The 56594-nt window shown below is 71.4% G+C and carries 51 protein-coding genes, 2 pseudogenes and 2 riboswitches (2 of these 55 cut by a window edge); of the genes and pseudogenes, 17 read left to right on the forward strand and 36 right to left on the reverse strand.

The genetic code is table 11. From position 1 onward, the window contains the following. The 12 genes from CG719_RS31565 to CG719_RS31620 all read right to left on the reverse strand — a co-directional run. Positions 1 to 197 carry the 5' portion of an MMPL family transporter gene (locus tag CG719_RS31565; protein ID WP_100572131.1) on the reverse strand. Its footprint begins 2041 nt before the window's first position, so 197 of the gene's 2238 nt are visible here — the first part of the coding sequence; the start codon lies at positions 195 to 197; its stop codon lies beyond the left edge, outside the window. Between the two features lie 255 nt (positions 198 to 452). Continuing rightward, the gene (locus tag CG719_RS31570) at positions 453 to 908 is read right to left on the reverse strand and encodes a hypothetical protein (protein WP_100572132.1); all 456 of its coding nucleotides are present in this window, start codon (positions 906 to 908) and stop codon (positions 453 to 455) included. Between the two features lie 120 nt (positions 909 to 1028). After that, positions 1029 to 2540, reverse strand: coding sequence for an Asp-tRNA(Asn)/Glu-tRNA(Gln) amidotransferase subunit GatB (gene gatB / locus CG719_RS31575; protein WP_100572133.1), 1512 nt, complete (start codon positions 2538 to 2540; stop codon positions 1029 to 1031). 16 nt (positions 2541 to 2556) lie between these two features. Next, a complete protein-coding gene (locus tag CG719_RS31580) occupies positions 2557 to 2799 on the reverse strand; it encodes a hypothetical protein (RefSeq protein ID WP_100572134.1) in 243 nt (80 codons plus the stop codon). Further along, positions 2796 to 4298 (reverse strand): Asp-tRNA(Asn)/Glu-tRNA(Gln) amidotransferase subunit GatA, encoded by a 1503-nt coding sequence (gene gatA, locus CG719_RS31585; RefSeq protein WP_199836852.1) that lies wholly within the window; start codon positions 4296 to 4298, stop codon positions 2796 to 2798. The genes CG719_RS31580 and gatA overlap by 4 nt, the downstream gene beginning before the upstream one ends. A gap of 5 nt (positions 4299 to 4303) precedes the next feature. After that, on the reverse strand, positions 4304 to 4600 hold the full coding sequence (gene gatC / locus CG719_RS31590) for an Asp-tRNA(Asn)/Glu-tRNA(Gln) amidotransferase subunit GatC (RefSeq protein WP_100572135.1): 297 nt from the start codon (positions 4598 to 4600) through the stop codon (positions 4304 to 4306). A gap of 105 nt (positions 4601 to 4705) precedes the next feature. Next, positions 4706 to 4864 (reverse strand): hypothetical protein, encoded by a 159-nt coding sequence (locus tag CG719_RS31595; RefSeq protein WP_159024996.1) that lies wholly within the window; start codon positions 4862 to 4864, stop codon positions 4706 to 4708. Next, positions 4861 to 7107, reverse strand: coding sequence for a putative bifunctional diguanylate cyclase/phosphodiesterase (locus CG719_RS31600; protein ID WP_100572137.1), 2247 nt, complete (start codon positions 7105 to 7107; stop codon positions 4861 to 4863). The genes CG719_RS31595 and CG719_RS31600 overlap by 4 nt, the downstream gene beginning before the upstream one ends. Before the next feature lie 261 nt (positions 7108 to 7368). Beyond that, positions 7369 to 9564, reverse strand: coding sequence for an NAD-dependent DNA ligase LigA (gene ligA / locus CG719_RS31605; RefSeq protein WP_100572138.1), 2196 nt, complete (start codon positions 9562 to 9564; stop codon positions 7369 to 7371). A 15-nt stretch (positions 9565 to 9579) separates the two neighbouring features. Next, complete coding sequence (locus CG719_RS31610) at positions 9580 to 10587, reverse strand: methionine synthase (protein ID WP_100572139.1); 1008 nt, start codon at positions 10585 to 10587, stop codon at positions 9580 to 9582. A gap of 79 nt (positions 10588 to 10666) precedes the next feature. Next, positions 10667 to 11365 (reverse strand): SDR family oxidoreductase, encoded by a 699-nt coding sequence (locus CG719_RS31615; RefSeq protein WP_100572140.1) that lies wholly within the window; start codon positions 11363 to 11365, stop codon positions 10667 to 10669. Positions 11366 to 11380: 15 nt separating this feature from the next. Further along, positions 11381 to 11920 carry a TIGR00730 family Rossman fold protein gene (locus CG719_RS31620; protein ID WP_100572141.1) on the reverse strand — a complete coding sequence of 180 codons (540 nt, stop codon included), beginning with the start codon at positions 11918 to 11920 and terminating at the stop codon, positions 11381 to 11383. A gap of 75 nt (positions 11921 to 11995) precedes the next feature. On the opposite strand from CG719_RS31620, the gene CG719_RS31625 reads away from it, so the two are divergent. The 4 genes from CG719_RS31625 (at position 11996) to CG719_RS31640 (ending at position 14975) form a co-directional block, all read left to right on the forward strand. Further along, positions 11996 to 12319 (forward strand): DUF427 domain-containing protein, encoded by a 324-nt coding sequence (locus tag CG719_RS31625; RefSeq protein WP_100572142.1) that lies wholly within the window; start codon positions 11996 to 11998, stop codon positions 12317 to 12319. Between the two features lie 56 nt (positions 12320 to 12375). After that, positions 12376 to 13155 (forward strand): alpha/beta fold hydrolase, encoded by a 780-nt coding sequence (locus CG719_RS31630; protein ID WP_100572189.1) that lies wholly within the window; start codon positions 12376 to 12378, stop codon positions 13153 to 13155. A 260-nt stretch (positions 13156 to 13415) separates the two neighbouring features. Further along, positions 13416 to 14354, forward strand: a complete 939-nt coding sequence (locus CG719_RS31635; protein WP_100572143.1) for a ketopantoate reductase family protein — start codon at positions 13416 to 13418, stop codon at positions 14352 to 14354. A gap of 87 nt (positions 14355 to 14441) precedes the next feature. Then, the gene (locus CG719_RS31640; RefSeq protein WP_100572144.1) at positions 14442 to 14975 is read left to right on the forward strand and encodes an SRPBCC family protein; all 534 of its coding nucleotides are present in this window, start codon (positions 14442 to 14444) and stop codon (positions 14973 to 14975) included. Between the two features lie 43 nt (positions 14976 to 15018). Here CG719_RS31640 and mnmA read toward each other — a convergent pair whose 3' ends face one another. Beyond that, entirely contained in the window at positions 15019 to 16155 is a 1137-nt protein-coding gene (gene mnmA, locus CG719_RS31645) for a tRNA 2-thiouridine(34) synthase MnmA (protein WP_100572145.1), read from the reverse strand. Between the two features lie 59 nt (positions 16156 to 16214). Here mnmA and CG719_RS31650 point away from each other — a divergent pair, with 59 nt between their 5' ends. Beyond that, the gene (locus CG719_RS31650) at positions 16215 to 16874 is read left to right on the forward strand and encodes an N-acetylmuramoyl-L-alanine amidase (protein ID WP_100572146.1); all 660 of its coding nucleotides are present in this window, start codon (positions 16215 to 16217) and stop codon (positions 16872 to 16874) included. 35 nt (positions 16875 to 16909) lie between these two features. Here CG719_RS31650 and CG719_RS31655 read toward each other — a convergent pair whose 3' ends face one another. The 3 genes from CG719_RS31655 to CG719_RS35965 all read right to left on the reverse strand — a co-directional run bounded on the left by CG719_RS31655 (position 16910) and on the right by CG719_RS35965 (position 18641). Then, positions 16910 to 18079 (reverse strand): cysteine desulfurase family protein, encoded by a 1170-nt coding sequence (locus CG719_RS31655; protein WP_100572147.1) that lies wholly within the window; start codon positions 18077 to 18079, stop codon positions 16910 to 16912. 63 nt (positions 18080 to 18142) lie between these two features. Further along, on the reverse strand, positions 18143 to 18427 hold the full coding sequence (locus CG719_RS31660; RefSeq protein WP_100572148.1) for a DUF4190 domain-containing protein: 285 nt from the start codon (positions 18425 to 18427) through the stop codon (positions 18143 to 18145). Between the two features lie 55 nt (positions 18428 to 18482). Then, the gene (locus CG719_RS35965) at positions 18483 to 18641 is read right to left on the reverse strand and encodes a hypothetical protein (protein WP_199836853.1); all 159 of its coding nucleotides are present in this window, start codon (positions 18639 to 18641) and stop codon (positions 18483 to 18485) included. A 113-nt stretch (positions 18642 to 18754) separates the two neighbouring features. Between CG719_RS35965 and CG719_RS31665 the strand changes: the two genes are divergently transcribed. Continuing rightward, entirely contained in the window at positions 18755 to 19381 is a 627-nt protein-coding gene (locus CG719_RS31665) for a TetR family transcriptional regulator (protein WP_100572149.1), read from the forward strand. A gap of 83 nt (positions 19382 to 19464) precedes the next feature. On the opposite strand, the gene CG719_RS31670 is transcribed toward CG719_RS31665, so the two are convergent. Beyond that, on the reverse strand, positions 19465 to 20328 hold the full coding sequence (locus CG719_RS31670) for a thioesterase family protein (RefSeq protein ID WP_100572150.1): 864 nt from the start codon (positions 20326 to 20328) through the stop codon (positions 19465 to 19467). Between the two features lie 203 nt (positions 20329 to 20531). Here CG719_RS31670 and CG719_RS31675 point away from each other — a divergent pair, with 203 nt between their 5' ends. After that, positions 20532 to 21770 carry an alpha/beta hydrolase gene (locus CG719_RS31675; protein ID WP_100572151.1) on the forward strand — a complete coding sequence of 413 codons (1239 nt, stop codon included), beginning with the start codon at positions 20532 to 20534 and terminating at the stop codon, positions 21768 to 21770. Here CG719_RS31675 and CG719_RS31680 read toward each other — a convergent pair. From CG719_RS31680 to CG719_RS31715, 8 genes are all read right to left on the reverse strand, one after another. Further along, the gene (locus CG719_RS31680) at positions 21679 to 22335 is read right to left on the reverse strand and encodes a trimeric intracellular cation channel family protein (protein ID WP_100572152.1); all 657 of its coding nucleotides are present in this window, start codon (positions 22333 to 22335) and stop codon (positions 21679 to 21681) included. The two genes, CG719_RS31675 and CG719_RS31680, sit on opposite strands and share 92 nt — an antisense overlap. Before the next feature lie 125 nt (positions 22336 to 22460). After that, positions 22461 to 23771: an ABC transporter ATP-binding protein gene (locus CG719_RS31685; RefSeq protein WP_100572153.1), complete on the reverse strand. Its 1311-nt coding sequence runs from the start codon at positions 23769 to 23771 to the stop codon at positions 22461 to 22463. After that, positions 23768 to 24862: an ABC transporter ATP-binding protein gene (locus CG719_RS31690; protein WP_100572154.1), complete on the reverse strand. Its 1095-nt coding sequence runs from the start codon at positions 24860 to 24862 to the stop codon at positions 23768 to 23770. The genes CG719_RS31685 and CG719_RS31690 overlap by 4 nt, the downstream gene beginning before the upstream one ends. Continuing rightward, positions 24859 to 25866: an ABC transporter permease gene (locus CG719_RS31695; RefSeq protein WP_100572155.1), complete on the reverse strand. Its 1008-nt coding sequence runs from the start codon at positions 25864 to 25866 to the stop codon at positions 24859 to 24861. Before CG719_RS31695 ends, CG719_RS31690 begins: the two co-directional genes overlap by 4 nt. A gap of 71 nt (positions 25867 to 25937) precedes the next feature. Further along, positions 25938 to 27692 carry an ABC transporter substrate-binding protein gene (locus CG719_RS31700; RefSeq protein WP_234375854.1) on the reverse strand — a complete coding sequence of 585 codons (1755 nt, stop codon included), beginning with the start codon at positions 27690 to 27692 and terminating at the stop codon, positions 25938 to 25940. Positions 27693 to 27748: 56 nt separating this feature from the next. Continuing rightward, positions 27749 to 28747, reverse strand: coding sequence for an ABC transporter permease (locus CG719_RS31705; protein ID WP_100572157.1), 999 nt, complete (start codon positions 28745 to 28747; stop codon positions 27749 to 27751). 784 nt (positions 28748 to 29531) lie between these two features. Beyond that, positions 29532 to 30311, reverse strand: coding sequence for an enhanced serine sensitivity protein SseB C-terminal domain-containing protein (locus CG719_RS31710; protein WP_100572158.1), 780 nt, complete (start codon positions 30309 to 30311; stop codon positions 29532 to 29534). A 197-nt stretch (positions 30312 to 30508) separates the two neighbouring features. After that, complete coding sequence (locus tag CG719_RS31715; RefSeq protein ID WP_100572159.1) at positions 30509 to 31300, reverse strand: enhanced serine sensitivity protein SseB; 792 nt, start codon at positions 31298 to 31300, stop codon at positions 30509 to 30511. A gap of 160 nt (positions 31301 to 31460) precedes the next feature. Then, positions 31461 to 31557, forward strand: a riboswitch (glycine riboswitch). Further along, positions 31558 to 31674: riboswitch (glycine riboswitch) on the forward strand. A 41-nt stretch (positions 31675 to 31715) separates the two neighbouring features. On the opposite strand from CG719_RS31715, the gene gcvT reads away from it, so the two are divergent. From gcvT to CG719_RS31735, 4 genes are all read left to right on the forward strand, one after another. Beyond that, a complete protein-coding gene (gcvT, locus tag CG719_RS31720; protein WP_100572160.1) occupies positions 31716 to 32843 on the forward strand; it encodes a glycine cleavage system aminomethyltransferase GcvT in 1128 nt (375 codons plus the stop codon). A gap of 110 nt (positions 32844 to 32953) precedes the next feature. Next, positions 32954 to 33331: a glycine cleavage system protein GcvH gene (gene gcvH / locus CG719_RS31725; protein ID WP_100572161.1), complete on the forward strand. Its 378-nt coding sequence runs from the start codon at positions 32954 to 32956 to the stop codon at positions 33329 to 33331. A 17-nt stretch (positions 33332 to 33348) separates the two neighbouring features. Next, positions 33349 to 34611, forward strand: coding sequence for a serine hydroxymethyltransferase (gene glyA, locus CG719_RS31730; protein ID WP_100572162.1), 1263 nt, complete (start codon positions 33349 to 33351; stop codon positions 34609 to 34611). A 101-nt stretch (positions 34612 to 34712) separates the two neighbouring features. Further along, positions 34713 to 36080, forward strand: coding sequence for an L-serine ammonia-lyase (locus tag CG719_RS31735; protein WP_100572163.1), 1368 nt, complete (start codon positions 34713 to 34715; stop codon positions 36078 to 36080). Between the two features lie 31 nt (positions 36081 to 36111). Here CG719_RS31735 and CG719_RS31740 read toward each other — a convergent pair whose 3' ends face one another. Together CG719_RS31740 and CG719_RS31745 are read right to left on the reverse strand one after the other, a co-directional pair. Next, positions 36112 to 37206, reverse strand: coding sequence for a hypothetical protein (locus CG719_RS31740; RefSeq protein WP_100572164.1), 1095 nt, complete (start codon positions 37204 to 37206; stop codon positions 36112 to 36114). Positions 37207 to 37225: 19 nt separating this feature from the next. Beyond that, positions 37226 to 38341, reverse strand: coding sequence for an SPFH domain-containing protein (locus CG719_RS31745; RefSeq protein WP_234375855.1), 1116 nt, complete (start codon positions 38339 to 38341; stop codon positions 37226 to 37228). Between the two features lie 181 nt (positions 38342 to 38522). Here CG719_RS31745 and CG719_RS31750 point away from each other — a divergent pair, with 181 nt between their 5' ends. Both CG719_RS31750 and CG719_RS31755 read left to right on the forward strand, forming a co-directional pair. Continuing rightward, complete coding sequence (locus CG719_RS31750) at positions 38523 to 39554, forward strand: phosphatidylinositol-specific phospholipase C domain-containing protein (RefSeq protein ID WP_199836855.1); 1032 nt, start codon at positions 38523 to 38525, stop codon at positions 39552 to 39554. 91 nt (positions 39555 to 39645) lie between these two features. Then, on the forward strand, positions 39646 to 40200 hold the full coding sequence (locus tag CG719_RS31755) for a glycoside hydrolase family 25 protein (protein ID WP_100572166.1): 555 nt from the start codon (positions 39646 to 39648) through the stop codon (positions 40198 to 40200). 7 nt (positions 40201 to 40207) lie between these two features. Here the strand turns inward: CG719_RS31755 and CG719_RS31760 are convergent, their stop codons facing one another. Beyond that, positions 40208 to 40870, reverse strand: coding sequence for an NADPH-dependent F420 reductase (locus CG719_RS31760; protein ID WP_100572167.1), 663 nt, complete (start codon positions 40868 to 40870; stop codon positions 40208 to 40210). A 242-nt stretch (positions 40871 to 41112) separates the two neighbouring features. On the opposite strand from CG719_RS31760, the gene CG719_RS31765 reads away from it, so the two are divergent. Next, a complete protein-coding gene (locus CG719_RS31765) occupies positions 41113 to 43413 on the forward strand; it encodes an N-acetylmuramoyl-L-alanine amidase (RefSeq protein WP_100572168.1) in 2301 nt (766 codons plus the stop codon). Between the two features lie 78 nt (positions 43414 to 43491). Here CG719_RS31765 and CG719_RS31770 read toward each other — a convergent pair whose 3' ends face one another. From CG719_RS31770 to CG719_RS31790, 5 genes are all read right to left on the reverse strand, one after another. Next, complete coding sequence (locus tag CG719_RS31770; protein WP_100572169.1) at positions 43492 to 44679, reverse strand: YVTN family beta-propeller repeat protein; 1188 nt, start codon at positions 44677 to 44679, stop codon at positions 43492 to 43494. Beyond that, positions 44679 to 45485: a polysaccharide deacetylase family protein gene (locus CG719_RS31775; RefSeq protein WP_100572170.1), complete on the reverse strand. Its 807-nt coding sequence runs from the start codon at positions 45483 to 45485 to the stop codon at positions 44679 to 44681. Before CG719_RS31775 ends, CG719_RS31770 begins: the two co-directional genes overlap by 1 nt. A gap of 80 nt (positions 45486 to 45565) precedes the next feature. After that, positions 45566 to 46069: an ATP-binding protein gene (locus tag CG719_RS31780; RefSeq protein WP_100572171.1), complete on the reverse strand. Its 504-nt coding sequence runs from the start codon at positions 46067 to 46069 to the stop codon at positions 45566 to 45568. Positions 46070 to 46341: 272 nt separating this feature from the next. Further along, a complete protein-coding gene (locus CG719_RS31785) occupies positions 46342 to 47109 on the reverse strand; it encodes an enoyl-CoA hydratase/isomerase family protein (protein ID WP_100572172.1) in 768 nt (255 codons plus the stop codon). An 89-nt stretch (positions 47110 to 47198) separates the two neighbouring features. After that, on the reverse strand, positions 47199 to 48443 hold the full coding sequence (locus CG719_RS31790; protein ID WP_234375857.1) for a L,D-transpeptidase: 1245 nt from the start codon (positions 48441 to 48443) through the stop codon (positions 47199 to 47201). A gap of 460 nt (positions 48444 to 48903) precedes the next feature. Between CG719_RS31790 and glgX the strand changes: the two genes are divergently transcribed. Then, positions 48904 to 51222 (forward strand): glycogen debranching protein GlgX, encoded by a 2319-nt coding sequence (gene glgX / locus CG719_RS31795; protein ID WP_100572173.1) that lies wholly within the window; start codon positions 48904 to 48906, stop codon positions 51220 to 51222. Here glgX and CG719_RS35970 read toward each other — a convergent pair. After that, positions 51198 to 51607, reverse strand: a pseudogene (locus CG719_RS35970) (LuxR C-terminal-related transcriptional regulator); the annotation flags it as partial. The gene glgX and the pseudogene CG719_RS35970 sit on opposite strands and share 25 nt — an antisense overlap. Before the next feature lie 153 nt (positions 51608 to 51760). Between CG719_RS35970 and CG719_RS31805 the strand changes: the two are divergent. Next, positions 51761 to 52837: pseudogene (locus tag CG719_RS31805) on the forward strand (RNA-guided endonuclease InsQ/TnpB family protein); the annotation flags it as partial. Here the strand turns inward: CG719_RS31805 and CG719_RS31810 are convergent. Both CG719_RS31810 and CG719_RS31815 read right to left on the reverse strand, forming a co-directional pair. Further along, a complete protein-coding gene (locus CG719_RS31810; RefSeq protein WP_199836856.1) occupies positions 52834 to 53703 on the reverse strand; it encodes an ABC transporter permease in 870 nt (289 codons plus the stop codon). The pseudogene CG719_RS31805 and the gene CG719_RS31810 sit on opposite strands and share 4 nt — an antisense overlap. Beyond that, positions 53700 to 54602, reverse strand: a complete 903-nt coding sequence (locus CG719_RS31815; protein WP_199836857.1) for an ABC transporter ATP-binding protein — start codon at positions 54600 to 54602, stop codon at positions 53700 to 53702. Before CG719_RS31815 ends, CG719_RS31810 begins: the two co-directional genes overlap by 4 nt. Positions 54603 to 54810: 208 nt before the next feature. On the opposite strand from CG719_RS31815, the gene CG719_RS31820 reads away from it, so the two are divergent. After that, positions 54811 to 56594 carry the 5' portion of an ABC transporter ATP-binding protein gene (locus tag CG719_RS31820; protein ID WP_100572176.1) on the forward strand. Its footprint extends 64 nt past the window's final position, so the window shows 1784 of its 1848 coding nt (coding positions 1-1784); the start codon lies at positions 54811 to 54813; its stop codon lies beyond the right edge, outside the window.

The following is a 56594-nucleotide window of genomic DNA, read 5'->3' on the forward strand; positions in this document are numbered from 1 at the left end:
CTGTCGCCGCCGAGTCCCGGGAAGCCCTCCTTGAGCAGCTGGGTGGCGCGTCCCGACTCGGTGCCGGGGACCTCGTAGTCGTTGGAGTAGGCGGAGCCGGTGACCGAGGCGGCCGCGGTGATCCCGCCGAAGGCGAGCAGCCAGAGCAGTACGACGACGAGGCGGTGCCGGACACACCAGCGCGCTAGGGCTGCCACGAACGTGCTCCCAGGGTGATTTGTGGATCTTTGACCGGGAACAGACGCCCGTGATCGGAACGGCCCGCAAAGAACGCATGAGCAATCTGAAGCCACTCTTGCAGGCGAAAATGATCGTTTAGCCCGTTCGTGGGACGATTCACATCAGTGCGACCCAATTCACAGGACAATCCGAGGAAGTCTGTCGCCCCGCCGGACGTTCGCCGCACGGCCCCCGCGAATCCACCGCGCGTCCCCCGCCGGTCCACCGCACGGTCAGTCGAGCTTGTCGCCGAGCGCCATCACCATCGTCCCGGCGATCAGCAGCCACAGTGCCCGCCGGGTGCGTCCCCGGGCGCCGATGAGGGCCGCCACGGCGCAGACGGCGGCGCCCGCGGCGTAGGCGGCCGGGACGAGCGCGGAGGCCGCGGACAGCCGCAGCAGCGAGGCGGCAAGTCCGGCGAGCGTCAGCAGTGCCCCGGTCCCGGCAGCGGTCCACCGGGCACGGCGCGCGACCTCAGCCGGGTCCTCCAGCTCGTCCTCGTCCTCGGCGTCGTCGTCGCTCCCGGCACCGTCTCCGCCGGCGGCCCCGGCGCCGTCCTCGTCCACCGCACCGCCCTCGCCCACGTCGACGTCGACATCGCCCTCGGGGTGGTCCTGCGGTCCGGGCGCCTCGATGTCGTCGTCCCCGGATATCTCGGGGTGCGTTTTGGAATCGGCGCGTCCACTCATGGCGCGCGAGCGTAGCGCCTCCGTCCGACGGCACCGACGGGGGGTGGGCCGCGGACCCCGCGCGGGCATGACGCGGGGGGTGCACCGGAACCGGTGCACCCCCCGAGACGGTTCGCGGGCTCAGCCCTCGACGCCGAGCTTCTCCAGGATCAGCTCCTTGACGCGGGCCGCGTCGGCCTGGCCGCGGGTGGCCTTCATGACCGCGCCGACCAGGGCGCCGGCCGCGGCCACCTTGCCGCCGCGGATCTTGTCCGCGACGCCCGGGTTGCCGGCGATGGCCTCGTCGACGGCGGCGGTCAGCGCGCCCTCGTCGGAGACCACCTTCAGGCCGCGCTTGTCGACGACCTCGTCCGGGGTGCCCTCGCCGGCCAGGACGCCCTCGATGACCTGGCGGGCCAGCTTGTCGTTCAGTTCGCCCCCGGCGACCAGCTCGGTGACCCGGGCCACCTGCGCCGGCGTGATCGACAGCTCGTCCAGCGCCTTGCCGGACTCGTTGGCGGCACGCGCCAGCTCGCCCATCCACCACTTGCGGGCGGAGGCGGCGTCCGCGCCCGCGTCGATCGTGGCGACGATGAGGTCCAGGGCACCGGCGTTGAGGATGGCCTGCATCTCGGTGGCCGAGACGCCCCACTCCTCGCGGAGCCGGTTGCGGCGCACCAGCGGCAGCTCGGGCAGCGCGGCGCGGATCTCCTCGACCCACTCGCGCGAGGGTGCCACCGGGACCAGGTCCGGCTCGGGGAAGTACCGGTAGTCCTCGGCCTCCTCCTTGATGCGGCCGGAGGTCGTGGACCCCGTGTCCTCGTGGAAGTGGCGGGTCTCCTGGATCACCGTGCCGCCGCCGTTCAGCACGGCGGCGTGGCGCTGGATCTCGAAGCGGGCTGCGCGCTCCACGGACCGCAGCGAGTTGACGTTCTTCGTCTCGGAGCGGGTGCCGAACTTGTCGGCGTCCTTGGGCATCAGCGACAGGTTGACGTCGCAGCGCATCTGGCCCATCTCCATCCGGGCCTCGGACACGCCGAGGGCCCGGATGAGCTCGCGCAGCTCGCGGACGTAGGCCTTGGCCACCTCCGGGGCCCGCTCGCCGGCGCCGGTGATCGGCTTGGTGACGATCTCGATCAGCGGGATGCCGGCGCGGTTGTAGTCAAGGAGCGAGTGGGACGCGCCGTGGATGCGGCCGGTGGCGCCGCCGACGTGCGTCGACTTGCCGGTGTCCTCCTCCATGTGGGCGCGCTCGATCTCCACGCGGAAGGTCTCGCCGTCCTCGAGCTGCACGTCGAGGTAGCCGTTGAAGGCGATCGGCTCGTCGTACTGGGAGGTCTGGAAGTTCTTCGGCATGTCCGGATAGAAGTAGTTCTTCCGGGCGAAGCGGCACCACTCGGCGATCTCGCAGTGCAGCGCGAGGCCGATCTTGATGGCGGACTCCACGCCGGTCGCGTTGACGACCGGGAGCGCGCCGGGCATGCCGAGGCAGGTCGGGCAGGTCTGGGTGTTCGGCTCGGCGCCGAGCGCGGTCGAGCAGCCGCAGAACATCTTGGTGGCGGTGCCGAGTTCGACATGGACCTCGAGGCCCATGACGGGGTCGTACGACGCCAGCGCGTCCTCGTACGACACCAGGTCGGTCGTGGTGGTCACGGTGAAAACTTCCCTCTCAGCCCAGCAGGACGTCGTCGTCGCCCAGCCGCTTCAGCTCGCGGTAGAGGATGGCGAGGCCGGTGACGATCGCGACGGCGGACACGGTGGCGTCGATCAGGCGCAGCGTGTCGTGCTCGGCGCGGGCCTTCTTGATCTGCTTGGCGACACCGACCGCGCCGAACGCGGTGGTGGCCATGGACAGGTACGTGCCGGACTTGGACTTCTTGAAGCCCTTGGCCTTGGCGAGTGCCTTACTCACAGCGACGGAGCCTCCTCGAGCAGCGGGTGACCCCACTTTTCCACGAAGGCGGCCTCGACGGCGGCACCCACCTTGTACAGCCGGTCGTCCTTCATCACCGGGGCGATGATCTGCAGGCCCACCGGGAGGTTGTCCTCCGGGGCGAGACCGCAGGGCAGCGACATGGCCGCGTTGCCCGCCAGGTTGGTCGGGATGGTGCACAGGTCGGCGAGGTACATCGCCATCGGGTCGTCGGCGCGCTCGCCGATCGCGAAGGCGGTGGTCGGGGTCGTCGGGGAGACGATCACGTCGACCTGCTCGAACGCCTTGTCGAAGTCCCGCTTGATCAGGGTGCGGACCTTCTGGGCGCTGCCGTAGTACGCGTCGTAGTAGCCGGAGCTCAGCGCGTACGTGCCGAGCATGATCCGGCGCTTGACCTCGGCACCGAAGCCCTCCTCACGGGTGAGGGAGGTGACCTCCTCCGCGGAGTGCGTGCCGTCGTCGCCGGTGCGCAGGCCGTAACGCAGGCCGTCGAAGCGGGCCAGGTTGGACGAGCACTCGGACGGCGCGATCAGGTAGTACGCCGACAGCGCCAGGTCGAAGGACGGGCAGTCCAGCTCGACGATCTCGGCGCCCAGCTCCTTGAGCAGCTCGACGGACTCGTCGAACCGCTGGATGACGCCGGCCTGGTAGCCCTCGCCGCGGAACTGCTTGACGACACCGACGCGCATGCCGGCGACGCTGCCGTTGCGGGCGGCCTCGACGACCGGCGGGACCGGCTCGTCGATGGAGGTGGAGTCGAGCGGGTCGTGCCCGGCGATCACCTCGTGCAGCAGGGCCGCGTCCAGGACCGTACGGGCGCAGGGGCCGCCCTGGTCGAGGGAGGAGGAGAAGGCGACCATGCCGTAGCGGGAGACCGCGCCGTACGTCGGCTTCACGCCGACCGTGCCGGTGACGGCGGCCGGCTGGCGGATGGAGCCGCCGGTGTCGGTGCCGATGGCGAGCGGGGCCTGGTAGGAGGCGAGCGCGGCGCTCGAACCGCCGCCGGAGCCGCCGGGGATCCTGGTGAGGTCCCAGGGGTTGCCGGTGGGCCCGTAGGCGCTGTTCTCGGTGGAGGACCCCATGGCGAACTCGTCCATGTTGGTCTTGCCGAGGATCACCACGTCGGCGTCCTTCAGCCGCTTGGTGAGCGTCGCGTCGTACGGCGGGATCCAGCCCTCGAGGATCTTGGAGCCGACCGTGGTCGGCACGCCCTCGGTGGTGAAGATGTCCTTGAGCGCGAGCGGCACGCCGGCCAGCGGGCCGAGCTTCTCGCCGCGCTCCCGCTTCGCGTCGACGGCGCGGGCCTGCGCGAGCGCGCCCTCGCGGTCGACGTGCAGGAAGGCGTGCACCTTCTCGTCGACGGCCTCGATCCGGGCCAGGTGGGCCTCGGCGACCTCGACGGCCGTGAACTCGCCGGAGGCGACCTTCTCGGCGGTCTCGGCGGCGGTGAGCCTGATGATGCTGTTCATGTCCGTCACGGCTCTCACTCCTCACCCAGGATCTGCGGCACCTTGAAACGCTGCTGCTCCTGGGCCGGGGCGCCGGAGAGCGCCTGCTCGGAGGTGAGCGACGGACGGACCTCGTCCGCGCGCATGACGTTGGTCAGCGGCAGCGGGTGGGAGGTCGGCGGTACGTCTTGGTCGGCGACCTCGCTGACGCGGGCCACCGCGCCGATGATGTCGTCGAGCTGTCCCGCGAGGTGGTCTAGTTCCTCGGGCTTCAGCTCCAGACGCGCCAGCCGGGCGAGGTGGGCGACCTCCTCGCGCGTGATGCCAGGCATGCAGCGATCCTCTGGGGTGAGTGTGTGTGCTTTGGCTCAATCCTATGGGGCGGGGCGGGGTGGCCGTGAAACGGTTTCCCGGACGGCGCCGCGCGGGGCCGGCGTTCAGCGCCGCGCGTCCCCGGCGCGGCTGCTCAGGGAGTGGCTGTCGTGCGGGTCCCGCGCCTCCGGCAGGCTCTCCGGGGCGGCCGCGCCCGGGCGGCCGCGCAGGAGGTGGCGGAAGTCCGCGAAGCGCTCGGCGCCCGGGGTGACAGGGGTCGTCACTCGTCGGCCGCCGCCGCGGGCAGCGCCGCGGCGGGCCGCTGCCAGCCGCGCGATCCGCGCGCCCGCAGCCACGCCGTCGTCTCCTCCGGCGGCATCGCGGCCGCGACGAGCCAGCCCTGTACGGCGTCGCAGCCGAGGTCCCGCAGCCGTTCCCAGGTCTCGTCGTCCTCGACGCCCTCCGCGACGACCAGCAGGCCGAGGGAGTGCGCGAGGTCGACGGTGCAGCGCACGATCTCGGCGTCCTCGGTGTCGACCGCCAGCCGGGCCACGAACGAGCGGTCGATCTTCAGCTCGCTCACCGGCAGCCGGCGCAGGTGCACCAGCGAGGAGTAGCCGGTGCCGAAGTCGTCCAGCGACATCTTCACACCGTGCCCGGTCAGGGCGTGCAGGGTGTCGGCGGCCCGCTGCGGGTCCTCGAGCAGGACGTGCTCGGTGATCTCCAGCTGGAGCGCTCCGGCCGGCACGCCGTGCCGGGCCAGCCGCGCGGCCACCGAACCGGCGAACCCGGGTATGTGCACATCGCGCGGGGAGACGTTGACCGCGACCGGCACGTACAGGCCCTGGGCCCGCCACCGGGCGACCTGCGCGAGCGCGGTCTCCAGCACGTACTCCGTCAGATGGGGCATCAGGCCCGAGGACTCGGCGATCGCTATGAACTCGTCCGGCGGCACCTTGCCGCGCTCGGGGTGCACCCAGCGGACCAGCGCCTCCAGTCCCGCGACCTGCCCGTCGAAGCGGACCTTCGGCTGGTAGTGCAGCTGGACCTCGTGGGCGTCGAGGGCCCGGCGCAGATCGCCCAGCAGCCCCAGCCGGTCGGGGGTGTTGGAGTCACGCTTGGACTCGTAGACCTCCACGCCCGTGCGGTCCCGCTTGGCCTGGTACATCGCCACATCCGCCCGGCGCAGCATGCCTTCGGCGTCCTGGGCGTGGTCGGGGAAGACGGCGACTCCCGCGCTGGCCTCCAGGACCAGGGTGAGTCCGTCGAGGTCGAGCGGGGAGCTGAGGACGGTGACCAGGGCGCGCGCGATCCGGGTCGCGGACGTCGTGGAGTCGGCGACCGGCAGCAGCACGGCGAACTCGTCGCCGCCGAGCCGCGCGGCCTCCGCCCCGCGCGGCAGCGCCTGCCGCAGCCGGTCCGCGATCTGCAACAGCAGCCGGTCCCCGGCGAGATGACCGAGTGTGTCGTTGACCGAACGGAACCGGTCCAGGTCGATCAGCATCAGCGCGGACCGGGCACCGATGCGTTCGGCGTCGTCCAGGGCGGTCCAGATGCGCTCCAGGAGCCACTGCCGGTTGGGCAGTCCGGTCAGCGGGTCGCGGAGCTGCTCCTCGGCCCGGGCGCGGGCTATCCACAGGGAGGAGTCGAGGGCGATGAGCGGGACGGCGAACAGCGGCAGCAGGACGGGTTTGGCCACGGCCACGACGCAGACCAGCGGGGAGATGCCGAGCAGGGCGACGGCGACCAGGCCCTGTCTGATCACGGCGGTGCGGGCGACGGCGGGCGCTCCGGGGCCGCGGAAGTGGTGCACGAACCAGAGCAGGCCGCGGGTGACGAGCAGGTAGGCTCCCGCCGCCAGCACGACCGGGGCCACGGTGGAGGTCGTCCAGCCGGCCGGGTTCCAGGGGCTCTCCACGGTCGGTACGCGGCCGAAGGCGCCCAGCACCAGGCCGCCGGCGCCGATGCCGAGGATGTCCACCGCCCCGTGCAGCACGCCCTGCCGCCAGCGGTGGCGCCGGGCCGCCGCGACCAGGACGACGACGGTGAGGCTGACCATGCCGGCGGGCACCCAGCCGTAGAGCAGCAGCACGGCGACGGTGAGGGTGGCGCCGGAGCCGGTGCCGCCCCACCAGCGGGCCCGGCCGAGCATGACCAGGTGACCGACGATGACGCCGGTGAGCAGGGCCAGGCACCAGCCGGCCGTGCCGGACGGGAAGAGCGCGTGCTGGTCGGTGAACGCCCGGTACACGCCGACGCCCAGCACGGACACGGCCGCGGCGACGATCGACGCGGGCAACCCGGAGCGGGACGGGTGCCGTTCGGGTTCGGTGCCGGACGGTCCGGAGAAGCGTTCGACGGCCGTGTGTGCGGAGGCGCGGGCGCGCGCGACGGTGTACTGTCCCGCAACGCGTCCGGCGTGCTCCGTCGCGCGCGGGCGCGCCGGCGTCCGCTCCCGTCTCCCCCGCCACGCGTCGGCCATCCGGCGCAGCCGTGAGTGCGGGGCGGCGCTCTCGGTCGGTTCCATTCCCGTCCCTCTCACAGCCGGCGGTTGCCCACGCCACGCGGCCCGATGCCCCACAACCCCTGGACGGCACCGCGCTGAAAAACCCTTCCACGTACTCCTGACGAGCACGGGGATGCCCCGACCGCGGTTGGGCACGGCGGGCGCACAGCTCAACAGTAGGCCGCGGAAGGCTTCCACGGGCAGCGGTCGCCGACGGTTGCCCGAATGCGTCCCGGCCACCCGTATGCATCTGGTATGCGCCGAACGGGCGGAGTTCAACCGCTACTCGTCGGCCGGAAGCGCGACTTCGGCCGCCGCGTCCGGTCCGCGCTCCAGGAGGACGCCGAAACCGTCCTCGTTCAGCACGGGCACCTTGAGTTGCATCGCCTTGTCGTACTTCGAACCGGGGTTGTCGCCGACCACCACGAAAGAGGTCTTCTTCGACACCGAACCGGTCACCTTCGCCCCACGGGTCTGCAGCGCCTCCTTGGCGCCGTCGCGGGTGAACTGCTCCAGCGTACCGGTCACCACGACCGTCAACCCCTCGAGCGGGCGCGGGCCTTCGTCCTCGCCCGAGCTCTCCTCCTCCATGCGGACGCCGGCCTCGCGCCACTTGCGCAGGATCTCCTGGTGCCACTCCTCGGCGAACCACTCCTTGAGCGAGGCGGCGATGATCGAGCCGACGCCCTCGGTGTTCGCCAACTCCTCCTCGCTGGCCTGTTCGATGCGGTCGATCGAGCGGAACTCCCGGGCCAGCGCCTGAGCCGCCACCGGTCCGACATGACGGATCGACAGTCCGGTGAGGACGCGGGCGAGCGGGCGCTGCTTGGCTGCCCGGATGTTGTCCAGCATCGCCAGCGCGTTCTTCTTCGGCTCGCCCTGCTGGTTGGCGAAGACCGTGACGACCTTCTCCTCGCCGGTCTTCGGGTCGCGCTTGGGCAGACCGCTGTCCTGGTCGAGGACGTAGGCCTTGATGGGGAGCAGTTGCTCCACCGTCAGGTCGAACAGGTCGCCCTCGTCCCTCAGCGGCGGCTCCGCGGGCTCCAGCGGCTTGGTGAGGGCGGCCGCGGCGACATAGCCGAAGTGCTCGATGTCCAGCGCCTTGCGGCCCGCCAGATAGAACAGGCGCTCACGCAACTGGGCCGGACACGCACGCGCGTTGGGGCAGCGCAGATCGACGTCGCCCTCCTTCATCGGCCTGAGCGGCGTACCGCACTCGGGGCACTCGGACGGCATCACGAACTCGCGCTCACTGCCGTCGCGCAGGTCGACGACCGGCCCGAGGATCTCCGGGATGACGTCACCGGCCTTGCGCAGCACGACCGTGTCGCCGATGAGCACGCCCTTGGCCTTGACGACGTCCTGGTTGTGCAGGGTGGCGAACTCGACCTCGGAGCCGGCCACCGTGACCGGCTCGACCTGCGCGTACGGCGTGACCCGGCCGGTCCGGCCCACGCCCACCCGGATGTTGACGAGCTTGGTGTTGACCTCCTCCGGCGCGTACTTGTACGCGATCGCCCAGCGCGGCGCGCGGGAGGTGGAGCCCAGCCGGCCCTGGAGCGGGATCTCGTCGAGCTTGACGACGACGCCGTCGATCTCGTGCTCCACGGAGTGGCGGTTCTCGCCGTAGTGCGCGATGAACGCGCGGACGCCGTCGAGGTCGTCGACGACCCTGTTGTGCCGGGAGGTGGGCAGGCCCCAGGACCTGAGCAGTTCGTAGGCCTCGGAGAGGCGGGTCAGGCCCTCGAACCCCTCCAGGGCGCCGATGCCGTGGACCACCATGTGCAGCGGCAGCGTCGCGGTGACCTTGGGGTCCTTCTGGCGCAGCGAACCGGAGGCGGAGTTGCGGGGGTTGGCGTACGGCTTCTCGCCGGCCTCGACGCGGCGGGCGTTGAGGCCCTGGAAGGCCTCCATCGGGAAGTAGACCTCCCCGCGGATCTCCACCAGGCTCGGCACGCGGTCGCCGTTCAGCCGGTGCGGGATCTCGGCGATCGTCATCACGTTGGGCGTGATGTCCTCGCCGACGCGGCCGTCGCCGCGGGTGGCCGCGCGGGTGAGCCTGCCGTCCTCGTAGGTCAGGTTGACCGCGAGGCCGTCGACCTTGAGCTCGCACAGGAAGTGGTGACCGGTGGTGCCGACGTCCTTGGCGACCCGGTCCATCCAGGCGGCGAGCCCCTCGTCGTCGAAGACGTTGTCCAGGGACAGCATCCGCTGGCGGTGCTCGACCTCGGCGAGGCCGGTCTCGTACGCCACGGCGACCTTCTGGGTCGGCGAGTCGGGCGTGCGCAGCTCCGGGTACTCCTCCTCCAGCGCCTCCAGTGAGCGCAGGAGCTGGTCGAACTCGGCGTCACTGATGACGGGAGCGTCTTTGACGTAGTACCGGAAGCGGTGCTCCTCGACCTGCTCCGCGAGCCGCGCGTGCTTCTCCCGTGCCTCGGCGGGCACCGTTGTCTCCGCTTGCTGCTTGTCGCCGGCCACCGTGTTGTCCTCCCGTTACTCTGGGTTGTCCGCGAGCGATCTCGCCGCCCGGACGCAGTGGGCGAGCGCCTGGCGCGCGTACGCGGGGGAAGCGCCCGCGAGTCCGCACGCCGGGGTGACCGTGACCGCCTCGGCGAGAAGCTCCGGCCGCAGCCCCAGCCTGCGCCACATCGTCCTGACACCCATGACGCTACCGGCAGGGTCCGACAACGGGCCGTCCGTGCCGGGGACGACACCGGCGAGGAGCCGGGTGCCCGCCTCGACCGCCTCCCCGATCGCCTCGTCGTCACGCTCGGTGAGAAGCGAGACGTCGAGGGAGACCGCCGCGGCGCCCGCGCGGCGCAGCAGGGCGAGCGGCACGTCCGGAGCGCACGAGTGGACCACGACGGGCCCCTCGGCATGCGCCCCGAGGACGTCCCGGAGGGTGGCCTCCACGATCTGCCGGTCGACGGCGCGGTGGGTCCGGTAGCCGCTGGCGCTGCGCACCTGCCCGCGCAGGACGGCGGTCAGGGAGGGTTCGTCGAGCTGGAGGACGAGCCGGGCGCCGGGAACGCGCCGGCGCACCTCGGCGAGATGGAGCCGCAGCCCCTCGGCGAGCGAACCGGCCAGGTCCCGGCAGGCGCCGGGGTCGGACAGGGCCGCCTCGCCGTTCCTGAGCTCCAGGGCGGCGGCGAGCGTCCACGGCCCCACCGCCTGCACCTTCAGCGCACCCTCGTACCCCTGGGTGTACTCCTCCAGGGCGTCGAGATCCTCCCCGAGCCAGGACCTCGCCCGCCGGGTGTCCCGGCCCGGCCGGTCCCCGAGCCGCCAGCCGCTGGGCTCCATGCGCGCGTAGAGCTCGACGAGCATCCCCGCGGTGCGCCCGATCATGTCGGCGCCGGGGCCGCGCGCGGGCAGCTCGGGCAGGAAGGGGAAGTCCTCGAAGGTGCCGGTGACGGTCTTGACGGCCTCCCGGGCGTCCCCACCGGGCATGGACCCGACGCCGGTTGCGGCACCGAACCTGAACTGGCTGTTGTCGCTCACCCGGGAAGCCTACGCAACCCGGCGGGGTCGCGGCCGCCTCAGGGGGCGGCGGCCCCCCGGGACCGCCGCCGGCCTCGCGTCACCGGCCCGGACGCACCGTCAGGTCGTTGACCTCCGCGTCCCGCGGCAGGTCGAGCGCCATGACGATGGTCGTGGCGACGGAGTCGGGGTCGATCCACTTGCCGGGGTCGTACTCCTTGCCCTCCTGCTGGTGGATCTTGGCCTGCATACGGCTGGCGGTACGGCCCGGGTAGACCGAGGTGACCCGGACACCGTTGCCGTGCTCCTCGTGGCGCAGCGAGTCCGCCAGCGCCTTCAGACCGTGCTTGGAGGCGGCGTACGCGGACCAGTCGGCGTGGGCGCTCAGGCCCGCGCCCGAGTTGACGAACAGCACGTGGCCGCGCGAGGCGCGGAGCTGGGGCAGGAAGTGGCGGGTCATTTCCGCGGGGGCGATCAGATTGACGTCGAGCTGGTGGCGCCAGGTCTTCGGGGTGAGTTCACCGACCGGGCCGAGGTCGACCACGCCCGCGATGTGGAGCAGGGAGTCCACCCGGTCGGGCAGTGTCTGGTGGGAGAACGCCCAGCTCAGCCGGTCGGGTTCGGCCAGGTCGCCGACGAGTGTCCGGGCGCCGGGGAACGCGGCGGCCAGTTCCTTGGCCCGCCCGGCGTCGCGCGCGTGCAGCACGAGTTCGTCCCCGCGCGCGTGCAGGCGGCGGGCGACGGCCGCGCCGATGCCGGAGCCGGCCCCGGTGATCACATGAGTAGCCATGCCCGCCATGCTCGCACCACCGGTTCAGCCGGTGCGCAGCGCCTCGTCCAGATACGTCATCGCGCCCGCGGGCTCCTCGGCGAAGAACACCAGCTCGGCGAGCGGCCGAGGCAGGAACCCGTCCTCCTCCATCCGGCGGAACTGCTGCTTGAGGCCGTCGTAGAAGCCGTCGGTGTTCAGCAGCACCACCGGCTTCTCGGTCCGGCCGTGCTTCTTCAGCTCCAGGATCTCGGTGGCCTCGTCGAGCGTGCCGGTGCCGCCCACCATGATCACGACGGCGTCGGCCTTCTCCAGGAGCAGCCTCTTGCGCTCGGCGAGGTCCCGGGCGATCACCATCTCGTCCGCGCCGGGCCGCGCCTTCGCCGACAGGAAGTCGACCGACACGCCGATCAGCCGGCCGCCCGCCTCCTGCACGCCGTCCGCGACCACCTTCATCAGACCGGTGTCGGATCCGCCCCAGACCAGGCTGTGACCACCCTTGCCGATCAGACGGGCGAAGTCCCGCGCGGGGCGGGTGTAACGGTCGTCGAGGTCGGCGGCGGAGAGGAAGACGCAGATGTTCATGCGCCCACGGTACGCGGCGGGGACACCGGCCCCGAGGCCGGGAAGAAGCGGGGTCCTGCGGGCGCTGTACCGGCTATGACCCAAGGACACACGATCACGATCGACAAGAGCGGCGAACGCGTGCGTGTGGTGCGCGACGGCCAGATCCTCGCGGAGAGCGACCGCGCCCTGGTACTCCGCGAGACGGGGTGCCCGCCGCGCTACTACCTGCCGCCCGAGGACGTACGCCTCGACCTCCTGGCGGCGTCCGACACGCACACGCACTGCCCCTTCAAGGGCACGGCGTCCTACTGGTCCCTGCCCGGCGCGGCGGACCTGGCGTGGGCCTACCCCGACCCGAAGCCGGGTGTCGCCGAGATCAAGGACCACCTGTGCTTCTACGACGTGGAGGTGTTTTGACCCGATGAGGCCGCCGCCGCGTGGCAGTCTTCAGTGGCATGACTGGCATGTCGGGCATGGACAAGAAGACCGTCTCGCGTGACGGCACCTCCCTCGCTTACCACCGCACCGGGCAGGGCCCGGTGGTCGTCCTCGTGAGCGGCGCGATGTCGACGGGGGCCACGGTGGCGTCGCTTGCTGCCGCGTTGTCGGACCGCTGCGACGCCGTCGTCTACGACCGCCGGGGCCGCGGCGGAAGCGGGGACACGGCGCCCTACGCGGTGGAACGCGAGGTCGAGGACCTGGCCGCGCTGATCGACACGGTGGGCGGCGAGGCGGCGCTGTACGGCGTCTCCTCCGGCGGCGCACTGGCCCTGCGGGCGGCGGCCGGCGGGCTGCCGGTCCGGCAGGTCGCCGTCTACGAGGTGCCGTTCGCCGTGTACGAGGGCGGCGGGCGGGAGCGCGCCGAGTACACCGCCGAGCTGACCGCGGCGCTCGCCGAGGGCCGGCGCGGGGACGCCGTGGAGCTGTTCCTGCTGCTGACCGGGCTGGCGCCGCAGATGATCGCCAGCGCCCGCCAGTCACCCATGTGGGCGGGCATGGAGGCGATCGCGCCGACGCTCGCCCACGACGACGCGGTGATGGGGGACGGGCTGGTCCCCCGCGACCTGCTGGCCTCGGTCACCGTGCCGGTCCTGTCCGTGGCGGGCGGCGCCAGCCCGACCTGGCTGCGTGAGGCGGCCAGGGAGGTCGCCGAGGCCGCGCCCCGGGGCACGTACCGGGCCCTGGAGGGCCAGACCCACGCGGTGGAACCGGAGGCGCTCGCGCCGGTGCTGACGGAGTTCTTCGCCTCCTGAACCGGACGCTGCCGCGGTCCTCGGCCCAATCGGCCTCGCGGTCGTGCGGTGCTTCCGCGTCGGCCTGCCGGGCGTCGGCCAGGACAGCCGCGTCCCTGGTCGCGGCCCGGCCGGCCTCCGCGCTGTGCGGGCGCGGTCCTCGCCGACGGCGCGGTGGTCCGGGGCCGGAAATGCGCCGGGCCCCGGCGGTGTTGGCCCCCGACGAGACGGCGGCACGCCCGACGGGTGCCGCTCGCCGCGACCGAAGGGACACCGTAGCCATGACCAGCACCGCACCCGACGCCACCGAAGCCACTTCCGCGAGGAGTGCTCCCCGCCCCTGGACCGTGGCCGTGCTCGGCCCCGGCGGCGTCGGCGGACTGCTCGCCGCGCTGCTGTCCCGCGCGGGTCACCGGGTGATCTGCCTGGCCGGGGACGCGACGGCGCGGTCCCTGCGCGAGGGCGGGATACAGGTGCGCAGCGGCCAGTTCGGGGACTTCACCGCCAAGGTCGAGGCGGACACCGAGCTGCGGGAGCCGGTCGACCTGTGCGTGGTGGCCGTCAAGCACACCAGCCTGGACGCCGCCCTTGACCGGGTCCCGCCCGCCATGCTCGGCGCGGACGGCCTCGTCCTGCCGCTCCTCAACGGCATCGAGCACCCCGGGACCCTGCGCCGCCGCTACGGCGACGACCGCGTGGCCGCGGGCGTCATCCGCGTCGAGTCGACCCGCGTGGCGCCCGGTGTCATCGAGCACGGCAGCCCGTTCACCGACATCGACCTGGCCGGGGAGAGCACGCACCCGCTCACCGGCCTTGCCGCCGTGCTGGAGTCCGCCGGGGTGCGGACCCGCGTGGCCGGCCCCGAGACCGCCGTCCTCTGGGCGAAACTGGCCTTCCTCGCCCCCTTCGCCCTCCTCACCACCCGCTACGACGCCGCCATCGGCACGGTCCGCACCGACCACCGTGAGGAACTGCTCACCCTTGTCGGCGAGATCACCGCCGTCGGCCGCGCGGCCGGGGCGCCGCTCGACGCGGACCGGACGCTGGCGATGTACGACACGTTTCCGGCCGGCATGAAGTCCTCGATGCAGCGTGACGCCGAGGCCGGCCGCGCCCTGGAGCTCGACGCCATCGGCGGCGCCGTGCTGCGCGCCGCCGAACGGTACGGCGTTCCGGCGCCGACGGCCGCCCGGCTGGTGTCCGAACTGGCACCCCTGTGACCGACTCAACATCTTTCAGGGGGAGTTGGCGACCCTAGACTCCCTGCGCGGGGGCGGCGAACGACCGTGCCCGCACGGGGAGCAGCCATGCGTTACACCGACCAGCCCGGCACCCACCGCGAGGTGCACATCGCGGCGGAGCCCTCGCGGGTGTGGGAAGTCGTCACCGACGTCGAGGCCATGGCCGGGTGGAGTCCCGAGCTGGTGCGCGTGGAGTGGCAGGACGGTGCCGACCGCCCGGCCCCGGGCGCCCGTTACGTCGGGCACAACCAGAATCCGCTCGTGGGCGAGTGGCGGACCGTCGCCCACATCACTGAGGCGGTCCCGGACCGCACCCTCACCTGGTGCGTGCTGGACCCCGACGGACGCTACGGCACGGTCGCCGAGGGCGTGAAGGACCGGATGGCCACCTGGTCCTTCGCCCTCTCACCGGCGCCGGAAGGGGGCACCGTGCTGCGTCAGTCGGTCACGATCGGACCCGGCCGCTCCGGCCTGAGCGGGTACATCGACCGCGCTCCCGACCAGGAGGAGGCGATCATCGCCTTCCGCCTGGACCAGCTCGGCCAGGGCATGGACGCCACCCTGACCGGCATCAAGGAGACGGCGGAGCACCGGTCCTAGGCAGGCGCCCGGCGCCGTCCCCGGTCCGTGGGCGGTCCGTGCGTCAGACCGCCGTGCTCGGCTCCTTCGCCCGTACCGTCGTGGCGATCGTCGCCGAGCCCACCACGCGTGTGCCGTCGTACAGCACGACCGCCTGGCCGGGGGCCACGCCGCGGACCGGCTCGGTGAAGGCGACCCGGAGTTCACCGCCGACGAGTTCGGCGGTGACCTCGGTCTCGCCGCCGTGGGCGCGCAACTGGGCCGTGTAGGTGCCGGGGCCGGACGGGGCCGTGCCGCACCAGCGGGGCTTGATCGCCGTGAGGCCGGTGACGTCCAGGGCGGAGGCCGGGCCGACGGTCACCGTGTTGTTCACGGGGGAGATGTCCAGGACGTAGCGCGGCTTGCCGTCGGGCGCCGGGGTGCCGATGCGCAGGCCCTTGCGCTGGCCGATGGTGAAGCCGTACGCGCCCTCGTGGCTGCCGACGACCGCGCCCGACTCGTCGACGATGTCGCCCTCGGCCTTGCCCAGGCGGCGGGCCAGGAAGCCCTGGGTGTCGCCGTCGGCGATGAAGCAGATGTCGTGCGAGTCGGGCTTCTTGGCGACGGCCAGGCCCCGGCGCTCGGCCTCCGCGCGGATCTCGTCCTTGGTGGTGAGCGTGTCCCCGAGCGGGAACATGGCGTGCGCGAGCTGCTGGTCGTCGAGGACGCCGAGGACGTACGACTGGTCCTTGGCCATGTCGGAGGCCCGGTGCAGCTCACGAGTGCCGTCCTCGTTGAGGATCACCTTGGCGTAGTGGCCGGTGCAGACCGCGTCGAAGCCGAGCGCCAGCGCCTTGTCCAGGAGCGCGGCGAACTTGATCTTCTCGTTGCAGCGCAGGCACGGGTTCGGCGTGCGGCCGGCCTCGTACTCGGCGACGAAGTCCTCGACGACGTCCTCGCGGAAGCGCTCGGCGAGGTCCCACACGTAGAACGGGATGCCGATGACGTCCGCGGCGCGGCGGGCGTCGCGCGAGTCCTCGATGGTGCAGCAGCCCCGCGCGCCCGTACGGAAGGACTGCGGGTTCGCGGAGAGCGCGAGATGGACGCCGGTGACGTCGTGGCCGGCTTCCGCGGCGCGCGCGGCGGCGACGGCGGAGTCGACCCCGCCCGACATGGCGGCGAGGACGCGGAGGGGGCGGGAGCGCTGCGGGATGTCAGTCATAGCCCTTCCAGGGTACGGGGCGCGGGAACCGGGGCCGCCGGAGATGCGTTGAAGATCGCATGGGGGCGAAGAAGACGGACGGGCAGCGGCGGCTGGGGCGGCGGGCCCTGCTGCTCGGCGGGGTGGCGCTGGTGGTGGGCGGGGCCGCGGTGGAGCGCAGCGGGCTGGCCCGGCTGTGGTGGCGGCTGCCCGGCGCGCAGAAGCCGCGGGTGGAGGGCGCGGTCGACTTCGTGGGCGCCCGGTGGGTGGCGGCCTCCCCGGCGAACTACCGGGCGGCGGACCGCCCGGACGACTACCGGATCGACCGGGTCGTCATCCATGTCACCCAGGGCAGCTACGCGAGCGCGGTGAAGGTGTTCCAGGACCCGGGGCACGGGGCCGCCGCGCACTACATAGTCGGCGCGGACGGGCACGTCACGCAGATGATCCGCGAACTGGACGTGGCGTTCCACGCGGGCAACCGGGCGTACAACGAGCGGAGCGTCGGCATCGAGCACGAGGGCTTCGTCGACGACGCCTCGTCGTTCACCGACGCGATGTACGCCGCCTCGGCGCGGCTGACGGCCGGGATCTGCGGCCGGTACGGCATCGCCGTCGACCGGGAGCACATCATCGGCCACGTGGAGGTCCCGGGCACCGACCACACGGACCCGGGCCCCCACTGGGACTGGGACCGCTACATACGCCTGGTCCGCGCGGCCAGAACCGCCCGGACCTGAACCCGCCCGGACCTGGGACGCGGGGCCTCGGTGTGTTACGTCAGCCCCGCCGCGCGGGCCCGTTCCACCGCCGGGCCGATGGCCTTCGCGACCTCGTCGACGTCGGACCGGGCGGACGTGTGGCCGAGCGTGAAGCGGAGAGTGCCGCGGGCCAGGTCCGGGTCGGTGCCGGTGGCGAGCAGGACGTGGCTGGGCTGGGCGACACCTGCGGTGCAGGCGGAGCCGGTGGAGCACTCGATGCCCTGGGCGTCCAGCAGGAGCAGCAGGGAGTCGCCCTCGCAGCCGGGGAAGGTGAAGTGGGCGTTGGCCGGAAGGCGCCCCTCCGGTGCCGGGTCGCCGCCGAGGATCGCGTCCGGGACCGCCGAGCGCACGGCGGCGATCAACTCGTCGCGCAGCGCGCCGATCTCGGCGGCGAACCACTCGCGCCGCTCGGCGGCGAGCCGGCCGGCCACGGCGAAGGAGGCGATCGCGGGCGCGTCGAGGGTGCCGGAGCGGACGTGCCGTTCCTGGCCGCCGCCGTGCAGGACGGGCACGGGGGCGTACTCGCGGCCCAGGATCAGCGCGCCGACGCCGTACGGGCCGCCGATTTTGTGGCCGGATACCGTCATCGCGGCCAGTCCCGAGGCGGCGAAGTCGACCGGGACCTGCCCGAACGCCTGCACCGCGTCGGCATGCAGCGGGACGCCGTACTCGGCGGCCACGGCGGCCAGTTCGCGCACCGGCAGCAGCGTGCCGATCTCGTTGTTGGCCCACATGACGGTGGCCAGGGCCACGTCGTCGGGGTTGCGGGCGATGGCCTCGCGCAGCGCCTCGGGGTGGACGCGGCCGTAGGAGTCGACCGGCAGGTACTCGACGGTGGCGCCCTCGTGCTCGCCGAGCCAGTGCACGGCGTCGAGGACGGCGTGGTGCTCGACGGGACTGGAGAGGACGCGCGTGCGGGCCGGGTCGGCGGCGCGCCGGGCCCAGTACAGGCCCTTGACGGCGAGGTTGTCCGCCTCGGTGCCGCCGGAGGTGAAGACGACCTCGCTGGGACGGGCGCCGAGGGCCTCGGCGAGGGTTTCGCGGGCCTCCTCGACCCTGCGGCGGGCCGCGCGCCCGGACGCGTGGAGAGAGGAGGCGTTGCCGGTGACACCCAGTGCCGCGGTCAGCGCCTCTGCCGCCTCCGGGAGCATCGGGGTGGTCGCGGCGTGGTCGAGGTAAGCCATGGTGAGGCCGATTCTACGGGCGGCCGCGGCCGGCCCGGAGATCAGGATGGGCCGGGCCAGGTGTCACAAGCTCCAGGACAGCGTGTGGTCCGCCTGTACGAAGGCCAGCAGGACCACGAGGTCGGCGATGCCCAGGGTCAGGCCGAGGAGGGCACGGCCGCGGCGGCCGGTGCCGCGCCAGAGAGCCACGCCGGCCAGGACGATGGCGACGGGGCCGAGGAACAGGTTGAGGACGAGCAGGCCGAGCAGGCCGAGGACGAAGGACGCGACGGCCATCCCGTCCGTGTCGTCCATGTGGTCCGTGTCGTGCGTACCGGTGCGGCGCGCGGCCGGTGCGGTGAGTTGCATGGCGGTTCTGCTCCTGACGGTCGTGACGGACGGGCCGGGTCGGGTCGGTGAGGCGTCAGCGGGACGTGCCGCGGCCGCGGCGCTCGCGGAGGGCGAAGACGCCGAGCCAGACGGCGATGACCACGGCCGCGGCGACCGTGAGGTCGAGCGGCGCGTGGGCCACCGTGCCGAGGACGACGCCGAGCAGCAGCAGTGCTGCGACGAGGAACAGCATGAGATCGGATCCCCCTTGTCGGTGAACGCTTGTAGTTACACTTGTTCACTGACTAAGCAGTCTAACGCGCCACCGGCTTTGACAATCCGGAGAACACTTGTTGACTGAATGGCATGAGTCACACTCCCGGCGTCCGGCAGGCCCAGAAGCAGAAGACCCGACAGGCCCTGATGGACGCGGCGTTGGGGCTGCTGGAGGAGCAGAGCCTGAGCAGCCTCGGCCTGCGTGAGGTCACACGCGCCGCCGGCGTCGCCCCGACCGCCTTCTACCGCCACTTCCACTCCACCGCGGATCTCGGCGTGGCCCTGGTCGAGCAGGCGCTGAACAGCCTGCACCCGATGATCCGGTCGACGGTGTCCCCGCTGGACGACAGCGAGCAGCGCATCGCGCGGGCGGTCGGCCTGATCGCGCGCCATGTCGAGGCGTACCCCGCCCATGTCCGTTTCATCGCCCGGGAGCGGCACGGCGGGGTGCAGCAGGTGCGGGAGGTCGTCCGCGGTCAACTGGCCCGGTTCGCCCGCGAGGTGAGGGACGAACTGGCCAAGGACCCCCAGTCGGCGGGATGGAGCGAGGACGACCTGCTCATGCTCGCCCATCTGTACGTCGATCAGATGCTGATCACCGGCTCGCTGTTCCTCGAGGCGCTCGACGCCCCCGACGAGGAGCGCGAGCGCGTCACCAAGGTCGCGACCCGGCAGCTGCGTCTGATCAGCGTCGGCCGCCGGCACTGGCTGGACTGACGGTCCGGCAGGGCGCCGGGGAGGCTCCTCTCCAGTCGAGCCCGGCCCGTGCGGGCATCAGCCGAGCCCGGCTCGTACGGCCCTCAGCCGAGCCTGACCCGTGCCAGTTGCCGGGACTGCGCCACCAGCCGGTCGGCGGCGTCCCAGACCTCGGCGTCCTCCTCCAGGAAGCCGCCGGCCAGGTTGCGGGTGGTGATGGACACGCGCAGCGGGCCCGGCGCGGGGCGGCAGCGGACGTGCACGGTCAGCTCGACGGTCGGCACCCAGCCCTTGATGCCCAGCTCGAACGCGGTCGGGGGCAGCGCGTCCACCGCGAGCAGCAGGGAGAGCGGGTCGTGGTCCCGACCGTCGGCGAGCCCGAACCAGGCCCGCATCTCCCCCTTGCCTGAGGGCGCGCCGAGCGCCCAGCCGAGGGTGGCGGGGTCCAGCTTGAGCATCAGGCGGTCGGTGATGGACGAGCTGCCGGGTACGGGCGCGGGGTCGCCGGGGGCGTCCTGGGGGCCGAAGCACTGCTCCAGGGGCGGGAGCGCGGGCGGCTTGGCCGCGGTGCGCACGTCGTCGGGCAGGGCGCCGAGGTCGCCGTAGGAGGCGAGGACGCGGATGCGCTCCACCTGGCGGCCGTCGTCGTCGCGCTGGAAGAGGGAGGCCTGGCCGGTCGACAGGGTGCGGCCGGCGCGCACCACGTCCGTGCGGACGACGGCGGGACCCGGCCGGGACGCGGTCAGGTAGTGGGCCGAGATCGTGAACGGGTCCGGATGCGGCAGGGCGTCCGCGAGCGCGCGGCCGAGGACGGCCAGCAGATATCCGCCGTTGACGGCGTTGGCGATCGTCCAGCCGGCGGAGAGGTCGATGCCGTAGACGCCGGGCTCGCTCCGGGTGACCGCGGTGTCCCGGTCGAACTCGCTGTCGCCGATCGCGGCCCGCGCGGCGGTGGCTGCTTCTGACATGAGTGAACGATACATCAGGACACTACTAAGCGGTAGCTTTTAACCCTTACTGCCCGGTGCGGCCCGGTGCGACCCGAAGTGGCCCGGTGCCGCCCGGTGTGCTCGTACGACAAGCCCTCCCGCAGGGTGAGACCCAGGCAATATCTCGGTAAGTGTCCGCACTTGCCCGTAACCCCGAGGCCCTGTCCACCCTCTATCGGGACATGAGCCTCACCGGGACTCCGTTCCTGTACACCACCGTCGTGCTGGCCGTGGCCGCGCTGGCCCTGCCCTTCGTCCTGTGGACGCGGCTGAAGGGCCCCAAGGTGCTGCGCACCGCCCTGCGGGCGCTGATGCTGCTGTTCGCCCAGGCCACAGCCATCACCCTGGTCTTCGTACTGGTGAACAACGCCAACAACCTGTACGACAACTGGGCCGACCTGCTGGGCACGGGCAACCATGTGCAGCAGGCCGCCAACCTGGGCACCGACGGCACCGGCGGCATCGCCTACCGGGAGCTGCCCAGGGTCGCGCAGAAGTTCACCCCGGCCGACGGCCCCGGGATGCGCGCCTCCGGAGGGGTCAGGGTCACCCAGCTCAGGGGCCGGGTCTCCGGGGTGAACGCCGAGGTCTACGTATGGCTGCCACCGCAGTACGACGAGCCCGCCTACAAGAACAAGAAGTTCCCGGTGATCGAGCTCCTGTCGGGCTACCCGGGCTCGGCGAAGGCCTGGTTCGGCTCCCTGAAGGTGCACCAGCAACTGGAGCCGCTGATGCGCAGCGGACAGGTCGCGCCGTTCATACTGGTGGCGCCGCGCACCAACCTGATCGCCAAGATCGACACGGGCTGCGCCAACATCCCGGGCACCGTGAACGCGGACACCTGGCTGAGCATCGACGTACCGAAGATGATCACGGACAACTTCCGTGCCGCGCCGGCCCCGAACGGCTGGGCCACCGCCGGCTACTCGGCCGGGGCGCACTGCGCGACCAAGCTCGCCGTCGCCCACCCCGACCGGTACCGCGCCGCGGTGAGCCTGTCCGGCTACAACGACCCGATCGGCGAACGCAATTCGCTCGCCAACCAGAACCTCGGGCTGCGACGCGCGAACAACCCCTACATCCTGCTGAAGAACTACCGCGTCCCGCCGCGCGTGGCGCTCTACCTCTCGGGCCAGAGCGGCGACGGGTACCAGGCCGGCGTCGCGCTGGAACGGATCGCGAAGCCGCCGACGACCGTGCACGTGGTCTTCGTGCCGCGCAGCGCGGGCGGCCACAGCATGGCGCTGTGGCGGCCGCAGGTCCCGGCGGCGTTCCGCTGGCTGTCCGAGGAGCTGGGGCAGCGGCCGCCCCACCGCCTCCGGACGGCCCTCACTCCTCCCGTACCGTCGACCGTCGGTTCCAGGCCCGCGGAGCTCGCCAGTGGTACCGCATCGCGAGCAGCCGCAGAACGAAGGCGGTGACCACCGCCAGACCGCTGGTGTACGGGTTCAGCGCGTCGTAGTGGATGCACAGCACCACCGTGGTGGCGCCGACGATCGCCGGGACGGCGTACAGGTCGCGGTCCCAGCGCAGCAGTGACGGCACCTCGTTGGCGAGCACGTCCCGCAGCACACCGCCGCCCACGGCGGTGGCCATGCCGAGCGTCGCCGACGCGGTGAGGTTCAGCCCGTAGGCGTACGCCTTCGTCGTGCCGGTCACGCAGAACAGGCCGAGGCCGGCCGCGTCGAACACGTACACCGCGGTCTGGATGCGCTCCATGTGCGGGTGCAGGAAGAAGACCACGAGCGTGGCGAGCAGCGGGGTGAGGAAGTACCCGAGGTCGGTGAAGGCGGCCGGGGGCACGGCCCCGATGACGATGTCACGGAACAGCCCGCCGCCCAGCGCGGTGACCTCGGCGAGGACGGCGATGCCGAAGACGTCGAAGTTCTTGCGGACCGCCAGCAGCGCTCCGGAGATGGCGAAGACGAAGATGCCGACCACATCGAGCGTGTGCTGTACGGAGGGACTGAACAGTTGCTGAGGCACGCCACATTGTCACCCGTGACCGGTTCGTCCCCGGACACGGCGAAGCGGGAGAGCGCGACGGCCGGGTCCACCGGCCGAGCACTCTCCCGCTCGGTCACGTACGCGGCTTCACCGCGCCGCTTCGCCTACTTCCCGGCCGGCTCCTGGCCGTCGGAGCCCTCGGTGCCGGACTCCGGGGAGCCGGCGGACTCGCCGGAGCCCTCGGTGCCGGACTCCGGGGAGCCGGCGGACTCGGAGTCCTCCGCCGCCTCGCCGATCTCCGCGGCCACCGCGGCCGACGTCGCCGCCGACTCCGCCAGGACCTCGTCGGCCACCAGTTCCGCGGCCGCCTTGGCGGCCGTGAGCAGCACGGTGTCCTGCGGAGCCTGGTCCTCGAAGTTCTCCGGGTGGTGACAGGCCACCCGCTGACCGGGCCTCAGCTCCTTGAGCGGCGGCTCGGTCGTACGGCAGATCTCCGTCGCCTTCCAGCACCGGGTGTGGAAGCGGCAGCCGCTGGGCGGGGCGATCGGCGAGGGCACGTCGCCGCGCAGCAGGATCCGCTCGCTCTTGCCGCCCTGACGCTTCGGGTCCGGGATCGGCACCGCCGACATCAGCGCCTTGGTGTACGGGTGCATCGGCGACTGGTACAGCGAGGTGCGGTCGGCGAGTTCGACGATCTTGCCGAGGTACATCACCGCGATCCGGTCCGAGACGTGCCGGACGACCGAGAGGTCGTGCGCGATGATCACGTAGGTCAGGCCCAGCTCCTCCTGGAGGTCGTCCATGAGGTTGACCACCTGGGCCTGGATGGAGACGTCCAGGGCGGAGACCGGCTCGTCCGCCACCACCAGCTTCGGCTTGAGCGCGAGCGCCCGGGCGATGCCGATGCGCTGACGCTGGCCGCCGGAGAACTCGTGCGGGTAGCGGTTGAAGTGCTCGGGGCTGAGGCCGACCAGCTCCAGCAGCCGCTGGACCTCCTTCTTCACCCCGCCCTCGGGCTCCACGCCCTGGAGCCGGAAGGGCGCCGAGACGATCGAGCCGATGGTGTGGCGGGGGTTCAGGGAGCCGTACGGGTCCTGGAAGATCATCTGGATGTCGCGGCGCAGCGGGCGCATCTTCCCGGCGTTCAGCCGCGTGATGTCCTGGCCCTCGAAGGTGATCGTGCCGCTGGTCGGGTCCTGGAGGCGGGTGATGACCCGGCCCATGGTCGACTTGCCGCAGCCCGACTCGCCGACGACGCCCAGGGTCTCGCCCTTGCGCACCTCGAAGTCGATGCCGTCGACGGCCTTGACCGCGCCGACCTGCCGCTGCAGGATCCCCTTCTTGATGGGGAAGTGCTTGGTCAGACCCTCGACCCGGAGCAGCACCTCGCGGTCCGCGGAGCCGCCGTCGGATGCCTGCGCCTGCCGCGGGACCTCGGCCTGGCCGGCGGCGTCCGTCTTCTTCGTCTCACTCACAGCTTCGGCGCAATCTCTTCGGTCCAGATCCGCGTACGGTCCTCAGCCGAGAGGTGGCAGGCGGACCAGTGTCCGGCGTCCACCAGCTCCAGCTCCGGACGCACCGTGCGGGTGACGTTCCCCTTGGGGATGTCCGCGTACGGGCACCGCGGGTGGAAGGCACAACCGGACGGGACGTTGATGAGGCTCGGCGGCTGGCCCTTGACCGGGATGAGCCGCTCGGAGGTCTCGCGGTCGATGCGCGGCATCGAGCCGAGCAGCCCCCAGGTGTAGGGGTGCTGCGGCCGCTCGAAGATCTCGTCGACCGGACCGCGCTCCACGCACCGGCCGCCGTACATCACCAGCACGTCGTCGGCGATCTCGGCGACCACGCCGAGGTCGTGCGTGATGATGATGACCGCGGAGCCGAACTCCTTCTGCAGGTCGCGGATCAGGTCGAGGATCTGCGCCTGGACGGTGACGTCGAGCGCGGTGGTCGGCTCGTCCGCGATGAGCAGTTCGGGGTTGTTGACCAGCGCCATGGCGATCATGGCGCGCTGGCGCATACCGCCGGAGAACTCGTGCGGGTAGCCGTCGACACGCTTGTGCGGCTCGGGGATGCCGACCCGGTCGAGCATCTCGATCGCCCGGGTGCGGGCGACCTTCCTGCTCACCTTGTGGTGCACCCGGTAGGCCTCGACGATCTGGTCGCCGACCTTGTAGTACGGGTGCATCGCGGACAGCGGGTCCTGGAAGATCATCGCCATCTCCCGGCCGCGCAGCTTGCGCACCTCGTCCGGGTCGGCGTTGACCAGTTCCTTGCCGTCCAGCCAGATCTCTCCGGACATCTGGACATTCTTGCCGCGGGCACCGAGCCGGTGCAGTCCCATGATCGCGAGCGAGGTGACCGACTTGCCGGAGCCCGACTCGCCGACGACGGAGAGGGTCTTGCCCTTCTCCAGCTTGAAGTTCAGCCCGTCGACGGACTTGACCAGGCCGTCGTCGGTCGGGAAGTGCACCTTCAGGTCGCGGACCTCGAGGAAGGCCGTCGGGGCCTTGGCGGTGGCGGCCGGCTCGCCCACGGCGGCACCGGTCTTGGAGAGTTCGGTCATGAGAGCCTCACCCGCGGGTCGGCGGCGGCGTACAGCAGGTCCACCAGAAGATTTGCGATCACGACGAAGAACGCGGCGAGCATGGTCACGCCGAGGATCTTGGGCAGGTCGTTGTCGGTGATGCCCTGCACCGCGTACTGGCCGACTCCGTGCAGCGAGAACACGGTCTCCGTGATCAGCGCACCGCCGAGCAGCAGGCCGATGTCCATGCCGAAGACGGTGATGATCGGGGTGAGCGCGGCCCGCAGCCCGTGCCGGACCACGACCGTTCCCTCGCCCAGGCCCTTGGCCCGGGCGGTGCGGATGAAGTCCTCGTTCATCGTCTCCAGCATGCCCGAGCGGGTGAGCCGCGCGTAGATGGCGGAGTAGAGCAGCGCCAGGGAACACCACGCGGGGAAGAGCGTGTTGGCCCACTGGGCGGGGTTCTCGGTGAACGGGACGTAGGTGCGTCCGAAGATCGGCCACTGGTAGGTGAAGAGCAGGATCGCCAGGTTGCCCGTGAAGAACATGGGCAGGGAGACACCGGCGAGCGCGACACCCATGAAGGTGCGGTCGAAGAACGAACGAGGCTTGAGGGCGGAGATGACGCCGACCGTCACGCCGGAGAGCAGCCACAGGGCGGCCGCACCCGAGGCCAGTGAGAACGTCACCGGCATACGGGTGGTCAGCTCGGGCCAGACCGCCTCATGGGTCTTGAAGGAGTAGCCGAAGCACGGCGCGTCGCAGTGCACCGAGGTGGGGCCCAGGTCATAGGTGGCGCCGGCCACGATCCCCTTGATGAAGTGCCAGTACTGGACGTAAAGGGGCTGGTCCAGACCGAGGTTGTGCTTGACCGCGATGATGTCGGCCTTGGAGGGGCTCTTGCCGATGTACTGCTGCGCCAGCTGGTCAGCGGACTGACCGGCGAGCCGCGGCAGCAGGAAGAAGATGGCGAAGGTGACCGCGGAGACGACCAGCAGCAGGATCACTGCTGCGAACGTCCGGCGGAGGATGTACGAGATCACGGGGCCGGCGCCGGTGCCCGCGGGCTGTGAAGCCCGCGGGCACCAATGCCTTCACCTGCCTTCCGGGGCTGCTACTTCGTGGTGCCGATGTTGAGGTAGTCGTACTGACCGCTCCAGGCCGCCGAGGAAACCAGGTTCGTGGCGTTCTGCGGGCGGGCCAGCAGGACCTTGAAGTAGGTCAGCGGGACGATCACGGCGTCGTCCATGGTCTTCTTGTCGATCTGCGCGTACAGGCTGTTGCGCTCGGTGTCGTCCTGCGTCGCGATCGCCTTGGACAGCAGGCTGTTGACTTCCTTGCTGTCGTACTGCGACAGGTTGGTGTTACCGGACTGGCTGATGGCCTCGCCGTTCAGGATCTGCTGCAGGAAGCCGTAGCCGGAAGGCCAGTCGGCACCCCACTGCATCATCATCAGACCGATGTTCTGCTTCTGCGTGACCTTCGGGACACCCGCGTAGTCGGTGAAGTACTTGCCCGACGGGTACTGCTTGAGGGTGGCCTTGATGCCGACCTTCTGCAGCGAGTTGATGATCGCCGTGGCGGCGTCGATCTCCTGCTGGCGGTCGGAGCGCGCCGAGATGTTCGTCGTGATCGACTTCTTGCCGCAGGCCTTCAGGTGCTCCTTGGCCTTGGCCTCGTCGCCCTTGTTGTCCGCGGTCGCGTAGACGTCCGACTTCTCGTAGCCGGTGATGTCCGGAGGCAGGACGGTGGAGGCGATCTCACCGCGGATCGGGCCGCCCTCGGCGGTCTGCACCGAGGCCTTGTCGATCGCGTACTGCACGGCCTTGCGGCACTCGACGTTGTCGAACGGCGCGACCTTGGTGTTGATCGCCATGTAGACCAGGCGGCCACCGAAGGTGTTGTCCGTGTTGGCCCGCTTCTTCGGGTCGCTGAGAACCTGCGCCTGGGTCGAGGCCTGGGCACCCGTGCCGACGAGGTCGATCGCGTCGCCCGCGAGGACGTCCTTGTCGATCGTCTCGGGGTTGACCTTCATGTTGACGACGATCTTGTCCGGCAGCTGCGTGCGCAGCGGGTCCGTCTTCGCGTCCCACTTGTCGTTGCGCACGAGGGTGACCTGCTTGCCCTCGGAGTAGCTCTCGAACTTGTACGAGCCCGAGGACACGATGTTCTTGACGTAGTCGACGCCCTTGTCCTTGGCCTGAGGCACCGGAGCGGTCTCCGGGGCGGCGACCAGGTAGTCGAACTCCTGGAAGGCCTGCTTCAGGTGGAAGACGATGGTGGTGTCGTCCGGCGTCTCGATGGAGGACAGGCCCTTGGCGCTCTTGTCCTTGTAGGGGCCCTTGTACTTGTCGCCGCCCGCGAGGAGCTGCTGGAAGTAGTTGGGGCCGAGCGAGAGCACGTCACGCGCGAAGTTGGAACGCTCGACGGCGTACTTGACGTCCTTCGTCGTGATCGGCGTGCCGTCCTCGTACGTCAGACCCGGACGGATCTTGTACGTCCAGGTCTTGCCGCCGTCGCTCGGGGTGCCCTTGCCCTCGGCCAGGTCCGGGACCAGGGTGTTGCCCTCGGTGCCGGCGCCGGGCTTGAAGGTCATCAGCGGGCGGGCCCACAGCCGGCTGAGATTGTACATGTACGCGTAGTACGTGTTGCCCGGGTCGAACGAGTCCGGGACGTCGGACATCTCGTAGGTGAGGGTGCCGCCCTTCTTGCTGGAGGCGTTGACGACCCCCTTGGTCGCGGCGTCGGCTCCAGCCGACTTGGTGCCGCTGCCCTTGTCGTTCTTGTTGTCATCGGCCTTGCTGCAACCTGCGACAAGCAGGCTGACGGAGCCGATGGCCGCAACTGCGGCCAGCGCTGACCTTCGCATGATGGGCGGGTTCCCCTCCATTGTACGGAAACTTGTTGTGCTCTCGGCAGCTGGCGTCAGCGGCTGCGCGGGTCGAGAGCGTCGCGGAGACCGTCGCCGAGCAGGTTGAACGCCAGGACGGTCACGAAGATGGCGAGCCCGGGCACGATCATGTACTGAGGATCGACCTCGTAGAACGTGACCGCTTCGCGGAGCATGCCGCCCCAGGAAGCCTGCGGGGGCTGGATACCGACGCCGAGGAAGCTAAGGGAGGCCTCGAAGAGGATGTTGGTCGGGATCAGCAGCGTCGAGTAGACGATGATCGGGCCGACCAGGTTGGGCATCAGTTCCCGGAACAGGATGTACGGGCCCCGGGCGCCCATGCCCCGGGAGGCGTCCACGAACTCGCGCTCGCGCAGGGCGAGCGTCTGGCCGCGGACGATCCGGCCCAGGTAGGGCCAGTTGAAGAAGCCGATGATGAAGATCAGCACGCTGAGGTGCAGCGGCAGTCCGGTGAGGCCGAACGCGCCGCCCTGCAGGGTGGCGGAGATGGCGATCGCGAACAGCAGCAGCGGGAAGGCGAGGAAGGTGTCCATCAGACGGCTGATGATCGTGTCGACGCGGCCGCCGTAGTAGCCGGCCACGACGCCCATGATCGCCCCGATGACGTTGGACAGGATCGTCGCGCCGAACGCGACCACCAGCGACACCCAGGATCCCTCGAGGATGCGGGTGGCGATGTCACGGCCGAACTTCGGGTCCACGCCCAGCGGGTGGTCCGCGCTCATGCCGCCCCAGGCGCCGTTGGGCAGCGAGGTGTTGGGGTCGATCAGATCCTGGTTGAACGCGTTGGGGTCGAGCCCGAACACGGCCTGGATGGGACGCGAGAGGATCGCGAGCAGGATCAGCAGGACCACGATGGCACCACCGGTGACCGCGACCTTGTCCTTCTTGAACCGGGTCCAGGCGATCTGTCCGAGGGAACGGCCCTCGATCCGCCGCTTGTCGGCACCGGTGAGCGCAGCCTCCGGCTGCGTCTCGGCTGCCGCCCCGGTGGTCTCGATCGGTGCGGTCACAGTGACCTGACCCCTCTCGCCGGTGGTTGACCGGCCTTTTCTCCGCCGCTGTGGACGGCTTTGGTTCGATTGCCTGCTGCGCGATGGCGGCAGATGGATGCGGCACAACTGTCCGGCGGATCCCCCGATTGGTTCGATCACAGGATCGAAGGCTCTGCATCCGCGAGGCGAGTCTTCAACGGGCCGGCGATCACTCGCCAGGGCTGACCATGAATGGATGCGCAAACGTGATGCGGGTTGGGGGTTTCCGTTATCCGGACACAGGGTAGCGCCTCTCGAACGTCCCCTGCTCCACCCAACTGGCCGGATCACGGCTCCACTTGGCCCTTGCCCGGCGGTCGCAAAACAGACGAACAGCGCTTTCTCATCCGGTACCGCCGAGCCGCAAACGCCCTGCTCAGAGCCTTCCGCAAGGCCTTTTGCGCGCAGGGGGCGCGGCCCGTTCCGGCAGGAGACGCGGTGCCGGTGAACCGGCGTTCCGGTACGGTGCGCACGGGCCGGCGAGGGCGCGACGCGGCTCCGTCACCAGGCGTCCCGACAGGGGAGCCACCGCCCCGGCGGCCGGACTTCCCGCCGCTTCACGACCGGGTCCCGATGAGGCATGACGGCCGTGAAGCCGGGACCCGGGGCCGGTGTCCCGCCGGACAGCCGGCGCTCTGGCCGCCCGTGCTGCTCAGCATGGCGTGATACATCCACTCGCCGCGGAACGCGCGATGTCACGGGCGGCGTCGACGGCCGGGATCCGGTTCGCTCTTCCGCCCGGACCGCCGGCCGGTGAACACGCTCAGTAGGCCCACTGATCCGGACGGGGATACCCGGCCGCCGGGGACGCGTGGCCCTCACGGTCGTAGAACGGGCGGGAGTTGGCGCGCAGCCACATCGCGACCGGGTCGTACTCGTCGGACATCGCGACCGTCGACACCGGCAGCCCGTCGGGGACGGCGCCGATGGACTGCTGCATCATGACCCGCACCGAGTCGACGGCCGGCGGCGAGGTGTCGTACACGTCGAGCCCGATGGCGAGGTACGGCGCTCCGTGCGCGGGCTGCACCCAGGCGCGGCGCAGTGAGCGCAGGGCCGGGGTGCGTTGGGCGTTCTGGGTGAGCAGGCCGTAGAACTGCGCTGCCTCGACGGCCGGTTCGGACAGGCTGAGCGGTCCCGCGGGCTGGCGGTCCAGGCCGGTGGCGATGCGGCGCAGGTCCAGCCAGGGGACTCCGACGCCGCCGCCCGGGGCGTGCGGGTTCAGCCAGAGGCCGTAGTGGTCGGGGTAGAGGGTGCGGGCCACGTCGAGGCCGTCGACGACCTCGTACGAGCGGTTCCAGCCGCTGGCCGACAGCTCCTGAGCGGAGGTCACGCAGGGGGCGTAGCCGTGCCCGTCGACATCCATGTGGCCGTACTGGGCGTCGGGGGAACCGGCCTGACCGTGCCACAGCAGCATCCAGACCTGACCGGAGGACGGGGTCGCCAGGGCGCGCAGCAGCGCCTCGTAGGCGTCGTAACGCCCGGGCGTCACCTGGCGCAGCGTCTGCTCGACCTGCCCGGCCGTGATGCCGCTGGCGCTCACTTGTACCGCCCCTCCATACAACCGACGTTTCGACCGAGCCGTGGGTCCGGGTCCTGTCGTCATCTTCCCGTCGTCCGCCCGGCGGGCAGGCGGGAAGGTGACGGCAGGCCTAGCTTAAGCCGCCGCCCGGCGGCCGGGGACTCGCCGTGCGCCGCCGATCGCGGATCGTGTGCGCCTGCCGGCGTCCCGGGCCGGACTCAGTGGGCGTGCTGGTAGAACGGGCGGACGTTCTCCCTCATCCAGTCCGCCACCGGATCCTGGGCCACGTCCAGCAGGACCAGGTTGACCGGCCACTTGGCCGGGTTGCCCGCCAGGGCGCGGCCCAGGGCCTCCAGGGGGGCGGCCTGCGGGTCGCCGTCCCACTGGGACAGTTCGACGCCCACGAACATGACCGGGTCGTCCGTCTCGACGGCGGCCAGGCAGCGGCGGGCGGTGCTGACCACGCCGGTCGCGGCGAACTCGGCGCCGGCGGCGGCGAGGAAGTCCACGGGGTCGTCCTGCCAGTCGGGCTCGAAGAGGCGGACGCGGCCGCCGCTCGACGGGCCGTCCAGCGAGCTGCGCCCCGCCCGGCACAGTTCGGCCACGGCGGCCGGCGGCAGCGGGAGGCCGACCACGCCGTCCGGGTTGAGCGCGATGCCGGCCTGCGGGGGCAGTCCGCGCGCGAACTCCACGGCGGGCGCGACGGTGTACGCCATGTGCGGGCCCACGACCTGGCGGAACTGCTCCTCGGAGCTGAAGACCGGCACGTACGCCTGGCCGTCGATGTCCAGCGTGGGCAGGTCGAGCGGGCCGCTGTGCGGACCGCCGCCGTTGGGCAGGGGCACCCAGAGGAAGCTGCGGCCGAGCGCCTCGAGGATGCGGCCGCCTGCGGACGGTACGCCGAGGGAGGCGGACAGCACCTCCTCCAGCTCGTTGCCGGGCCATCCGCCGTGCGGATGGGAGTGCGCCTGTGCCGGAAGGTCTGCGGAGAAGTCCGCCGGGAAGTCCATCTGCTACCGCCTGCTGTGAACCACTGCTGTGGCCGAAAGGTTATCGGGTATTCGCAGGACGTAACCGCGCACTTACTGCCACAGGACGGTCACAGATGCCGACCTGCCGCGAAGCGGGCCAGGCGTGCAATGATGTCCGCGCAACTGCATATCGGCCGCTTGAATCCGCGCGGGAGAGTCCCCAGCCGTCTCGCTGGGGCGCCGAAGGAGCAAGTACCTCCCTTGAATCTCTCAGGCACCGTTACCGCGCGGGCGAGGCACATCTGAAAAGCGGGCCGCTGGCGCAGTGGCTCCACCCAAGGTGCAAGCCGTGCTCCGTCCGTCCGACGGCGGTCATGGCGAACCTCTCAGGTTCCGATGACAGATGGGGAGGACATGGATCCGTCCTCGCCTGTCATGCCTGGGAGACCGCCCGATGAGCAGTACCGAACCCGACCGCCCCCGCCGCACCGCGCTCGACGCGCTGCACCGCTCGCTCGGCGCGACGATGACCGACTTCGCCGGCTGGGACATGCCGCTGCGCTACGGCTCCGAGCGCGACGAGCACATCGCCGTGCGGACGAAGGCCGGCCTCTTCGACCTGTCGCACATGGGCGAGATCACCGTCAGCGGCCCGCAGGCGGTCGCTCTGCTGAACCACGCCCTGGTCGGCAACATCGCCACCGTCGGCCTCGGCCGCGCCCGCTACACCATGATCTGCCAGGCCGACGGCGGCATCCTGGACGACCTGATCGTCTACCGGCTGGGCGAGACCGAGTACATGGTCGTCGCCAACGCCTCCAACGCCCAGGTGGTGCTCGACGCGCTGACCGAGCGGGCGTCCGGCTTCGACGCCGAGGTCCGCGACGACCGGGACAACTACGCGCTGCTCGCCGTGCAGGGCCCCGAGTCCGCCGGCATCCTGAAGTCCCTGACGGACGCCGACCTCGATGGCCTGAAGTACTACGCCGGGCTCCCCGGTACGGTCGCCGGCGTCCCCGCCCTGATCGCGCGCACCGGCTACACCGGCGAGGACGGCTTCGAGCTGTTCGTGGCGCCGGGCGACGCGGAGAAGCTGTGGCAGGCGCTGACCGAGGCCGGCGCGGACGCCGGTCTCGTCCCCTGCGGTCTGTCCTGCCGGGACACCCTGCGCCTGGAGGCGGGCATGCCGCTGTACGGGCACGAGCTGACGACCTCGCTGTCCCCGTTCGACGCGGGCCTCGGCCGGGTGGTCAAGTTCGAGAAGGAGGGCGACTTCGTGGGCCGCGAGGCGCTGCAGGCCGCCGCCGAGCGCGCCGCCGCCGAGCCGCCCCGGGTGCTCGTCGGCCTGGTCGCCGAGGGCCGCCGGGTGCCGCGCGCAGGGTACGCGGTCGTCTCGGGCGGCGAGGTGATCGGCGAGGTCACCTCCGGCGCCCCCTCCCCCACCCTGGGCAAGCCGATCGCCATGGCGTACGTCGACGCCGCGCACGCCGCTCCGGGCACGGCCGGTGTCGGGGTGGACATCCGGGGCAACCACGAACCGTACGAGGTCGTGGCGCTGCCCTTCTACAAGCGGCAGAAGTGACACGGCCGTAGCCGCCACGGAGGCGACGTGAGACACGTCACCCCTGGTCACGCACGCCTTTCGCACTCCCCATTCATCACCATTGACCCGCGTACAGGAGAATTCTGGCCATGAACAACCCTCAGCATCTGCGCTACAGCAAGGAGCACGAGTGGCTGTCGCCCGTCGAGGACGGCGTGGCGACGGTCGGCATCACGGAGTTCGCGGCCAACGCGCTCGGCGATGTCGTCTACGCCCAGCTCCCGGAGGTCGGCGACACGGTGGCCGCGGGCGAGACCTGCGGTGAGCTGGAGTCGACCAAGTCGGTGTCCGACCTGTACTCCCCCGTCAGCGGTGAGATCACCGAGGTCAACGAGGACGTGGTGAGCGACCCGTCGCTGGTGAACTCCGCTCCCTTCGAGGGCGGCTGGCTGTTCAAGGTGCGCCTGGCCGAGGAGCCCGCCGACCTGCTCTCCGCCGACGAGTACGCCGCCGAGACGGCCGGCTGAGAATCGGACACACGCACATGACTGTTCTCAACACTCCCCTGCACGAGCTCGACCCGGACGTGGCCGCCGCGGTCGACGCCGAGCTGCACCGCCAGCAGTCCACGCTGGAGATGATCGCCTCCGAGAACTTCGCCCCGGTGGCGGTCATGGAGGCCCAGGGCTCGGTCCTCACCAACAAGTACGCCGAGGGCTACCCCGGCCGCCGCTACTACGGCGGCTGCGAGCACGTCGACGTGGTCGAGCAGATCGCCATCGACCGCATCAAGGAGCTGTTCGGCGCCGAGCACGCCAACGTGCAGCCGCACTCCGGCGCGCAGGCGAACGCGGCCGCGATGTTCGCGCTGCTCAAGCCCGGCGACACGATCATGGGTCTGAACCTCGCCCACGGCGGGCACCTGACCCACGGCATGAAGATCAACTTCTCCGGCAAGCTCTACGACGTCGTCGCCTACCACGTGGGCGAGGACGGCCTGGTCGACATGGCCGAGGTGGAGCGGCTGGCGAAGGAGTCCAAGCCGAAGCTGATCGTGGCCGGCTGGTCCGCGTACCCGCGCCAGCTCGACTTCGCCGCGTTCCGCCGGATCGCGGACGAGGTCGGCGCGTACCTCATGGTCGACATGGCGCACTTCGCCGGTCTGGTGGCCGCGGGCCTGCACCCGAACCCGGTGCCGCACGCCCACGTGGTCACCACCACCACCCACAAGACGCTGGGCGGCCCGCGCGGCGGTGTGATCCTGTCCACCGCCGAGCTGGCCAAGAAGATCAACTCCGCGGTGTTCCCCGGTCAGCAGGGCGGCCCGCTGGAGCACGTGATCGCGGCCAAGGCGGTCTCCTTCAAGGTCGCCGCGAGCGAGGAGTTCCGCGAGCGCCAGCGTCGTACCCTTGAGGGCGCCCGCATCCTGGCCGAGCGCCTGGTCCAGGACGACGTCCGGGCGGTCGGCGTGGACGTCCTGACCGGCGGCACGGACGTGCATCTGGTCCTGGTCGATCTGCGCGACTCCGAGCTGGACGGGCAGCAGGCCGAGGACCGCCTCCACGAGCTCGGGATCACCGTCAACCGCAACGCGATCCCGAACGACCCGCGCCCGCCGATGGTCACCTCGGGCCTCAGGATCGGCACGCCGGCCCTGGCCACCCGCGGTTTCACGGCCGAGGACTTCACCGAGGTCGCGGACGTGATCGCCGAGGCGCTGAAGCCGTCCTACGACGCCGACGCCCTCAAGGCCAGGGTGCGCGCCCTGGCCGGCAAGCACCCGCTGTACCCGGGTCTGAACAAGTAAGTCCCGTTTTGAGGAGTGCCGCGTGCGGGCCGGAGACCCCGGCCCGTACGCGGTGCCCCGCCCCTGGCACCCCCAGCACCACCCCGTCTTGAGGAGTCACCGTGGCCATCTCGGTCTTCGACCTGTTCTCGATCGGCATAGGCCCGTCGAGCTCCCACACGGTCGGCCCGATGCGGGCGGCCCGCATGTTCGCCCGCCGGCTGCGCAACGAGGACCTGCTGGAGCGGGCCGCGTCGGTCCGCGCCGAGCTGTACGGCTCCCTCGGGGCGACGGGCCACGGCCACGGCACGCCGAAGGCGGTGCTGCTCGGTCTCGAGGGCGCCTCGCCGCGCACGGTGGACGTGGAGACGGCCGACGAGCGGGTGGAGACGATCAGGACCTCCGGCCGGCTGAACCTGCTCGGCGAGCACGAGATCGCGTTCTCCTACGACGACGATCTGGTCCTGCACCGCCGCAAGACGCTCCCCTACCACGCCAACGGCATGACCCTGTGGGCGTACGACGCCTCCGGGGCCGAGCTGCTGGCCAAGACGTACTACTCGGTCGGCGGCGGCTTCGTCGTGGACGAGGAGGCGGTGGGCGCGGACCGCATCAAGCTGGACGACACGGTGCTGAAGTACCCCTTCCGCTCGGGCGACGAGCTGCTGCGCCTGACGAAGGAGACGGGCCTGTCGATCTCCTCCCTGATGCTGGAGAACGAGCGGGCCTGGCGCACCGAGGCCGAGATCCGCGAGGGCCTGCTGGAGATCTGGCGGGTGATGCAGGCGTGCGTGGGGCGCGGTCTGGCCCGCGAGGGCATCCTGCCGGGCGGTCTCAAGGTGCGCCGTCGCGCCGCTGTCACCGCCCGCCAGCTGCGCGCCGAGGGCGACGCGACGGCCCGCGCGATGGAGTGGATCACCCTCTACGCGATGGCGGTGAACGAGGAGAACGCGGCCGGCGGCCGGGTGGTCACCGCCCCGACCAACGGCGCGGCCGGCATCATCCCGGCGGTCCTGCACTACTACATCAACTTCATCCCCGGCGCGGACGAGGACGGCGTGGTCCGCTTCCTGCTCGCCGCCGGAGCGATCGGCATGCTCTTCAAGGAGAACGCCTCCATCTCCGGCGCCGAGGTCGGCTGCCAGGGCGAGGTCGGCTCCGCCTGCTCGATGGCGGCGGGCGCCCTGGCCGAGGTCCTGGGCGGCACTCCCGAGCAGGTCGAGAACGCCGCGGAGATCGGCATGGAGCACAACCTCGGGCTCACCTGCGACCCCGTGGGCGGCCTGGTCCAGATCCCCTGCATCGAGCGCAACGGCATGGCCGCGGTCAAGGCCGTCACCGCCGCCCGTATGGCCATGCGCGGTGACGGCTCCCACAAGGTCTCCCTCGACAAGGTCATCAAGACCATGAAGGAGACCGGCGCGGACATGTCGGTGAAGTACAAGGAGACGGCCCGCGGCGGGCTCGCGGTGAACATCATCGAGTGCTGACGAGGTCCGGCCCGTGCCGCCGCGCGGGCCGCTACCTCCTGGCGATCAGCCAGACGGCCAGCGCGATCACCGCGAGCGCCACGAGCGAGGCGGCGACGATCTTGCCGGTGCTGTACGGGCGCTCGCCGACCACCTCTCCGGTGCGGGCGTTCACCGTCACCTGCCAGGTCCGCCCGGCGTGCAGGTAGGTGAGGAACCACACCGGAAGCAGCATCAGCTTGAAGGTGACGTCGGAGTAGTGGGTGTCGACCGACTCGACCCGCTGCTCGTCGCCGCCGATGTCACTGCGGCAGTCACCCTCGATGACCTCGGCCATCCGCTGCTTGGCCGTCTCCAGGCCCGCCTCGGGCTCGATGTCGTAGCGCACCGTCTGGAAGCCCGCCAGGTACTCCTCCTGGTAGGGCCTGGCCTCCTCCAGCGGCCAGGGCGTGAGCTTGTCGAGCTGCTTGGCGGTGACATGGCCGGTGCCCGGGACCAGGACGTCGTCGAAGTCCCGGGACACCGTTCCGGAGGCCGGGTACCAGCGGGTGTGCCGCACCTGCTCGGTCACGGTGCGGGTCTCGCCGTTCTCGGTGACGGTGCGGGTCACGGTCTCGTAGTAGTACTCACCGCGCCGACCCCGGTAGTCGGAGACGGTGGCCGCGTCGTACGTCCAGTGGGGCAGGTAGCTGCCCTTGAAGGACTCCGCCTCGGTGACCTTCTTCAGGTCCTTGGGGGCGAACCAGCGCGAGGACGTCCAGGTGCGCAGCGCGTCCCGGGCCCCGTCGCGGTCGAGGCCGAAGGGCACGACGGCCTCGGGGACGACCCGCTCGGTGGCGCCCGCGTCGGCCACCAGGGGCGTGGCGCAGAACTGGCAGCGCACGGAGAGCGTGTCGCTCTCGGTGCGGGCCCCGCAGCCGGGGCACACGAAGGTGTTCACGGAGCCGGGCCCGGCCTGCGGCTTGGCGGGGAGGGCCGCCAGCTCCTGGATCGGGTGCTCCCGCACCGCGCGCTGCACGGGCACGATGGCCTGCTGGTGCGCGCAGTAGGGGCAGCGCAGCGCGTCGGTCCCCGGGGCGTACTCCACGGTGGCACCGCAGGCCTCGCACGGGTACGAGCGGGCGGCGGTGGCCTGGTCCTCGGTCATGGTCGTCGTCCCCGTCCGCTCAGGCCTGGGGCGGCAGCGGCGGCGGGACGCTGCCGAAGAGGCGTTCGACCTCCGGGACCTGTTCGGCGGGGAGCCAGCCGGACATGCCGTTCTGCCAGACCAGGGTGGTCCGGGCGAGGGTACCGGCGCCGATCAGGCCGGTCAGCGCGGCGGTGTCGTACGGGCCCTGCTGGGCGCCGCCGGCGCCGATGAACCACTGCTGCTGGGGCAGCGGCGGCGGGGCGACCGGAGGGGCGGCGGGCGCGGGGGCCGGAGCGGCGGCGGGCTGCTGCGGGGTGAGGCCCTCCGCCATGCGCCGGCCGAGGGCCATGCCGACGCCCAGTCCGACGCCCTCGCCCGCGGCGCCGGGATTGCGCGCGGCGTCGCCGATCGCGTCGGCCGCCTGGAGCTGGGTGTACTGGTCGAGGTTGCCCACGATCCCCATCCGGGAGCGGGCGTCGACGGCGGCCTCGACCTCGGGCGGCAGCGAGATGTTCTCGATGATGAACTTGGGCACGGCGATGCCGACCGGGGCCAGTTCCTCGGTGAGGGCGGCCGACAGCGCGGCGCCGAGCCCGTCCTGACGGGTGGCCAGGTCCAGCATCGGCACCCCGGCCGTGGCCAGGGCGGTCGCCAGTCGCCCGACGATGAGCTGCCGCAGGTACTCCTGCACCTCCTCGGTGCGGAACTGCGGGTCGGTGCCTGCCAGTTCGCGCAGCAGCGCGGCGGCGTCCACGACGCGGGCCGCGAAGGCGCCGAAGGCCCGCAGCCGCACCATGCCGAACTCGGGGTCACGGACGATGACGGGGTTCTGGGTGCCCCACTTGAGGTCGGTGAACTGGCGGGTGGTGACGAAGTAGACCTCGGCCTTGAAGGGCGAGTGGAAGCCGTACTTCCAGCCCTTCAGGGTGGACAGCACCGGCAGGTTCTGCGTCTCCAGGGTGTAGGTGCCGGGCGTGAAGACGTCGGCGATCTGCCCCTCGTTGACGAAGACCGCCGTCTGCGACTCACGGACGACGAGCTTGGCGCCCATCTTGATCTCGTTCTCGTAGCGCGGGAAGCGCCAGACGATGGTGTCGCGGCTGTCGTCCGTCCACTCGATGATGTCGATGAACTCACCGCGTATACGGTCCATCAGTCCCATGGCCCGCCCCCGTTTCCTCTGCTTTCGGCTCACTTCGCGACCGCACGATAGCAATCGCCGCCGCCCCGGGGGTCCGGCACCTGAGCGAACCTGTTCCCCCGGGGGCTACCGCACGGTAACCGTTCTTCCCTACGCTTCCGCTCAACTCGACTACGAACAAAGGGAGTTGGCCATGAGCGGGACGAGAAGACTGGCGGGCTTACTGGGTGCGGTGGCGCTCCTGACGGCGGTCCCGGGCAACGCCGGCGCGGCGGAGCCCACGTTCGCCGGTACGACGGCGATCGGTACGCACAACGCGTACGAGAAGGCCAAGTACACCTACTTCGCGCAGGCGCTGGACTCCGGGGCCTCGCTGCTCGAGATCGACGTCTACACCGACCCGCTGACCCGGCGCTGGCGGGTCAGCCACAGCAATCCGCTGGGCAACAACAACAACTGCGAGGCCGCGAAGACCCCCGGCGAGCTGTACGGCAAGAGCCGCGACCAGGACCTCGGGAGCTGCCTGGACAACATCGCCGCCTGGCACCAGCTCCATCCCGGCCACCGGCCCATCGTCTTCAAGATGGAGATGAAGAACGGCTTCAACGCCACTCTCGGACTCGGGCCCGCCGCGTTCGACACCCTGGTGCGGCAGAAGCTCGGCGACATGGTCTACAAGCCGTCCGACCTGCTGGGCGGGAAGCACGCGTCGCTCGACGCGGCCGCCAGGGCCGACGCCTGGCCGTCCCGGGACGCCCTGACCGGCAAGGTCCTCTTCGAGCTGATCCCCGGCACCGTGGAGCAGGCCAACCCCTTCGACCACTACTGGACCGACCAGGAGTACGGCGACCACCTGCGCGACCTGCACGCGGCCGGGAACATCGCCTCCGCCCAGGCGTTCCCCGCCGTACTCGGCGCCGCCGACGGTGACCCGCGCGCGAGCCGCTACGACGCCTCGATCCGCCCCTGGTTCGTGTTCTTCGACGGCGACGCGGCGACCTACGCCACCAAGGGCTACGACACGTCCTTCTACTCCCAGAACCACTACATCCTGATCACGACGGACGCGGCCCAGGTCGCCCCGGCGATCTCCTCGACCGACCCCACGGACGCAGAGGTGGCCGCCCGCCTGTCCCTCCTGGCCGGGCAGCACGCCAGCCTGATCACCTCGGACTGGTCGGACAAGTCGGCCGCCGTACTGGGTTCGGTGGCCCCCCGGAGCTGATGTTCGAACGCCCTGAAGGTATCGCCCGTACCAGTTGTGGGGCAGAAACCAACCAACGACTCCTCCCCCACGGCACCTTCAGGGAGTGCGCATGCTGCACGGCATCGATGTGAGCGCCTACCAGTCCTCCGCCTACGGCACGAGCGGCCTCTCCTTCGTCTTCATCAAGGCGACGGAGGGCCGCACGTACGTCAACTCCAAGCTCAGTGCCCAGACCAAGCAAGGCCGTGACGCCGGTCTCGTGGTCGGCTTCTACCACTTCCTGTGGCCCGGCAACATCACCGCGCAGGCGGAGTACTTCGTCTCGCAGGCGCCCGAGAAGGCGGGCGACATCCTCGCCGTCGACTGGGAGACGACCGGCGACGGCACGCACGCGACCAACGCGGAGAAGGACGCGTTCATCCGCGCGGTCAAGTCCCTGCGCCCGCACAACCGGGTCGTGCTCTACACGAACAGGAACTTCTGGCTCAACATCGACACCACCTCCTACGCGGGCGACGGCCTGTGGATCGCCGACTACGTCGCCGCCGGGGAGCCCCGGATCAAGGCGAAGTGGCTCTTCCACCAGTACACCGACGACCCGCTGGACAAGGACGTGGCGAACTTCGCCGGCGCGACCGCGCTGCGGCAGTGGGCGGCCGTCTGAGCCGGGACTACCCCCGGAACTGCGCCGGCCGCTCCGGGGACGCCTCGGCCAGGGCCTTGGCGACGGTGTCCGCGCCTGCCTGGAGGCCGTAGACCGGCGTGCCGGGCTGCTGGCGCCAGGAGTCGTCGATGCCACCGCCGTCCACGGCGTCGAAGCCGAGCTGGTCGACGAGCGCCCGCACCTTCGCCTTGGCCGCCTCGTCGTCGCCCGCCACCGGGAGCGCCATGCGGTCGGGGGCCCCGGCCGGGCGGGGACGTTCGAGGAGGTCCTGGGCGTAGGTCCCGTTGAACGCCTTGATCACCGGATGGCCGATCTGCCGTTCGGTCCAGCGGCTCTCGGTGAGCCCCTCGTCCTCGATCCCCGCGATCCTGCCGTCCCGCTCGCGCGGGTAGTAGTTGCCGGTGTCGATCACCGTCACGCCCCCGGCCGCCCCGTCGAGCAGCCCGGGCGGCAGGTTCGGGACCGCCTTGACGGGGACGGTGACCACGACGACCTCTGCGCCGCGCGCCGCCTCCTGTGCGTATACGGGGGTCGCGCCGGTCTCCTCGGCCAGCGCGCCGAGTGTCCGCGGGCCACGGGAGTTCGCCACGGAGACGTCGTGCCCGAGGGCGGTCAGCCGCCGGGTGAGGTTTCCGCCGATGTTGCCCGCGCCGATGATGCCGATCTTCATGTCTGCTCGCCCTGCCTCTCCGGGTCGGTGTCCGGCACAGCTTCCGCAGGTGAGTTGAAACCCCGGGGCGGCGCCGGATATTTCCGTCCCGGTGCCGGCCGGGTGACGCGCGTCACCGGCGATGCCCGGCGTGATCACACAACCGTGGACGGATCCCGCGGGTCTACTGAGCGAGTCGTCCCGCCCCGGGGTGCGGCGGCTCCACTCTTCTCGCTCCTCACGAAGGACATCGCGGATCCGCTATGGGTAGACCTCGCTACATCTGGGGTACGGCTGCCGTCGCCACGGCAGGGATCGTCGGAGGGCTCCTACTGACCACAGGCTCCGATCAGCCGGGCAAGGGCACCGACGGTGACGGCAAGCCGGGTCCCGTCACGAGCCAGGCCCGCACGGCCGCGCTGACGGCGAGCGAGCAGGGCACCAGCGCCGCTCTGAAGCAGGAGCGGACCGAGCCGTTCAGCATGCTCGGCATCACCTGGAACGACCCCTCGGCGCGGGTCGACGGCACGATCGAGGCCCGCACCCGCGCGGCCGGGTCCGGCCAGTGGTCGCAGTGGCTGCGGCTGGACGGCAGCGGCGGTCAGGGCGAGGCGGCCGCCGAGCGCGGCGGCACGGAACCGGCCTGGGTGGGCCCCTCCGACGGCGTGGAGGTGCGGGTCACCGCGGGCGGACGCACGTCCGACCGGCTGCCCGCCGGGCTGCGCCTGGACATGATCGACCCGGGCAGGGCAGCCACGGGCGGCACGGGAACGATGGAGCCGGCGGCCTACGCCGTCGACGCGCCCGACGATCCGACCGAGTCGCCCGACCCCACGGCCGGCCAGCCGGCCGGCACTCCGCCGGAGGAGACACCGGCCGGCGACGATCCCACCACGGAGCCGGTCGAGTCCGGGACTCCGGCCGAGTCCACCCCGCCGGCCCAGGAGCCGAGTTCTTCCGCACCGGCCTCCCCGCCCCCGCCCACAACCCCCAGCCCGAGCCCCAGCACCAGTGCCACCGGGCCCAAGGCTCCTCCTTCCAGCGCGCCGCGGCCGGCGATCGTGTCGCGGGCCGGGTGGGGCGCCGACGAGAAGATCAGCCCCGAGGAACCCGACTACCTGCCCGGCGGAAAGATCAAGGCGGTGGTGGTCCACCACACCGCCGAGAGCAACAACTACACCTGCGCCGAAGCCCCCGCGATCGTCCGCGGCATCTACGCGTACCACGTCAAACAGCTCAAGTGGAAAGACCTCGGCTACAACTTCCTCGTCGACAAGTGCGGCACGGTCTACGAGGGCCGCAAGGGCGGAGTGGACCTGCCGGTGATGGGCGCCCACGCCTACGGCTTCAACTCCGAGACCACCGGCATATCCGTCCTCGGCACCTACACCGACGTCGCCCCGAGCGACGCGGCGCTGACCTCGGTCGCCCGGATCGCCGCCTGGAAGCTGGGGCAGTACGGCGTGGACCCGGCCGGCACGGCGACCCTCACCGCCGGTGACAGCGGGAGCAACTACGCCCGCAAGACCTGGGCCAAGGGCGCCAAGCTGAGCCTGCCGGCCATCCACGGGCACCGTGACGGCTTCAATACCCAGTGCCCCGGCAACGCGTACTACGCCAAGCTCCCCACCGTCCGTGCCTGGGCCGCGGGCCCCGTCACCGGGCTGGCGATCAAGTCCGTCACCGGTGCGGGCCTGTCCGGCACGACGTACTACACCCAGGGCGCGATCACCGTGGGCTGGACGGCGACCACCCCGTCCGCGCTGATCAGCGCGTACGAGATCCTCGTCGACGGACAGCCGGTGGCCAAGGCCGCCGGAACCGCCACCTCGGCCAAGGCCACGCTGACGCCCGGCAGCCACCAGGTGCAGGTCCGCGCCACCCACCAGTCCGGCAGGACGGCCACCTCCGCGGCGGCCACGGTCGTCGCGGAGACCACCGCACCGACCTTCCCCACCAAGCCGGCCCTGGCGCTGCGCGCGGGGACGGTGAACACGACCGCGGTCCCGGTCACCCTGAGCTGGAAGGCGGCCGACGACACCGCGCTGAAGGAGGTCAGGCTCACCGCCCCGGCCGCCGCCACGTACGGTCCGACCGCGACCACCGCCGCCCTCACCGCCACGTCCGGTGCCGCGACCACCTGGTCCCTGACCGCGTACGACCAGGCCGGCAACACCGGCACGGCCGCGGTGTCCGGCACCCCGGTCCTTGCCCAGGAGACGGCCGCGACGAAGACCGGCACCTGGGCGGGCAAGTCCTCGGCCAGCTACCTGGGCGGCCAGTCCTTTGGCAGCTCGACCAAGAACGCCTCCCTGACCTGGACCTTCACCGGCCGCTCCGTGGCCTGGCTGGTCTCCCGCGCGAGCACCTCCGGGCAGGCCGACATCTACATCGACGGCACCAAGGCCGCCCGGGTCGACCTGCAGTCGGCGACCACCAAGTACCGCGACGCCATCTGGACCAAGACCTGGCCCACCAGCGCGAAGCACACGATCAAGATCGTGGTCGTCGGCACCGCGGGCCGCCCCGCCGTCACCACGGACGGCATCGTGTACCTCAAGTAGCCCCCCGTACGCGACCGGGCCCGGCGCCGGCCTTCGCCGCCGCCGGGCCCGACTCGTGGGGATCGGGTCCGGGTCCGCTCAGCGGAAGACGCCTGTGTGGCCCAGTGAGTAGCGGCCCGGCTGGGGGTACACCGCGAGGCCGTGGGGGCCGCTGCCGACCTTGATGCGGGCCAGTTGGGCGCCGGTGCGGGTGTCGATGGCGTACACCTCGGAGTTGTAGCGGCCCGACAGCCACAGCACCTTGCCGTCGGCGGAGACGCCGCCCATGTCGGGGCTTCCGCCGTTCGGCAGGCGCCACTTCTTGGTCAGCCTGCCCTCGGCGAAGTCGAAGACGGAGATGGTGCCCTCGCCGCGGTTGGAGACGTACATCTCGCGGGAGTCGCGGCTGATGTACAGGCCGTGGGCGCCCTTGCCGGTGGGCAGGAATTCCGGCTTGCCGAAGGTGTCGCCGTCAAGGATCCACAGCCCGTTGGCCACCATGTCGGCGACGTAGAACCTCTTGCCGTCGGGCGAGATCTTCACGTCCTGCGGCATGGCGCCGCGGACGTCCAGCTTCTGCCGGCCGACGACCTCCATCCGCGCGGTGTCGACCTTGAGCAGTTCGCCGCTGAACTCGCAGGAGACGATGAAGTAGCGGCCGTCCAGGGAGAAGTCGGCGTGGTTGACCCCGGAGCAGGTGACCGGGACGGCCTTGGCCGTCTTCATGGTGTGCGCGTCGCGGAACACGAGCTGGTGGTCCTTGGAGGCCATGACGACGGCGTACTTGCCGTCGGGCGTGAAGTAGAGGTTGTACGGGTCGTGCACGTCGACCGGCTTGCCCGCCTTGCCGGTCCTCGGGTCGATGGGCGTCAGGGAGTTGCCGAGGTCGTTGTTGACCCACAGCGTCTTCAGGTCCCAGGACGGCACGACGTGCTGGGGCTGGCGGCCCACCGGGATGGTCTCGATGACCTTGTACGTCGCGGGGTCGATGACCGTGACGGTGTTGGAGTTGGTGTTGGGGACGTAGACGCGGGACGGGAAGTCCCTGACGACCGGGGAGAGTTTGCCCGGGCGGTCGGCGGCGTAGACGTCGGCCGGGTCGAGGACCGGCGGCATGCCGGGCAGCACGTCGGCGGCCTGCTGCTGCCCGGGCGGTACGGGTTCCTTGCTGCCGAGGCCTTCGTCGGCGTGGTTCTTCGGGCCCCCGCCGGTGCAGGCGGACAGCGCGGTGAGCGCGAGGCAGGCGGCGCCGGCGGTCAGGGCCCGGGCGAATCGAGTGGGTGACATCAGCTCAGCAGCTCCGTGGTGGTGACCGCGTGGAGGCCGCGGCGGTCGAGTTCTTTGAGTACGTCGGGAAGGGCGGCGACCGTGTCCGGGTACCCGAAGTGCAGGCTCACCACGGATCCGCTCCGTACCTCCGCCAGGACCTTGCGGGTGACGGCCGGGGCGCCGGGCCGGGTGTAGTCGAGGGAGTCGACGTCGTAGGACAGGACGTGCGGGTACCCGGCCGCGCGGGCCAGCCGCTGGACCAGCGGGGAGGCGGTCGGGGCGCGCGAGGGGCGGAACCAGGTGCCGATCGAGCCGGTGAGCCGCTTCAGCCGGTTTGCGCAGCCGGTGATCTCCGCGCGGGCGCCGGCCTCCGCCATGTCGTTGACGGCCACGTGGCGCTGGGTGTGGTTGCCGAGGTCGTGGCCGCCGTCGAGGATCCGCCGGGCGAGCTGCGGATACTGGTCGAGCCAGGTGCCGACGGCGAGCACGGTGAGGCGGGCGCCGTGCTTCTCGGCCGCGGTGAGCAGGCCGCGGGCGGTCTCGGGGTCGCCCTGGCCGTGGAAGGTGAGGGCGACGCGGGGCCGGTCGCGCGGGCCATGGGTGATCTGCGCGGGCTGCCGGGGGAAGGCACGCGGCGCGGGCGCGGCACGCGCGGTGGTGGCGGGCGGGGACTCGGCGGAGGGGGCCGAGGACGCGGCGGAGGACGCGGCGGCGTGGGGGGCGGCACCGGTGGAGGAGCATCCGGCGGCGAGCCCGGCACCGGCGACGAGCCCGGCACCGGTCCGCAGCACGCCGCGGCGGTCGGTCGTGGTCACCCGCACCATTTAAGAGGCGGAGGGTAAGAAAACGGGCGATTCACACGTATGGGCGCGAGATGAGCGTCAGTCAGTCGACCGGCCGGCGGTCAGCGGTCGGCCACGCGCATCTCGAACCAGGTCGTCTTGCCCCGCGGCAGCAGATCGACGCCCCAGCGGTCGGACAGCTTGTCGACGAGGAACAGTCCGCGCCCGCTGACGTCCAGCTCCTGTACGGGCATCAGACAGGGCAGCCCCCGGGAGGGGTCGCGGACCTCGACGCGGAGCCAGCCGCGGCGGCGGCGCATCCGCAGACCGAAGACGCGGGCGCCGGTGTGCCGCACCGCGTTCCCGACGAGTTCGGAGACGAGCAGGACGGTGTCCTCGGCCAGTTTCGGGGACAGTCCCCACTGACGCAGGACGACGACCTGGGTGATCCTGCGGGCGATGGCGGCGGACTCGGGGAGGGACGGGAGCGGAACCTCGCCCTCCGTCGGGTTGCCGTGCGACTCCAGCGCTTCGAGCGCCCGTTCGTCCTCGACCGCGGGCGACCAGCGCGCCGCGGTCGCACGTGACTGTCCCCGCGGCTGCCCGATGCCTTCCAGCCCCGCCATGCCCCCATCATGGCCGTCCGGCGCCTCCGGCGGGGTCGTTCCGGCGGAATGCGCCCCTCGGGCGCCTTCCGCGCACGGCTTGCGAACGGCAGGCGCCGGCGGCACTTCGGGTCCGTCAAAACCCCCGTCGACCTGGGCGGACGGATCGGCTGGAGGCAATCGACCGGCTCCCTTGGCAAGGCAGGCTTGAAGCTGGCTCAAGGCTGCCACAAACCGCCCGCCGAGGGGCCCGAATCAGACGTCACGTCAATTGCAAGGGCACGGACGGTATTTCACAGGAACTTCGCCTTGCCGGGACCCTCCTCGACGAAGCTGCGCATGCCGCGCTCGCGGTCCTCCGTGGCGAACAGGCCCGCGAACCAGTTGCGCTCGATGGCGAGCCCGGTCTCCAGGTCCGTCTCCAGGCCGGCGTCGACCGACTCCTTGGCGGCGCGCAGCGCGATCGCGGGCCCCCGGGCGAGCCGGGCGGCCCAGGCGTGCGCCGCCTCGTACACCTCGGCGGCCGGCACCACGCGGTCCACCAGGCCGATCGTGAGGGCCTCGTCGGCCTTGACCTGACGGCCCGTGAAGATGAGGTCCTTGGCCTTGGAGGGGCCGATCAGCCGGGACAGCCGCTGGGTGCCGCCCGCGCCCGGGATCAGGCCGAGCAGCATCTCCGGCTGGCCGAGCTTGGCGTTGTCGGCGGCGATGCGGTAGTCCGCGCAGAGCGCGAGTTCGCAGCCGCCGCCCAGCGCGTAGCCCGTGACCGCGGCGACCACCGGCTTGGGGATACGGGCCACGGCGGTGAAGGAGTCCTGCAGGGCGCGGGCCCGCACGACCATCGCCGCGTGGTCCATCACCTGCATCTCCTTGATGTCCGCGCCCGCCGCGAACACCTTCTCGCCGCCGTAGATCACCACGGCGCGCACGTCCTCGCGGCGGGTGGCCTCCTCGGCGAGCTCCCTGATCCGGTCCTGCGTCGCGACGTCGAGCGCGTTCATGGGCGGGCGGTCGAGGCGCAGCGTGCCGACGCCCTCGGCGACTTCCAGAGATACGGTCATGAGGGCAGGTTAACGTCCACTAACGACAGCCCGCCCGGTGCGGTCGGTCACACCGGGCGGGGCCGTCAGCGGAGACGTCGGGGGAAGAGTCAGGCCTTCCAGTCCTCCCAGGACATGTTCCAGCCGTTCATGCCGTTGTCCGGGGCAACGGTGCGGTCCTGGGAGTTCTTCACGACGACCACGTCGCCGATCAGCGAGCGGTTGAAGAACCAGGCGGCCGGCACCCCGCTGTCGTAGCCGCCGCGCACGTCGCGCAGACCGACGCAGCCGTGGCTGGCGTTGTAGTTGCCGAAGGCGCCGCCGCCCCAGTAGTTGCCGTGGATGAAGGTGCCGGAGTCGGTCAGGCGCATGGCGTGCGGTACGTCCTTGATGTCGTACTCGCCGCCGAACCCGACCGTCTCACCGTTCATACGGGTCACCGTGAGCTTCTCGGTGATGACCATCTGGCCGTTCCAGGTGGCGTTGCCCGGCCGGCCGGCGGTGATGGGGATGGTCCTGACGACCTTGCCCTCATGCATGACCTTCATGGTGTGCTTCTTGGCGTCGACCACGGAGACCTGGTTGCGGCCGATGGTGAAGGAGACCGTCTTGGTCTGCTTGCCGTAGACACCGGGACGGCCCTGGACACCGTCGAAGTTGAGCTTGACGGTGACCTTGGTGCCGGCCTTCCAGTAGTGCTCGGGCCGGAAGTCGAGCCGGTCGTTGCCGAACCAGTGGCCGGCGACGTCGACGGCCGGCTCGGTCTTGATCTCGATCGCCTTCTCGACGTCCTTCGGGGCGGTGATGCCCCGGGTGAACCGGAGGGAGAACGGCATTCCGACGCCGACGGTGGAGCCGTCCTCGGGCGTGAAGTAGCCGACGAAGGTGTTCTGCGGCGTCAGCGTGGTGAAGCTGGAGTCCTCGGCCGCCTCACGGCCCGCGGAGTCCTTGGCGACCGCGTGCACCGTGTACTTGGTGGAGGCGGCCAGGTGGAGGTCCGGGGTCCACGAGGTGCCGTCGGCGGATATCCGCCCGGCTATCGCGGTGCCCTTGCCGTCCTTGACGTCGACCTGGGTGAGCTTGCCCTTGCTCGCGCCGACCTTGAGTGCGCCGCTGGTATCGACGGACTCGGCGCCGTTCTTGGGTGCGATGGTCACGACCGCCTGCGACTGCTCGCTGCGGGCGCTTTCGGCCTCCTTGTTCTTCCCCGTACTGGATGCCGGGTCCTGGGTGTCGCCCCCGCCGCAGGCGGTGACGGCCAGGAGCAGCACGCCGGAGGCCAGCGCGAGCAGCCCCTTGCTCCCCCGTCGCCCCCGCGCGCCCACCGACGCCCCCGATATCGGCCGCATGTTCACTTGTTTCTCCCCTCCCCGGGCCGGCCCCGACCCGTACCCCAGCGCGCCGTACGCGCTCTGGCGCATATTAACCACAAGGTCAGAGGCGAGATGTCAGGCGATTGTCACTGTTCCGTCCCAACTTCAACGACCGCCGGAAACAACCCTCTTGTCTCGACGCCGGCCCCACCGGATTACTTCACCGCGCCGCCCTTCTCCCAACCCTCGGTACGGCGGCCGGTGCGGCCCCCATGCGCCGTGTGCGCCCGGTTACGTGCCTCATGGGCCGCCCAACGACCTTCGTGCCCCCGGGAAACGTGAGTGCGAGGCAAGCTCTGGGCAGAACAGAGGGGAGGACCGCGCGACGGGGAGCCGCGACCGGGGGCAGCCGCAGGGGGGCGGGGCCGGAGGCGGGCACGAGCCGGAAGATCCGCACAGAGCCGCAGAGAGCCGCAGAGAGCCGAATAAAGGGGCCGCCCTGGTGTCCAGCGCAGCCGAACAGGAGGCGGTGGCGGGCGGGCGCGCCACCGGGGAGGAGCGGCCGTCCGCCGCCGTGAACGGCGTGCGGCGGGCCGCGCCGCCGTCCGGCGTGCCCGTGTGGCCAGGTGCGCCGACGCCACTGGGCGCCCGTTTCCGGGCGGGCCCCGACGGGGCGGCCGGCACCGGCTTCGCGCTGTGGGCGGGCGGGGCGGAGGCCGTCGACCTGTGCCTGTTCGACGGTCCGGGCCCGGACGCCAGGGAGACGAGGGTCCGGCTGACCGAGCTGACGCACGAGACCTGGCACGGTTTCATACCCGGGATCCTGCCGGGGCAGCGCTACGGCTACCGCGTGCACGGCCGCTGGGACCCGTGGACGGGCGCCCGCTGGAACCCGGCGAAGCTGCTGCTCGACCCGTACGCGCGTGCGGTGGACGGCGCCAAAGGGAATGATTACAGCCGGCTGCCGCCGGAGGTCTACGGGCACGTACGCGACTGGCCGGACCAGCACGTGGCGGACACCGTGCGCGACGAACGGGACTCCGCGCCGTACGTGCCCAAGGGCGTCGTCGTCCACGATGACGACGACTGGTCCGACGACCGCCGCCCCGGCACGCCCTGGGCGGACTCGGTGATCTACGAACTGCATGTGCGCGGCTTCACCAGGCTTCACTCGGGGGTCCCCGAGGAACTGCGGGGGACGTACGCGGGTCTGGCCCACCCGGCGGCGGTCGAGCACCTGGTGAGGCTGGGCGTGACGGCGGTGGAGCTGCTGCCGGTGCACCAGTTCGCGCACGAGGACCACCTGCTGCGCCGCGGCCTGCGCAACTACTGGGGCTACAACTCGATCGGCTACTTCGCCCCGCACGCCGGCTACGCCTCCTCCGGCACCGCGGGAGCGCAGGTGGGCGAGTTCAAGCGGATGGTGCGTGCCCTGCACGCGGCCGGGATCGAGGTGATCCTCGACGTGGTCTACAACCACACGGCGGAGGCCAACGAGTACGGCCCGACACTGTCGTTGAAGGGCGTCGACAACCAGCGTTACTACCGCCTCCAGCCGGACGCCCGCAGGTACGCCGACTACACCGGCTGCGGCAACACCCTGCACGTGGTCCAGCCGAACGTGCTGCGCCTGATCACCGACTCGCTGCGGTACTGGGTGACGGAGATGGGCGTGGACGGCTTCCGCTTCGACCTCGCCGCCGCGCTGGCCCGCGCGATGCACGACGTCGACATGCTCTCGCCGTTCCTCGCGGTCATCGCGCAGGATCCGGTGCTGCGCCGGGTCAAGCTGATCGCCGAGCCGTGGGACGTCGGCTCGGGCGGCTACCAGGTGGGCGCCTTCCCGCCGCTGTGGACGGAGTGGAACGACCGCTACCGCGACACGGTGCGGGACTTCTGGCGGCACGCGCTGCCGGACGTGCGGGAGATGGGCTACCGGCTGTCCGGCTCCAGCGATCTGTACGCCTGGGGCGGCCGCCGCCCCTACGCGTCCGTCAACTTCGTCACCTCGCACGACGGTTTCACCCTGCGCGACCTGGTGTCCTACGAGCGCAAGCACAACGAGGCCAACGGCGAGGGCAACCGGGACGGCACCGACGACAACCGGTCCTGGAACTGCGGGGCGGAGGGCGAGACGGACGACGAACGGGTGCGGTCGCTGCGGCGCCGGCAGCTGCGCAACCTCGTGACCACCCTGCTGCTGTCGACGGGTGTGCCGATGCTGGTCGCGGGCGACGAACTGGGGCGCACCCAGGGCGGCAACAACAACGCCTACTGCCAGGACAACGAGACGGGCTGGCTGGACTGGAGCCTGCTCGAGGACCCCGGCTGGCGGGAGCTGTCGGAGCTGACCGCCCGTCTGATCGCGTTGCGTCACCGGCATCCGGTGCTGCGCCGCCGCGCGTTCTTCTCGGGGCGCGCGCACTCGGCGGACGGGCTGCGGGACCTGGCCTGGTTCACCCCGTGCGGCACGGAGATGACGGAGCAGGACTGGTACGCCCCCGCGGCCACCCTGGGGATGTACCTGTCCGGCCGGGACATCCCGGGCCGCGACGAGCGCGGTGCCCCGATCGTCGACGACAGCTTCCTCGCTGTGCTGCACGCCGGGGACCGCCCGGTGGACTTCGTCCTGCCGGGGCCGCCGTGGGCGCGGCGGTACGAGGTGGTCGTGGACACCTCGCGGGAGGACCAGACGCGGGCGCCGGGCGAGGAACACGCCTCGGCCGCCGCGATCACGGTGCCGGCGAGGTGCGTACTGCTGCTCAGGGCCGTGGACCAGGGCCGCTCATCGGCCTCTCAGCCGAGGATGCCCCGGTCGTAGGCGACCGCGACCGCCGCCGCGCGGTCCTTGACGCCGAGCTTGGCGTACAGGTGGGTGAGGTGGGTCTTCACGGTGGCCTCGCTGATGAACAGCTCGCGGGCGATCTCCCGGTTGGAGGTGCCCCTGGCGACCAGGGCCAGCACCTCGCGCTCGCGGGCCGAGAGCGGTTCCTTGCCCGGGGCGGGCGCGCGAACCGCCGAGACCAGCCGGGAGGCCACGGCCGGGGAGAGGACCGTACGGCCCTCGGCCGCGGCGCGGACGGCCGTGAACAGCTCGTCGCGCGGGGCGTCCTTGAGCAGATAGCCGGTCGCGCCCGCCTCGATCGCGGGCAGGGAGTCGGTGTCGTACGTCGTCATCCTGTGACAGCGGCGCGAGCGCCCTGACGGCCTGCCCGGCAGAGCCGGGCAAACGCGAACAAGTGTACTGGCATTCGCTGATTTGGGTGATCGCACCGGAAGAGGGGTGCGGCTGTTTGGGTGTCGTACGTACGGTCGCATGGTGCGTGCCGGGGATCGGGACAAGCGCCAGGGGGACAGATATGGCGGCGGTGCGGGAGGCCGACGGGGGCGGCCACGCCCGGTACACGTACCGGCTGCGGGTGTCGGCCACGGCCCGTACCGGGTTGGAGGGGGAATGGGGCCGGTGCCGGTGGCTCTGGAACGAGTGCGTGGCCCGTTCCAAGAAGGCCCACGCCGAGAGTGAGGAGTGCGGTCCGGCCCGGCTGGACCGGATGCTGACCCAGGCCCGCGCGGTGACACCGTGGCTGGCCGCGGGCTCCTGTGTGCCGCAGCAGCAGATCATCCGTGACTTCGCCGCATCCCGCACGAAGGCACTCAAGGACGTCAAGGAGCGGCTGCCGCTGAGGCGGCGGGCCGGGATGCCTCGGCACAAGAGGAAACGCGGGGCCGATCCGACGCTGAACTACACCCGTCGCGGCTTCCGGCTCAAGGACGGGCGCCTGCACCTGGCGGGTGGAATCGTCCTGACCGTGGTGTGGTCCCGTCCTCTCCCGGCCGAACCCTCCTCGGTGCGCATCTACCGCGACCGTCTGGGCGCCTGGTACTGCTCGTTCGTCGTCCCCGCCCCGCTTGAACCGCTCCCCGCCACCGGCCGCGTCATCGGCATCGACTGGGGAGTGAGGGAAACCGCCACCACCACCTCCGACGCCCACGACCTCCCCCACACCCAGCACGGTCAGAAGGCGAAGGAGGCGAAGGAGAGGGTGTCCCGCTACGACCGCATGATGGCCCGCCGCAGACCCAAGAAGGGGCAGCCCGCCTCGAGGGGCTACCGGGAGGCGAAGAGGTGGCGGGCGAAGGCCTACGCGAAGATCGCCCGGCAGCGGCAGGACACCGCCCGCAAGTGGGCGAAGAAAGTCGTGCGCGACCACGATGCGATCGCGGTGGAGGACTTCCGGCCCAAGTTCCTCGCCGGGACGTCGATGGCCCGCAAGGCGGCCGATGCCGCGATCGGCGCCACCAAGCAGGCCTTGATCGAGATGGGGCGCAAACACGCGCGGGACGTACGCCTGGTGGATCCCGCGCACACCACCATGGACTGCGGAACGTGCGGAGCGAGAACCAAGCACGCGCTGCCGCTGTCGGAACGCACCTACACCTGCACCGCGTGCGGAGCCGTCTGTCCCAGGGACAAGAACTCCGCACGCGTGATGCTCGTCCGGGCAGGTCTGGACCCGGCTGGTGTCGAGGGCGCAAGACCTCCTGGAGCGCTGCTCCAAGAGGCGGCCTGAGCCAGGAATCCCCTCCCTTCAGGGAGGGGAGCAGTCAATCCCAGCGGAACCAGCGCCCAGCCCGGCCAGTGGCCCGCCGCGGCCTGGTTCAGGGCCTGGGCGGCGGCGCCGAACGGGGTGAAGCCGACGATCCGGGCGAGCACGTCCGGCATGGCCTGCACCGGCAGCCACAGGCCCGCGCTGAACATCATCGGGAAGAGCGCCGCGGACCCGATCGCGCCCGCGATCCGCGTGGTGCGGGACAGCGCGGAGATCATCGCGCCCAGGGCGAGCGCGGCGGACACGGCCAGCAGCAGGGCGAGGACGTAGCCGAACGGCTGCCTCGGCAGGGTCACGCCGAAGGCGAGCCGGCCGACGGTGAGCGCGAGCAGCGCCGAGGCCAGGGCCGCGCCCCCGAACACCACCATGTGCGCGGACAGCAGGGCGGCGGGCCGGACCGGGGTGGTGGACATCCGGCGCAGGATGCCGCGTTCGCGGTAGCCGGTGAGGACCTGCGGCATGCCCTGGAGTCCGCCGAGGAGCAGCCCGAGCAGCACCGTGACCGGCACGTAGGCGTCGATGGGGCGCAGGCCCCCGAAGGACGGGTCGGCCTGGCGGAAGGACGGGATGGAGCCGAGGATCACCAGGAGCACGGTGGGGAACAGCAGAATCCAGAAGATCGCGCCGGGCTCACGGCCGAACAGCCGGATCTCGGTGCGCAGTACGGCCGGGTCGACCAGGGTGTTGCTCATGCCCCGGCCTCCGTCAGGTCCAGGAAGGCGTCGTCGAGGGTGGCGTCGACGACGCGGAGTTGATGGGCGGTGATGTGGTGGCGGGCGAGCAGCGTGATGACGGCGTTGACGGTCTCGTCGGATCCGGAGAGGGTGATCCGGCCGTCCTTGCGGGCGATGGAGGCGAGTTCGGGCAGCGCGTTCAGGTCACGGTCGTCGAGCGGCGCGGACGGGGTGAAGCTGATGACGGTGGCGCCGGCCGAGCGCCGGATCAGGCCCTGCGGGGTGTCCAGGGCGGCGATCCGCCCCCGGTCGATCACGGCGATCCGGTCGCACAGCCGCCACGCCTCCTCCATGAAGTGCGTGACCAGCAGCACGGTGACCCCGCCCGCGCGGACGTCCTCGATGAGCTGCCAGGTGTCGCGGCGGGCGCGGGGGTCCAGGCCGGTGGTCAGTTCGTCGAGGACGACGATCCGCGGGTTGCCGACGAGGGCGAGCGCGATGAACAGCCGCTGCTTCTGGCCGCCGGAGAGCTTGGCGAAGCGGGTGGTGAGCTTCTCGGTCAGGCCGAGGCGTTCGGCCAGTGGCCGCCAGTCGGCCGGGTCCGGGTAGAACGACGCGTACAGCTGGAGCGCCTCGCGGACGGTGAGCTTGGCCTGCAACTCGCTCTGCTGGAGCTGGGCACCGAGCACGCGGGCGACCTGTTCGTGGTCGGCGACGGGGTCGAGGCCGGTGACGCGGACGCGGCCCGCGTCGGGGACGCGCAGGCCCTCGACGCACTCGACGGTGGTGGTCTTGCCGGCGCCGTTCGGGCCGAGGATGCCGAAGATCTCGCCCTCCTCGACGGCGAAGGAGACGCCGTCGACGACGGTCCGGCCGCCGTAGGACTTGCGCAGTTCGCTGACTTCGATGACGGACATGGCACCAGAATCCCGGCGGACGGGGCCCGCGCACATCGCCCGGCGCGCTCGATGCCGTATCAGCCGATCGGTTGATGCGGCCCTACGACCGGACCGGGTCCGACGTGGTCCCCGCGGTCGAAGACGCAGGTCGTAGGACCAGCGGCGGAGTCCGGTCCGGTCAAAACTCGGTGGGCTGCGCCGGTACCGGTCCGTAGGCTCGCCCGTGATGCCCACGACACCTGACACCCCCGAGGACCGTACCGGCCCCCCCGGTCCGGCCGGCCGTTCGGCCGTCCGCACCCTGTTGCGCCTGTGGCCCTATGTGCGGCCGGTCCGCATACGGCTGTTCATCGCCGCGTCCACCGCGATCGTCGCCTCCTGCGTCGGGCTGGTGATCCCGCTCGTCCTGAAGTGGATGGTGGACGGGCCGATCGCCGGCCGGGATCCGCGCGGCGTGTGGCTCGGCGCGCTGTACCTGCTGCTGCTCGGGGTCGGGGAGGCGCTGCTGTTCGGGCTGCGGCGGTGGCTGGTGGCGCGGCCGCTGTCGCACGTCGAGGCGGAGATGCGGGCGAACCTGTACGGGCATCTGCAACGGCTGCCGGTCGCCTTCCACGACCGGTGGGCGTCGGGGCAGTTGCTGTCCCGGGGCACGACGGACCTGATGCTGCTGCGCATGTTCCTCGCCTTCCCGCTCATGTTCCTGCTGGTCAACGGGGTCACCATCCTCGTGGGCGTGGTCATCATGCTGATGCAGGACTGGACGCTCGGACTGGTGATGCTGGCGCCCGCCGTGCCGCTGATCGCCTTCAGCGCGGTCTTCGAGAAGCGGTACGCGCATGTGGCGCGGCTGGCGCAGGACCAGGTCGGGGATCTGACGACGGTGGTCGAGGAGAGCGTGCTCGGCATCCGCGTCATCAAGGGGTTCGGCCGGCACCGCAGCCAGGCGCGGGCGTTCCGCGACCTGTCGCGGACCCTGCGGGGCACGGAGCTGCACAAGGCCCGTCTGCTCGCGGCCATCTGGACGGTCATCATGACCCTGCCGGAGGTGGCCATCGGGGCCACGCTGGTGGTGGGCTCGGTGCAGGTGGCCTCCGGCGGTCTCTCGGCGGGGACCCTGGTCGCCTTCCTGTCCACGGCGCTCGCCCTGCGCTGGCCGGTGGAGTCGATCGGCTTCCTGCTGGCGATGAGCCAGGAGGCGGCGACGGCGACCGAGCGGTACTTCGAGGTGATGGACGCGGAACCGGAGTCGGGGCGCCCGGCTGCGCCCGGCGCGCGCACGCCCGGGCCGGCCGGCGGCTCGGACGGCCCGGCGCACGAGGGGCTCCGCTTCGACAACGTCCGCTTCCGCCACCCCGACGCCCCGCCCGGTTCCCCGCCCCTCCTGGACCGCATCGACCTGCACATCCGCCCCGGTGAGTCGATGGCCCTGGTCGGGGCGACCGGCAGCGGCAAGACGACCCTGACGGCGCTGGTCCCCCGCCTCCACGAGGTGACCTCGGGGCGGATCACGCTGGACGGCGAGGACATCACCGCGATGTCCCGCGAGGAACTGCGCACGATGGTCGCGGTGGCCTTCGAGGAGCCGACCCTGTTCTCGGCGAGCGTCGGCGACAACGTACTGATGGGCGCCGACGGCAGCGCCGGGGACGCCGAACTGGACCGCGCGCTGTCCGTCGCCCAGGCCGGCTTCGCGCACACCCTCCCCCAGGGCACCGCGACCCAGGTCGGCGAGCAGGGCCTCAGTCTCTCCGGCGGCCAGCGGCAGCGCCTCGCGCTGGCCCGTGCCGTCGTCGGAGGGCCCCGGTTCCTGATCCTGGACGACCCGCTGTCCGCCCTGGACGTGCACACGGAGGCGGCCGTGGAGGCGGCCCTGCGCCAGGTGCTGACCGACACCACCGCCCTGATCGTGGCGCACCGCCCCTCCACGGTCCTGCTCGCCGACCGGGTCGCCCTGCTCTCCGGCGGCCGGATCACCGCCGTGGGCACCCACCACGAACTGCTGCGCACCAA

It is taken from the genome of Streptomyces sp. CB01373, from assembly GCF_002803075.1.
GTDB lineage: Bacteria > Actinomycetota > Actinomycetes > Streptomycetales > Streptomycetaceae > Streptomyces.

What these genes read in the sequence shown, in the direction of transcription:
- CG719_RS31660 (WP_100572148.1), bottom strand. Translation starts at nt 18,427, where the DNA reads ATGCAACTCACCGCACCGGCCGCGCGCCGCACCGGTACGCACGACACG.
- mnmA (WP_100572145.1), bottom strand. Translation starts at nt 16,155, where the DNA reads ATGACTGACATCCCGCAGCGCTCCCGCCCCCTCCGCGTCCTCGCCGCC.
- CG719_RS35965 (WP_199836853.1), bottom strand. Translation starts at nt 18,641, where the DNA reads ATGCTGTTCCTCGTCGCAGCACTGCTGCTGCTCGGCGTCGTCCTCGGC.
- CG719_RS31700 (WP_234375854.1), bottom strand. Translation starts at nt 27,692, where the DNA reads ATGCGAAGGTCAGCGCTGGCCGCAGTTGCGGCCATCGGCTCCGTCAGC.
- CG719_RS31810 (WP_199836856.1), bottom strand. Translation starts at nt 53,703, where the DNA reads ATGAGCAACACCCTGGTCGACCCGGCCGTACTGCGCACCGAGATCCGG.
- CG719_RS31780 (WP_100572171.1), bottom strand. Translation starts at nt 46,069, where the DNA reads ATGGCGGGGCTGGAAGGCATCGGGCAGCCGCGGGGACAGTCACGTGCG.
- CG719_RS31750 (WP_199836855.1), top strand. Translation starts at nt 38,523, where the DNA reads ATGAGCGGGACGAGAAGACTGGCGGGCTTACTGGGTGCGGTGGCGCTC.
- CG719_RS31745 (WP_234375855.1), bottom strand. Translation starts at nt 38,341, where the DNA reads ATGGACCGTATACGCGGTGAGTTCATCGACATCATCGAGTGGACGGAC.
- CG719_RS31625 (WP_100572142.1), top strand. Translation starts at nt 11,996, where the DNA reads ATGACCCAAGGACACACGATCACGATCGACAAGAGCGGCGAACGCGTG.
- CG719_RS31630 (WP_100572189.1), top strand. Translation starts at nt 12,376, where the DNA reads ATGGACAAGAAGACCGTCTCGCGTGACGGCACCTCCCTCGCTTACCAC.
- gatC (WP_100572135.1), bottom strand. Translation starts at nt 4,600, where the DNA reads ATGCCTGGCATCACGCGCGAGGAGGTCGCCCACCTCGCCCGGCTGGCG.
- CG719_RS31650 (WP_100572146.1), top strand. Translation starts at nt 16,215, where the DNA reads ATGGGGGCGAAGAAGACGGACGGGCAGCGGCGGCTGGGGCGGCGGGCC.
- CG719_RS31670 (WP_100572150.1), bottom strand. Translation starts at nt 20,328, where the DNA reads ATGTCAGAAGCAGCCACCGCCGCGCGGGCCGCGATCGGCGACAGCGAG.
- CG719_RS31600 (WP_100572137.1), bottom strand. Translation starts at nt 7,107, where the DNA reads ATGGAACCGACCGAGAGCGCCGCCCCGCACTCACGGCTGCGCCGGATG.
- CG719_RS31615 (WP_100572140.1), bottom strand. Translation starts at nt 11,365, where the DNA reads ATGGCGGGCATGGCTACTCATGTGATCACCGGGGCCGGCTCCGGCATC.
- CG719_RS31690 (WP_100572154.1), bottom strand. Translation starts at nt 24,862, where the DNA reads ATGACCGAACTCTCCAAGACCGGTGCCGCCGTGGGCGAGCCGGCCGCC.
- gcvH (WP_100572161.1), top strand. Translation starts at nt 32,954, where the DNA reads ATGAACAACCCTCAGCATCTGCGCTACAGCAAGGAGCACGAGTGGCTG.
- CG719_RS31815 (WP_199836857.1), bottom strand. Translation starts at nt 54,602, where the DNA reads ATGTCCGTCATCGAAGTCAGCGAACTGCGCAAGTCCTACGGCGGCCGG.
- CG719_RS31770 (WP_100572169.1), bottom strand. Translation starts at nt 44,679, where the DNA reads ATGTCACCCACTCGATTCGCCCGGGCCCTGACCGCCGGCGCCGCCTGC.
- CG719_RS31755 (WP_100572166.1), top strand. Translation starts at nt 39,646, where the DNA reads ATGCTGCACGGCATCGATGTGAGCGCCTACCAGTCCTCCGCCTACGGC.
- CG719_RS31760 (WP_100572167.1), bottom strand. Translation starts at nt 40,870, where the DNA reads ATGAAGATCGGCATCATCGGCGCGGGCAACATCGGCGGAAACCTCACC.
- CG719_RS31570 (WP_100572132.1), bottom strand. Translation starts at nt 908, where the DNA reads ATGAGTGGACGCGCCGATTCCAAAACGCACCCCGAGATATCCGGGGAC.
- CG719_RS31635 (WP_100572143.1), top strand. Translation starts at nt 13,416, where the DNA reads ATGACCAGCACCGCACCCGACGCCACCGAAGCCACTTCCGCGAGGAGT.
- CG719_RS31740 (WP_100572164.1), bottom strand. Translation starts at nt 37,206, where the DNA reads ATGACCGAGGACCAGGCCACCGCCGCCCGCTCGTACCCGTGCGAGGCC.
- CG719_RS31715 (WP_100572159.1), bottom strand. Translation starts at nt 31,300, where the DNA reads ATGGACTTCCCGGCGGACTTCTCCGCAGACCTTCCGGCACAGGCGCAC.
- CG719_RS31675 (WP_100572151.1), top strand. Translation starts at nt 20,532, where the DNA reads ATGAGCCTCACCGGGACTCCGTTCCTGTACACCACCGTCGTGCTGGCC.
- CG719_RS31785 (WP_100572172.1), bottom strand. Translation starts at nt 47,109, where the DNA reads ATGACCGTATCTCTGGAAGTCGCCGAGGGCGTCGGCACGCTGCGCCTC.
- CG719_RS31775 (WP_100572170.1), bottom strand. Translation starts at nt 45,485, where the DNA reads ATGGTGCGGGTGACCACGACCGACCGCCGCGGCGTGCTGCGGACCGGT.
- gcvT (WP_100572160.1), top strand. Translation starts at nt 31,716, where the DNA reads ATGAGCAGTACCGAACCCGACCGCCCCCGCCGCACCGCGCTCGACGCG.
- CG719_RS31640 (WP_100572144.1), top strand. Translation starts at nt 14,442, where the DNA reads ATGCGTTACACCGACCAGCCCGGCACCCACCGCGAGGTGCACATCGCG.
- CG719_RS31665 (WP_100572149.1), top strand. Translation starts at nt 18,755, where the DNA reads ATGAGTCACACTCCCGGCGTCCGGCAGGCCCAGAAGCAGAAGACCCGA.
- CG719_RS31765 (WP_100572168.1), top strand. Translation starts at nt 41,113, where the DNA reads ATGGGTAGACCTCGCTACATCTGGGGTACGGCTGCCGTCGCCACGGCA.
- CG719_RS31655 (WP_100572147.1), bottom strand. Translation starts at nt 18,079, where the DNA reads ATGGCTTACCTCGACCACGCCGCGACCACCCCGATGCTCCCGGAGGCG.
- CG719_RS31620 (WP_100572141.1), bottom strand. Translation starts at nt 11,920, where the DNA reads ATGAACATCTGCGTCTTCCTCTCCGCCGCCGACCTCGACGACCGTTAC.
- glyA (WP_100572162.1), top strand. Translation starts at nt 33,349, where the DNA reads ATGACTGTTCTCAACACTCCCCTGCACGAGCTCGACCCGGACGTGGCC.